The sequence below is a fragment of the Natrialba magadii ATCC 43099 genome (assembly GCF_000025625.1).
Lineage (GTDB): Archaea > Halobacteriota > Halobacteria > Halobacteriales > Natrialbaceae > Natrialba > Natrialba magadii.
In genome coordinates, this window is sequence record NC_013922.1 from 680,183 (window position 1) to 736,949 (window position 56,767).

The following is a 56,767-nucleotide window of genomic DNA, read 5'->3' on the forward strand; positions in this document are numbered from 1 at the left end:
GCCAGAACCCGGGTGAGTGGAAGGTAAGCTGGCAGTAGCCGTCGGCGTTCGTGCGCGCGGTTTTCGACCCTGTTGCGGTTCGGACTGTTGCCCCTTCGACTGGGCGACAACTCGAGTCGCGAACGCGGATGGTGAGCGGGCGGCCGATGATGGCTTCGGTGTCTGCGAGGTCGACGGTGAGTTGTCTGCTGGTCGCCATGTATGTGGCCACACAGAGCCTCTCAAAAAAGCCGGTACCTGCTGCTTAAGGCTGTTCTGGGCGTGGTCGTGGGGATGGCAGTGTTCGAGACGGTCTGTGAGTGGATCGCTGGTGGAACTGCACAGTAAACCAGACGCAGGCGAGACGGGTGTGGTGGTTGTGAGACCAAAACCGGACCGTTTAACCCGGAGACCGACCAACTATGGCGTGCGTGCGAGGGTAGCCAAGCGGCCAACGGCGGCGGACTCAAGATCCGCTCGTGTAGACGTTCGTGGGTTCGATTCCCTCCCCTCGCATTGCAGTGAGGCGCACTCCGCGCCGAACGAAAATGCACGGAGGGATCGAATCAGGGAGCAACTCTGTTGCGACCGTGGTTCGAAGTTCGCGTTGCGAACTTCGGATCATACCGGGGTTCTGCGCCAACGGCGCAGGTTCTCGGGAATGGTTCGATTCCCTCCCCTCGCATCGCAACGAGGCACAAAGACGTGCCGAGTAAGATGCGGAAGATCAGCACGAAGCGATCTTCCCTCGCAAACTTCTCCGCAGACCAACATCAGTAGCGAGAGCACTGCCACAGAGACTAGTCCATGGCTCGGAGTGTAGCAATCGCCACCTCTTTTCAGGGCGGAACACCGATGAGTCTCAATGAGTAATCGCGACGGCGACGAGACGGCAACACAGCGCGAGGGCAGCGGGGCAACGGCACAGCGCAGGGACACTGCAGCGCCACGTCGGGCAACTGTCGCCACCGAGGCGGCCACCGCCGGTGCCGACATCGCCCACGACGCCTTCCGAACCGATCTCAACATCGAGTACAAGGACGGCAAAACGGACGTCGTCACGCAGTCCGACCGCGACGCCCAGGACGCCGTCATCGACGTCATTCGAGAGTTCTTCCCCGAAGACCCCATCGTCGGCGAGGAGAACGACGCGCTGAAAGCAGTCCCCGAAGAGGGCCCTGCGTGGATCATCGACCCCATCGACGGCACCAACAACTACGTCAACGAAATCCGCGCGTTCGGTACCGCTGTCGCCGCCGTCGTCGACGGCGAACCGGTCGCTGCGACAAACGTCTTCCCCGCACTTTCCGACACCTACCAGTTCGGCCCCGACGGCGTCTTCCGCAACGGCGAGGCGCTGTCGGTCAGCGGCCGCACCGACCCCGAAGCCAGCACCGTCTGTCCGACCTACTGGTGGGACTTCGACCAGCGAGACGAGTACACCGCCACCGCACGCGAACTCGTCACCCGCTTCGGTGACATCCGTCGCTTTGGCTGTGCTCAGCTCGAACTCGCGATGGTCGCGGCGGGGGCACTCGAGGGCGTCGTGACGAACAGGCGGGCGAACGCCTGGGACACGGTGGCCGGCGTCGGCATGATCCGCGAGGCGGGCGGCGTCGTGACGGATCTCGAAGGCGAACGCTGGCGTCACGACAGCGACGGACTGGTCGCATCGAACGGCGAGAGCGAGATTCACGAGGAGGTACTCGCGGCTGCGCGAGCGATCGAGAGCGAGGGGAACTGACCGCCGTCTCCGTGTTGGTGGCGTAGCAGAAAACGAAGAAAACCGGAAACGGTAAGCACGCGCCCCCATGCATATCGGGTATGTACGAGACCGTCGAACGGTACGGCCCGCTCAAAGTCTGGGCCCTCACCGTCGTCGCACTCGCCGCCGCGGTGATATTCGCCGCGACCGCGTTCCCGGAGCGGGTGTACGTCGATATCATCTGGCAGTACTACTGGGGTCCCGTCGTCGCCGACGCCCACGGCTGGAGCGAGGTCGCCTGGGCTGACGGTGAACAGATCCCCGCCAGCGAAGCCGGCCCTGACGCCGGCCCAACTGCGTCACCGGGGTACACGTTCGTCTCCTACGCCGGCTACATCCCGACGCTCATCCTGGGTGTCATCGGGATCGTCTTCCTGATCGACCGACTCGAGATCGAGCGCTATCGCGCCGGCTTCTACGGACTCTTTCCGTTCATGCTCTTCGGCGGAGCCCTGCGTGTCGTCGAGGATGCGAACGTCGCCGCCTACCGCGAAACCGGTGAGCTCGCAATCCAGCTGCCGTGGTCCGGCCTGCTGATCAGTCCGCTCATCTACTTCGTGGTGTTCTTCATCGCGTTCGTCGCGGTCGTCGTCTCGGTCTGGCTCGAGCGCAACGACTACGTCCCGGGCTATGAGTACCCGCTTGGAGCGATCGGGACGGTGTTGCTCACCGGCACGGTCGGCTACCTCGGCTATCTCGCCTGGGCAGAGCCCTACGCGACGTTCTATCCGTGGCTCCTCATCGTGACACTCGTCGGTGCGACAGTCGCGACGTGGCTCACCTGGAAGGCAACCCACGCGTTCATGCCAGGCATCCACCGCGGAACGATGTTCATGGGCGCGGTCGTCATCTGGGCGCACGCCGTCGACGGTGTCGCGAACGTCATCGGCCTCGACTGGGCGACGGCGTTCGGACACGAGCACAACCTGCTTCCGAAGCACCCGGTGAACGAAGCGATCGTTGACACGACCGGCTCGCTCCTTCCGGCGGACGTCGTCGCTGTAACCGGCGCAGCGTGGCCGTTCCTCCTGGTCAAACTCGCCGCTGCAGTGTTCGTGATCTGGATCTTCGACGAAACGGTCTTCGAGGAGAGTCCACGCTATACGATCCTCCTGCTCATTACGGTCGTCGCGGTCGGTCTCGGTCCCGGAACGCGTGACATGCTCCGGGCAACGTTCGGCGTCTGATCGCCTGCGACCACAACTCAACTGTAACTGTAACTGCGACCACAACTCAACTGCAACCTATTACTCGTCGATACCGTCGATTGCCGGCACCGGTTCGGCAGCCGACCAGAGTTCGTCGAAGCTCTCTGCCAACTCGCGTGCCGTCTCATTGTCCCGGAAGTTGACCACCGCGAGTAGCTCCTCGTCCGCAACGGGGTTGACAACCTCCAGGCAGACTTCGACCCCGTCGATGACGATGAACCGTTGCTGGGGAACGCGTTCGACCTGACGAACCGCCAGCCCGGCGTCGACGAGCGCGCCGAGTTTGTCGGTCGCACTCGAGAGGTCACTCGCGAGCAGTCGAACGGAGAGCCCGGTCTCGAGGAGGTCGGCGAGCCGCGCCGAGAAGACGTCACGCCACTCGGGGCCGATGTCGACCGCGTCGACGACGATCCGGATCGAGTCGTCCGCGGCGGCAAAGCGCTCGAGCAGCAGGTCCTGGGCAGCCTGGTCGTGGAGCGCGCTCGTTGCGAACCCCTCGCCGGCGCTGTCACTCGAGTGTGAGAGGTCAGCGAGTGCGTCGGCTGCTGCGGAGGCAGTGCGCTCGTACGACGATTGTTTGTCCTCGAGTTCGGCGACGCGGGTTTCGAGCAGTCGGTCGACGGCTTCACTCGATTCGACGTGGACGTAGGTTCGCGGTCGTCCGTCGTCGGCGCGGACGAGCGAGCGATCGACGAGTGAGTTCAGCACGTCGTAGATTCGACCCTGTGGGATGTCAGACTCGCTCGCGACCTCATCGGCGGTGAGCGAGCCGTGGCGCGCGAGTGTGAGATACGCCCGCGCTTCGTAGCCCGAGAGGCCGAGTTCGCCGAGCAGTTCGATATGATCGTCGTCCATACTCGTATCATTACGTTTAGAAACAACAAGCTTGTGGTTTGCAATAGAAAGGTTGATAGGTGAGCTGACGAAACGGTCAGGTAATGAGACGGACGTACCTCGTCGGCCTGCTTCTGGTTTTGCTTTCGATCGGACTCGTGGCTGGCTCGCCGCTGATCGTCGCGGCGTCCGAAAATCCCGACTTCGACGTGTATCTCCCCGAAAATATCGTCGAACCGGGTGAGGAGACTGCAATCGAACTCGAGATCCGGAACGGCGCGTCCGCCGAGGACGACACTGAGGTCGGAGACACGCCACCTGGCGACGCTCGTGACGTCACCGTCGACGTCAGCACGGCGGACGACGATATACCGGTCTCCGTACAGACGGAGACGACGCCGATGCCGACCATGTCGAGCCAGATGCTGCTCTCCGAATCGTTCGACATCGTCGTCGACGAAAACGCGTCGGCCGGTAGCTACGAACTCGAGGTCGAAATCGACTACACCTACACGACTTCCGGCGGTTCGGAGCGCACCAGTACTGATACCGAAACCGTCGAAATCGTTGTCGACGACCGCGCACGATTCGATGCCGACCTCATCAAGTCGGAACTCATCGTCGGCGACCGCGGGACGGTCCAACTCGAGTTGACCAACACTGGCGTCGAGAACGCGAGCGATGCGGTGGTTCAGTTCGGCGCGGCCGACCAGAACCTCCAGACGGTCACGCCGACGACCGAGGAGTCAGAGCTCTCCACCGGGACAGAAGAGTACATCGGCGACTGGGAAATCAACGAGACCGTGACGGCGACCGCGAACATGGAACTCGCGGATGACGCCGTCGCACGCACGTATCCGGTTACCGCCGCCGTCGAGTTCCGCGACGAGGAGGGTGTCGACCAGACCTCGCGCGAACTCCGCGTCGGCGCGCCGACGAAGGATCAACAGTCGTTCGCCCTCGAGAACGTTTCCAGCGACCTCGCGGTCGGCGAGGACGGCACGGTGAAGGGCGAACTCACCAACAAGGGTCCAAACCCCGTCGACGGTGCGGTCATCGTCGTCGACGACAGCGGTGGCAACGACATCGTTCCGGACCTCGATGACAGCCTCGGGAGTGGCTCGAACGTCTATCCGCGCGAGGGACAGTACGCGGTTGGCCAACTCGAACCCGGCGAGTCCGCGCCGTTCGAGTTCCGTATCGGCGTCGGTAGTGAGGCCGAACCCGGCCCGCGCGTGATCGAAACCGACGTACGCTATCGTAACGCCGCAGACGAGGTCCGTACGACGACCGAACCGCTCGACGCGACGGTCGACGTTGCCCCCGAGCGCGACGAGTTCGCGCTCGAAGCGCTGAACGCGACGTTCGAACGCGATAGCGGCGGCGACGTCGAACTTACGGTGACGAACCAACTCGACGAAACGGTGACCGACATCGAGGCGAAACTGTTCACGAACGATCCACTCGACAGCAGCGACGACGAGGCGTTCATCCCGGCACTCGAGTCCGGCGAGTCTGCGACGGTCGTCTTCGACGTCTCGGTCGAGGACAGCGCGATGGCGCAGACGTATCCGCTTCGGCTCGACTTCCGGTACGACGACGCGCGGTCGAACTCACAGCTGACGGACACCTACCGGGTGCCGATCGACGTCGTCGAACCCAAAGACGACGGACTCTCGACCCAGGCACTGCTGGCCATCCTCGGCGTCGTTGGCGGCGTCGGGGCTGCGGTCTGGTGGTTCCGTGATCGGCTCGCAACCGCCGTCGAGGGCGTTCCCGTGCTCGGTCGACTCGCTGCGATCACGATTCCGAACCCGCTCGCACGCCTTCGGGGTTCCGAAGCGGAGAGCGGCGACGACTCGGCCGTCGAGACGCGGTTCAGCGAGCCCGACGACGGAAGCGAACGTGGATCCGTGAGCGACGGCACGGGCTCGACGCCGGACGATACTGACGTGCTCGACGACCGAACGGCCGCCCAGAAGGAGGCCGAACCAGACCCCGCCGAGACCGACCACTGAGACGATGGGCGACGGACTCCTCCAGCGCACCCTCGGGGCACTCACCTACTGGATAACCGACCGGCCGAAGGCGGTAATCGTCGCCTTCCTGCTCCTCACAGCGCTGTTTGTCGGCGGTCTCGGTCAGATCGAGATGGACGAGGACATCGACACGTTCGCCGACGGTGTCCCGGCACAGGAAGCCAGCGACGCGGTTGACAAGGAGTTCGAACCGCCGTTCGAGTCCGACGCGCCGACAACGCAACTCATCCAGCGCGGCGAGAACGTGCTCACCCGGGACGCGTTGCTCCGGTTACTCGAGTTCCAACAGCATGTCGAACAACAGGATGAGTTCCGCGTCACCGAGACGGCGAGTACCGCTCAGGCAGTCGCCCAGTCGATCGATCCGACGGCATCGACGCTCGACGAGCAGATTCGGGCGCTCGAACGGACGGATGATGGGACCGTTCGCGAGACGGTTCGCGACCTCGCCGACGAACCGTCGTTTGCGGCCTCGCTGAGCGAGGACTTCAGCCCGCAAGACCCTTCGGCGTCGGCCACAGTGGCGACGGCAACCCACGAGAGCGACACCAACACCCAGGACGTCCAGTTCGAACTGCAGGACGTGGCTGACTCAGCGGACGGTGAGATCGTCGTCTTCGGTGGCGGTATCTTCGACGCGGAGTTCGAGAACGTGATCGAGGACTCGCTGGGCATTATCATCCCGGTCGTGATCGTCCTCATTCTGATCTTTCTGATCGTCGCCTATCGGGATCCGTTCGACCTCGTGTTGGGTCTGGTCGCGCTCGTGATGGCCGTTATCTGGACGTTCGGCTTCACCGGCTACGCCGGGATTCCGTTCACCATGATGATGATCGCGATTCCGCCGCTGTTGCTCGCGGTCGGAATCGATTTCGGCATCCACGCGGTCAATCGCTACCGCGAGGAACGGATTACGGGTTCGAGTATCAAGAACAGCATGGAAGACGCCGCAGAGCAACTACTCGTTGCGTTCTTCATCGTCACGGGGACGACCGTCATCGGCTTCGGCGCGAACGTGACGAGCGATCTCGGTCCGATCCGCGAATTCGGCTTCGTGGCCAGCGTCGGGATTATCTTCACGTTCCTGATCTTCGGCATCTTCCTGCCCGCGGTGAAGGTCTGGCTCGATCGCCTGCGCCGACGACACGACCTCCCCTCGTTCAGCACGTCACCGCTTGGCTCCGAAGACTCTGCACTCGGGCGCTACCTCCCCGCTGGCGCACACCTCGGCAAACGCGCACCGATCGCGATGTTGCTCATTGCACTGCTCGTGACTGGTGGCGCGGGCGCGTACGCGACCACCGTCGACACGACGTTCGAGGAGGAAGACTTCCTCCCGCCGGAGGAAATCCCCGGCTACATCGAGGCTGCGCCCGAGCCGCTCGCCCCTTCGGAGTACACTGCAACCGAGACCATCACCTACCTCGACGACAACTTCGAGAGCGGCGAGGACGACCAGGTCACCGTCTACGTCGAGGGGCCGATATACGAGGATCACGTCCTGGAATCCGTCTATCGCGCCGGCGAGGATCCGCCCTCGACCATCGTTACCGAGGACTCGGTTGCCGACAGCGAGAGTATCATCGACGTCATGCACGACCACGCCGACCAGGACGAGGAGTTCGCCCACCTCCTCGCAGCCAACGACATGAGCAACACCGGCGTCCCCGACCGCAACGTCGGCCACGTCCTCGATCAGTTGCTCCAGTCCGACTCGCGCGAGGCGGCACTCGAGTACATCACCGAGGACCAGCGCAGCATGCGCGTGATCTACACGGTTGAGGCGGGTGCGACCCAGGAGGAGGTGACGGGTGACGCCGAGGAGTTGGCTTCGGACTTCCGACTCGAGACGACGCCAACGGGGGATATCGTCGTCTTCCACGAGATTTCGGACCTGATCTTCGAGTCGTCGATGCTCAGTCTTGCACTGGCGCTCGTATTGACGGCAGTGTTCCTGATGGTGATCTACCACGTACTGGAGGGGCGGGCCTCGCTTGGAATCGCGAACCTCGTGCCGATCGTGGTTACCGTCGCGGTGCTCGGCGGGACGATGCCGCTGTTCGATCTGCCGCTGAACGCACTGACCGGGACGGCGCTGTCGATCACGATTGGGATCGGCGTCGCCTATTCGGTCCACGTCACCCACCGATTCATCGACGAATTCAACGAGTGTGGCGACGGCTACACGGCGCTGGTGACGACGATGCAGGGGACCGGTGGCGCGCTAACGGGCTCGATGCTGACGACCCTGGGCGGGGCAGGCTCGCTCATCCTGGCGATTACGCCGATCATTGGGCAGTTCGGGCTGGTGATGGTAATCAGCGTCATCTACTCGTACCTGATGGCAATTATCGTCCTGCCACCGACGCTGTTGGTCTGGGAACGGGTGTGTGGGTCGTAGTGAACAGGTGTGTTCGACCGCCCAGCTGAGAGAGTACACCCCCCTACACGTTCTTGAGGGACAAACGAACCAGTTAAGAGGAAAGTCCCACTTCGGTCGAGTATGTTTGGACTGTGGGGAAACGTATCCAACCAGACGCAACTCTCGATACCGCGCCGGATTCGCATCGCGTCCGGATACAGTATTGGAGAGGGATAGCTCGCGGACACTCACGCCACGAGACAACAACAATGACACAACCAATACAACCACACTCACTCTCGACTTTTGATTATCGTCGACCGCGGAGGGCAGTTCGATGACCGGCAGCGACGAGGAACTCGCGAAAGACCTCGGGCTGGTCTCGGCACTCGCGATCGGTATCGGGACCATGATCGGGGCTGGAATCTTCGTCCTTCCGGGTATCGCCGCACAGGAGGCCGGCCCGCTCGTCGTGGTCTCGTTTATCATCGGCGGTATGATCGCGATGATCAACGCCTTCTCCGTGAGTGAACTGGGAACGGCGATGCCGAAAGCTGGCGGAGCGTACTACTACATCAACCGAGCGCTCGGCCCGCTGTTCGGCTCTATTTCGGGGATGGGCGACTGGATCGGACTCGCCTTTGCAAGCGCGTTCTACAGCATCGGTTTCGGTGGGTATCTTGCCGACTTACTCGATGGTGTCGTCGTCCCGATTCCCGGTGTTGGTGAACTCGCACTTCTCCCGACGATTGCCATCGGCCCGCTCGTTCTCACTGAAATTCAGATCGGAGCGGTCATCGCCGGTGTCGTATTCGTCGGCGTCAACTACATCGGCGCGAAGGAGACGGGCGGCATTCAGACCATTATCGTGACGCTCCTCCTCGGTCTCCTCACGGTTTTCGCCATCGTCGGCTTCTTCTCGTTCGACTGGGGCACCGTCACCGCCGACGGCAGCTACGCGCCCGAGGGCGTCGGCGCGATGCTCCCCGGCGCGGCGCTCGTGTTCGTCTCCTACCTCGGCTACGCGAAAATCGCGACTATCGGCGAGGAACTCAAGAACCCAGGCCGGAATCTTCCGATTGCAATCATCGGCAGCGTCGGTATCGTGATGGTCATCTACGCCATCCTCGTCGGCCTCCTGATGGGACTGATCCCACACGAGGAGTTCTTCCTCGATACAGTCGAGGACGCGCCGATGTCCTACGCCGCCGAAATCGTCTTCGACTACCAGTTGCCGGTCGCCGGCTTCGAAATCCCGATCCTCGGTATCGGTGTGACCTCGATTACGCTCGCGGCACTGCTCGCGACCGCCTCGAGTGCGAACGCGTCGATCCTCGCGTCCGCGCGTATCAACTTCGCGATGGGCCGTGACAAGATCGTCACCGACTCGCTCAACGAGATTCACCCCCGATTCGCGACGCCGTACCGCTCGATCGCCATCACCGGTGGCCTGATCATCATCTTCATCATTGGCCTCGGTGAGACAGTCGAGATCCTCTCGAGTGCAGCCAGTGTGCTCCACCTCGTTGTCTACGCACTGATCAACGCCTCGTTGATCGTCTTCCGCGAGACGAACCCGCCGGAGTACGATCCCGACTTCGAGGTGCCGTTCTACCCGTACCTGCCGATTTCCGGTTTCGTCCTCTCGCTCGGGTTGATCTACTACATGGACCGAACGGCGACCCTGATCGCCGGCGCGTTCGTCGTCTTCGCAATCGTATGGTACTTCGCGTACGCGCGAACGGAGACTAATCTCGAGGGACTACTCGGGACGTACATCCTGGACCGCTCCGCCGAGATGCCGGACGCGGCCGTGACCGCAGCGAGTGCCGTCAAACCCACGGACGAGGACGAACACACCGTCGTCGTCCCTGTCTCGAATCCACGAACTGAGTCCGAACTGCTCTCGCTCGCGAGCGTGCTAGCGAAGGCAAACGACGGCCGCGTCCAGGCCGTCCACATCGTCGAGGTGCCAGATCAGACGCCACTCGAGGAGGGCTCCGAACACATGCGACGCATCGACGCAGAGTCCCAGAAACTGATGTCGAACGTCGAGCAGAGTACGGAGACGCTCGACGTCCCCGTCGAGGTTCGGACGGTCGTCTCCCACCGGTCGTTCGACGAGGTGTTCAACGTCGCCCAGCGCGAGAACGCCGATACGGTCGTTATGGGCTGGGGTCCAGACCGACCGTGGTCTGCGGGTCGTGCCGAACGGCCACTGGACGAACTCACGCACGAGCTGCCGTGTGACTTCCTCGTGCTCAACGACCGCGGCTTCGATGCCGAGCGCGTGCTGGTGCCGACGGCTGGTGGCCCCACCTCCGAGCTGAGCGCCGAAGTCGCACGGGACTTCCGCGAGCAAGTCGGCGCGGAGGTTACCCTCCTGCACGTCGTCGATGAGGGGACGAGCCAGCAGGATGGCGAGGCCTTCCTTCGCGAGTGGGCAACCGAACAGGGGCTCGAGGATGCGGCGATCCGTATCGATACCTCCGGCGACGTCGAATCCGCAATTGCGACGGCAGCCCGTGACCACTCGCTGGTCGTTATCGGCGCAACCGAGCGTGGCCTGCTCTCGCGGCTGTTCCGTGGCTCACTGGCCTACGACGTGGTCAACGAAGTCGACTGTTCGGTTCTGCTCGCCGAACGACCGACCTCGCGGTCGCTTCGTGATCGGCTGTTTGGCCGGGAACACGAGCGTACTGACGGCGACACCAACACTGACACCGGCACCGGCACCGACACCGACACCGGAACCGGAACCGGCACCAGCAGCGAAAGCAAACTCGAGAGCGACACCTAAGTCACACCCGCGCTGCCATACCACCCGTTCTGCCTCAACTCCTGCTCTGCCATACCACCCGTTCTTCTCCACCGTTTCCTGTACCGTTCGGGAACGCATATACGAGCCCGGTCACTACGATAGCAGTATGACTGACAGCGCCGCCGCGGAGTCGGCCTGGTTCGCGGCCGTCGATGCCGACGACCTCGAGGACCTCGACTCGCTCGACACCGTCGACACCGATGCCCGCAACTCCACCGCCGTCACCGCGATCCGCGACGGAACCGCCGCCACACCCGACAACTGGCCAGCACTGGCCGTCGAAATCGGTATTGTCGACGACGAGAACGAGTACTACGACCTGTTGCATACGGCGACGATGGCAGCCACCCGCGCCACCGTCACCGAGCGCGAAGCCGCCGACGACCGCCAGCTCGTCCACGCCGTCCGCGCCATGGACGACTGCGAGCGCACCGCCAACGAACTCGCCGAACGCCTCGCCGAGTGGGCCGGCACCGTCGACCCCGATGCCGGCACCGGCATCTCGTTCGCCCGCAAAATCACAGCTGGCGAGCACGCACTCGAGTCCGGTCACGAACCGATCGCCTCCCTGGCCGAGCGCGTCGTTGACCTCGCGGACGAAGCCGACGACCTCCGGGAGTTCGTCGAGCGCCAGACACCAACTGTCGCACCGAATCTCGCCGCCCTCGCCGGGCCGGTGCTCGGTGCTCGACTGCTCTCGCTGGCAGGTGAACTCGAGTCCCTCGCGAAGAAGCCAAGCGGGACGATTCAGGTGTTGGGTGCGGAGGACGCGCTGTTCGCCCACCTGCGCGGGCACGCGAGTTCGCCCAAGCACGGGATCATCTACATGCACGATGCGGTTCGCGGGACGCATCCGGACGAGCGCGGCTCTGCGGCTCGAGCCGTTGCAGGAAAACTCGCGATCGCCGCGCGGGTCGATCACTATTCAGGTGAGCGCAAGCCGGAACTGGAGGCAGAACTCGCGGAGCGCATTGAGACGATTCAGGCGCGGACGACGGAAGGCGACGACAATGGCGATGACAATGATGATGCCGGCACCGACGCCGAAAATGGAGGCGAGACCGATGCGTAACGCCCTCCCCGACGGCGTCGAGCGCCACGCGTTCGGCGGCGACGGCGATGGCGACGGTGACTGCCGCCTCGCCACCCGCGGCGAGCCCGTCTACGGCGAACCCACCGACGGCGAGTGGCGCGCCTGGGATCCCAGCCGCTCGAAACTCGGCGCGATGCTCGAACTCGAGATGGAGACGAATCTGGCTGGCGGCGACACCGTCCTCTACCTCGGCGCGGCGAGTGGAACCACGGTGAGCCACGTCGCGGATTTCGCCGGCCCAACGTACGCCGTCGAGTTCGCGGCCCGACCGGCCCGAGACCTCCTCGAGGCGGCGGCCTCGCGTCCGCGGCTGTTCCCGCTGCTCGCGGATGCCCGCAAGCCAGACACCTACGCCCACGTCGTCGAATCGGACATTGACGTCATCGTCCAGGACGTTGCCACGCGCGGGCAGGCGCGAGTTGCACTCGAGAACCGTCGGTTCCTCGCGGACGACGGCCGACTGCTGCTCGCGGTCAAGGCCCGGAGCGAGGACGTAACACGTGATCCGGCGGCGGTGTTCGACGACGTGCGCGAGGAACTGGAAGCTGAGTACGAGGTACTCGAGACGAAGTCCTTAGAGCGGTATCACGCGGATCATCTGGGGATCGTGGCGCGGCCGCTATGACATCCTCCCTGCCGTGAACAGAGCGGGATCGAAGATCCCGCAGGCAGTCGGGCGAGGCCCGACGACGGCGGGGTTTCCTCGCGCTGGGGGGTATCGACTACCGACCCACGGAGGCAACTTGCGGGTTCGTATGCTCCTCGTTGGGACGGGGAGAGCGTGATGACTCCAACCATTCATGGTTGTCCCACTTGAGGCATACAGGCCGTGCCATCGACCGTGTTACTGTTGTCTGCCGCCGAAGGAACGTCTCTGACGCCACGAGGTCGGCGTGCCCCTCGAAGCCACACGGACACATCAGAGTGTCTCTGTGACGTGTCGTGTCCTCTGTCGAACCGCAGTTCGGACACTCCTGACTCGTCCACGCCTCAGACCGCACTTCCACCGAGATACCGTATTCCTCAGCGGTACACGCCAGTCGATTCACGAACGCTCTAAACGCCCAGAAGTTGTGCGTCTTGGCGTTCGTCTCTACCGACCAGTGCGTCTCAAGCACGTCCGTCAGCGCCCCGACGTACACTGTCGAAACACCCTCGTCGTACAGATGTTCGATGAGGTCACGCGCGAGTGCGTCTTGAGCGTGGTCACGTCGCTTGGTGCGCCGGTCGTACAGGCGTCGGATTCGGTGACTGCTGTATCGACCGTCCTCCAAGAGTGATTGGAGGCGGGCGATTTCTCGCGTCGTCTCGCGGAATCGTTTGAACAGGTCGCGTCCTTCGTACAGATATTGCTGGCCGGTTGTGGTTGTGCAGGCGACGAGGTTGTTCGCACCAATATCCAGAGCGGCTTCTTCCGAAGCCAGTGGTTGTGCCAGTCGAGAATCATCGACGGTGACTGGCTGAAAGGCCCTGAATGTCTGTGCTTGCTCGTCGTAGAACAACTCCAACCGACCCTGGTTCTCGTACTCCTTCCAATTGGGGTCGCCTCGAACTTCAAGGCGGAGACGTTCGCGGTGTCCCAACCCGTATTCGTTTTTCAGGTCTTGACCGACGAGAATTTCGAGGCGGGAGTATTCGCCCCACTCGACGGAGTACGACGTGTTTCGGATGTACGTGCGGAGTTCTCGACCTTCGTCTACGTTACCCCAGAATCCGGGTTTTCCGTTGGCTTCGCCCTTCTTCTTGAGGCTGAAGAACGACTTCCACGCTTCGCGGTTCTTGCGTTCGATTTGCTGAACCGTGGACGCGCCGAGAACACCGCCATAGCGACCGCGATACTCGCTAATATCCCACACGTCTCCGTCTGGGTCAGCATAGTTCTCGCGGCGCTCATAGTTGATTTCGTTCCAGAGAGCGGCAGAAGCGTCCAACAGGCGTCGAAGCAACTCCTCGTCCTCGTCGGACTGCGGAATCACCTCGAACGTGTTGGCTCGCTTCATCGACTACTGTTTGTATCGGAACACACATAAATATGTGGTTTATGTGTTGCTGTATGGTCGAAGTCCGCATCGAGTTCGATGACGATGAACAGTACGAGCGGTTGAAAGAACTGAAGAAGCACCGCGGGTTGACGTGGAAGGGATTGCTCCTTGAGGGCGAAAAGAAAGTCCGGGAGGATACCCCGGAGTAATCGTCGAGCGTGGATTGTGACGTGGAGTGTCGGATTCACGCCCGCCCTAAAGGGCGGGGACTCTCTCCTTGAGTCAGGTAGCTGTTGGGTGCGGAGGGTGGTGATGCCACTGGCAGGGGCTGGTGGCGGTAGCAGTGACAGTGACAGTGATAGTCGCGGTACTGGAACTGCCGGCGACACCAGCAGTTTCGTTCGTGTTACAGAAAACCCATATATAGTGCTGTTCGACACTCACCAAGAGACGAATGAACGGACTGTGCGACCGACGAGCGTTTCTGGCGAGTGCAGCGACGGGGGGCATGCTCGGGCTGGCGGGCTGTCTCTCCGGCGATGCTGAACAGGTGAGTACCGACGACGTGACGCCGTCGGTTCCGTCGGCCGATCCGGATGCAGACGTTTCCTGGGAGTCGTTCCAGTACGACGCGGCGAACACCGGTCACGCGCCGGGCGTCGGCCCGACAGCCGAAGTGGAGACGCTGTGGAAGTTCCCGACGGACGATAGCGTCTACAGCAGTCCGGCGGTCGTCGACGGAACAGTGTACGTCGGCAGCATGGACGGCTCGCTGTACGCCATCGGGGCAGACGACGGCGACGAGCGCTGGTCGTTCGCGACTGGCGAGTCGATCACGAGCAGTCCGGCGGTGGTCGACGGGACAGTGTACGTCGGCAGTATGGACGGAACGGTGTATGCGTTGCCGGCAGACGAGGACGGAACGCAGCCGGACCCGACGTGGACGTTTGAGACCGACGAGGGCGTCGCCGCGAGTCCGACCGTCGCGGACGGTGTCGTCTACGCCGGCAGCAACGATGGCTACCTCTACGCGCTCGACGCCGACGACGGCGAACTGCTGTGGGCGTTCGAGGCTGAAGACTCCGTCATGCGTGCGCCCGCGGTCGCGGACGGGACGGTGTATTTCGGAAGTACCGACAATTTCCTCTACGCGATTGACATCGACACTGAGGGTGAGCGTGCGCGCTGGCGCGTCGAAACGGACGACCGAATCCAGAGCAGACCGACCGTCGCAGACGGCGTCGTCTACGTCGGGAGCAACGACGATCTGCTGTACGCAGTCGAAGCTGACTCGGGCGACATCCGCTGGACGTTCCAGACTGGCGGCTCGGTGACGGCGAGTCCGGCCGTTACGGAGCACGCGGTCTACGCCGCGAGCTTCGACAACTACGTCCACGCCCTCTCGTCGACCGCGGGACCGGCGCCGGACGACGATGATGAGACCGCGAGCCCCGAGACGTACTTCTGGGCCGAGAGCGGTTTCCAGGGAGTCCGGAGCAGTCCGGTCGTCGTCGGCGACGCACTCTACGTCGGCAACGAAAACGGTGCCGTACGCTCGCTGTCGGCGGAGACGGGCGAGACCAACTGGCAGTTCCAGACTGAGAGCTGGGTCGCCGCCAGTCCGGCTGTCGTCGACGGCGTCGTCTACGTCGGTAGCGGCGATGGGTCAGTGTACGCACTCGCCGAGACGGACAGTAGTTGAATTCCTGGTTCACGACCGCCAGTACGCCCGCGTCAATAACACGAGCACCGGGAACAGTTCTAGTCGGCCGATCCACATGTAGAGAATCATGAGCAGCTTCGATGTCTCGGGGAAGTCGCCGTAGCCCGCCATCGGCCCCACAACACCGAACCCGGGACCGATATTTCCGAGCGTCGCAATGGACGCGCTAACGAGGTCGATCGTTCCGATATCGTAGCCGACGCGTGCGGTATCGACCGCGAGGAGCACGATGCCGACCAAAAATATCGCGACGTACAGCAGCGTAAACGCGTATATTCCACGAATCGCCTCCTCGTTGAGCACCTTGCCGTTCATGCGAACCGGTCGCACCGCTTCCGGGTGAATCGACGTAAACACCTCTCGACGAAGTGACTTGAGAATCACCAGCCAGCGGAGCATCTTGATCCCGCCACCCGTCGATCCCGTACTGCCGCCCAGGAACATCACGAACAGCAAGAGCGCCTGTGCCGGGCCGCTCCACGCGTCAAAATCGACGCTCGCGTACCCAGTCGAGTTCGTCAACGACACGATCTGGAACGCCGCGTGGCGCAGGCTGGACTCTAGTCCCGGATCAGGGCCGACGTCACTGGCTGTGACTGCGAGCACGGCAGTCAGCAGCAGCGTCATCCCGGTGACAACGCCGAGATAGAATCGGAACTCGGTATCGTTGATGAGTGCCGTGTGGTCACCTGCGAGCATGTGCCACCAGAGGACGAAGTTGACGCCCGCGATGAACATGAACGGGATCACGAGCCACTGCACGGCCGGCGAGAAGGCAGCCATGCTGTCGGCTTCGGGAGAGAACCCACCAGTCGGCAGCGTCGTAAAGCCGTGTGCGATGGCGTTGTACGCGTCCATCTCCGGCGCGTAGCCCGTGAGGTGGAGACCGTACAGCAGTGCGATATACAGCAGCGTAAAGCCGATGTACGCGAGCCAGAGCACGCGAGCCGTCTCGGCGATGTGTGGCGTGAGCTTCGAGACGCCGGGGCCTGGCGTCTCAGCTTCCATCAACTGTGCGCCACCGACGGCCAGCTGTGAGAGAATTGCGACGGCGAGGACGATGATTCCCATCCCGCCGAGCCACTGTGTAAGCTGTCGCCACAGCATGATCGCGTGGGAGTGCTCCTCGACGGAGATCGTCTCCATTACCGTCGCACCGGTCGTCGTGAAGCCGCTCATGCTCTCGAAGAGCGCGTTGATCGGGTGGGCAATTGCCCCAGTCCCCGCGAGGATGTACGGTAACGCGCCAAAGATCGACGCGAACAGCCAGGTGAACGCCACGACGAAGAACGCTTCCCGCGCACCGGGTGTCGGGTTCGGATCGAGTCGACGCAGAAGGAGGCCGAATCCGGCGGTAGCCACCATCGAGACGACGAATACCCATAGATCCTCCCCGCCATACAACAGGGCGGTGACGATTGGCACGACGAACGCAATCGAAAGCAATGCAAGTAGCGTCCCCACCAGCGCCAACCCGGCGCGCAGGTCGACGTGGAGGCGACGCATTAAATCACCCGCGAGACCTCGTCCAGAACCTCGGAGTCGACGAATGCAACAACATGATCGCCGGGTCGAACGACCGTCGTCCCGCGCGGTGTGACGAGACGGCCGCCTCGTGAAATCGCACCGATCACGACACCGTCTGGCAAGTCGTTCGTCGCAGTGGCAATTTCACGCCCCGTCAGCACGCTGTCCGGCCCGACCTCGATTTCGATGACCTCTGCCCGGTCGTGTTCGACCATCGCAATCTTCTCGGTGTGGTCGTTCCGGGTAAACCGGATGATCTCCTCGGCGGTTACCTCGCGGGGATTGATCGCGACGTCGATGCCGACCGTCTCGAAGAGTTCGGCGTACTCGAGATTCTCGATCACCGCGACGGTCCGGTCGACGCCGAGTCGGCGCGCGAGCAGGGACACGAGCAGGTTCTTCTCGTCGCCGTCGAGCGCCGCAACGACGATGTCTGCCTCGTCGACGTGCTCGCGCGCGAGGAACTCGGCATCTGTGGCGTCGTTTTCCATCACCATCGTGTTCGGCAGGGCTTCGGCGCACTCGCGAGCGCGGTCGTGGTCCTGCTCGATTAGCCGCGGGTTGAACCCGTGTTCTTCGAACTCGCGTGCCGTCTGGAAGCCGACCTCGCTCGCACCGACGATGACGACCTCGTCAGCGTCGGTATCGTGTGTACAGACGATGTCGTCGGCGAACCCAGTCACGGAGTCCGGGCTGCCGATGACGACGATGCGGTCGTCGGCGCGGATACGCGTGTCACCAGTCGCGACGATCATCCGATCCTCCCGGAAAAGCGCCGCGAACGTCAGCGAATCATACTGGTCTGCCTCCTGTACCGTCTGGCCGGCGACCGGACTGTTCGGACCGATCTCGAACTCGGCCATCCGGACGAGCCCGCCAGCGAACATCTTGACATCTTGCGCGGCCGGTAAGCCCGAAATTCGGAAGATCGTCTGGGCAGTCAACAGGTCCGTACAGACCATGAAGTCCACGCCGAAGGCCCCTTCAGAACCGGTCCACGTCTCGAGAAGGGTCCGTCGTCTCACCCGGGCGATCGTGAACGTCTCCCCGTTCGCCTTCGCAGCCCCACAGATGACGACGTTCGACTCGTCGTCGTCGGTGCAGGCGATCACGAGCCCGGCGTCGTCGAGGCCGGCCTGACGAAGTGTTTCGAGTCTGGTTCCATCCCCCTGAATCGCGAGCACGTCGAGTGCGTACGTAAGTTCCTCGACCGTCTCGCCGTCGCGGTCGACCACGACGACATCGTGTGAGGACTCCAGATTAGCGGCGATCGATCGGCCGACCTCGCCAGCACCCACGACGATTACGCGCATCCCACACTCTCCTCTACCATGCTAACATCGACTCTCATCGATGCTAGTGTACCCATCGATTGATCACCGTTTGAATCGTTGGTGCAACACCTGTGCACCCGTGCTTGCCTTTTGTTGCCGTTCGAGGACGATTTCGTCCATTGTTATAGATGGGCGACATATAGTTGGCCGATGGTCGTTGACGCTACGTAATCGCGACCCACTCATAAGCGCACCGATCACATTTTCGATTCCAAAATAGGTTCGGCATCTACTTACGATGGAGAAGAAATCTGGGTGCAATACTCAGAATGGGGCCTCTTTTCACTCCAGTAGACTGGCGGAATCGAGACACATCGGCAACAACAGCGCATTCATCTCGATCGTCTCTCGTTCCTTGACGAGCCGAACCGAATATTTTGAATCGAAAATGTCGAACCGCAACGGTTCCGGAACGGGAAGTCCCGTAGGTATATAGTCAGGTATCACATACCCCTCCCTATGGGTAACGGTACCGGGGGGAGCTATCGTCTCGACGAAATCGATCGGCGAATTATCTACGCCCTGATGTCCGACGCGCGAAACACGTCGGCACCCGCCATCGCAGAGGAAGTCAGCGTCTCCGGTGCAACGATCCGCAACCGGATCGCCCAACTCGAAGAACACGGTATCATCGACGGCTACCACGCGACCGTCGACTTCGAACACGCCGACGGCTCGCTGATGAATCTCTTTCTCTGTCACGCATCCTTCGGCGAAGTCGAGGGCGTCGCACGCCGAATCGGGACGATTCCGGGCGTGATCAACGTCCGCGAACTCATGGGCGGGCATATGAACCTCCACGTCCTCGCCGTCGGCACCGACACCGCCGATCTCCGTCGCATTGGGCGTGAACTCGAACAACTAGACGTTGCAATCGAAGACGAGTTCCTCATGCAGACTGAGCACGACTTCCCCTACACTCCCTATGGACCCGCGGACGGCCGCCGCCGGGAACCGCTCGCAGACTACATCAGTCTGACCGGCGGCGCGGAAGTCGTCGAAATCTCCGTCCACGAAGACGCCCCGATCGCCGGCCGCACACTCGAGTCGGCGGCCGAGGACGATGTCCTGGCAGACGAGACACTCGTCGTCGCAATCGAACGCGACGACGCGGTGATCACTCCCCACGGCGATAGCGAAATCAGGCCACACGACGTGGTGACTGTCTTTTCGCCCGACGGGACGAACGAACCGGCACTAACGGCGTTCCGCGGGCCAGATGGTACTGCACACTCGCCGACACGACCGAACTAACACACTATAATGTCACTCGACAAACTCCTCCCCTCGTTCTTGCAACGAGAACGAGCGGACGACAGATCGCCGGCTGATGCGGATGGAGTGGTCCTCCACGAGTGTCGACACTGTGGGTCGAAGTTCGAGGAGTATCCGGAAACGTGTCCGGTCTGTGGGTCGACCGAGATCGCGACCTACGAGTTCGAGGCGGACGACGACATCGGCGACGACGATGACGATGGGAATGATGACGAGAGTACCACCGAACACGCAGACACTACTGACGAGAGCGAAGACGCTGACGTGAACCACGACAACGACGCTGAAACCACCAGTACTACTGACACGGACACCGACGAAAGCGAACCAACGGACCACACTGACGGTGAGGTGTCCACAGCGGCCGAGGGAGTCGAGGAGCGTGAGTCAGTGTCAACGTCAACGTCAACATCAGACGACTCGAGTACTGCCGAGACTGACCGAACCAGTGATGCGGAACGTCAGTAGGAAGTCACGTCGGTAGTGTATGACTCCGACAGGCGCACTGACGACGGGACGTAACAGCGTCCGTAAACCTCGGGAATTGGAATATCTGTCCGAGTGACTGAGTAATATCGACACCACTCATCATATACATGAATGGTATTGAATTTATATAGCCATCTGGTGTTGAAATATGAACGCAAAAGAAATCATGAACCGTCGACACGTTCTCAGTTCGATAGGAACGACAACTGGAACACTGCTCGCAGGCTGTCTCACAGACGACAGTGGCGAACCGATGGCATCACCAGCGCTCGTGGAGATTGCAAACAAGACCGGCGAGCCCATTGAGATTGAAGTCGCGGCTCGAAAAAACGACACAGCGGTGTATGACGAGCGATACACGATCAGAGAGGTACGAGTAACAGAGCGAGACGACATCGGCGAATACGCGGATATTGATGGAGTCCAGATCGCCGAGGACTGGATGGCGATTCCAGCAGAGTACGAGTTCGAATTCAGGATTCCACAGCACGGGTTAGAAGCCACGTTCAGCAGCACGGATTCAATTGGCGAGTACGACAACGCACACCAGAGTGAATTGGACGGAGAGTGCTACTTCGTTCAAGTCACCATTGGAGACGAAGCACAACCCGATACCGCACGGGTAGATGCAACTCCGGAACGCATTCTTGTCGGAGCAGAAGTTTATCATCACGATATATTCGACCGCTCACACGCTGGTGATTGTACCTGACATCCTTTAACCCGGCATGCTGTCCGTCACAGGGTGTGTACTGTGGCATGTCCGTCGATAGAGACAGGCCAGCACCTCGGAGCAGCGCAAGCGAGTCAATCTATACGACCGGTGACACCTACGCTGCCGACTCCAAACCGTATTTACTGCCACAGACGAAACGTCCAGACGATGGAACGCGGGTCGCCGGATTCGTTTACGCGCATGGGCACGCTGGGGATCGAAGAGGAGTGTTTCGTCGTCGACGAGCACGGTCGACCCACGAGCGGCACCGACGAACTCGTCTACGAACACGACCCTCCCGAAATCCTCGCCGACCGACTCGACCACGAACTGTTCAAGTTCGTTATCGAGACACAGACACCGCTCATCGAGGATCCCAGCAACGCTCGTGAGGTGCTCCTCGAGATCCGCCGTGCACTCGTCGACCACGCCGAGCACCACGGCTTCCAGATCGCCGCCGCAGGCCTCCACCCCCTCGCGCGCTGGCGTGAACTCGAGCACGCCGAAAAGCCACGCTATCGCGCGCAACTCGATCGCATCCAGTATCCACAGCATCGCAACACTACCGCCGGCGTCCACGTCCACGTGGGTGTCGACGACGCCGATAAGGCCGTCTGGATCGCCAACGAACTACGCTGGTACGTTCCGATCATGCTCGCGCTCTCGGCGAACTCGCCGTACTGGAACGGGTTCGACACCGGCCTGCAGTCCGCGCGCGCGAAACTGTTCGAGGGCCTGCCGAACACCGGTATGCCAACCTATTTCGAGGATTACGAGGACTTCGACCGCTTCGAGCGCCGAATGCTCGCCACCGACTCGATCAACGACCGGGGTGAACTCTGGTACGACGTGCGCCCGCACACCGCACACGGCACCGTCGAACTCCGAACACCGGACGGCCAGGCTGATCCTGATCTCGTGATGGCGTTCGTCGAGTACGCCCACGCGCTCGTCGAGGCGCTTGCCGAGGAGTACGAAGACGGCACCCCGAACTCCCGTCATCGGCGCGAACTGCTCGACGAGAACAAGTGGCGCGCGCTACGCTACGGCCACGACGCCTCGTTCATCGACCGCGACCTCGAGGGCACCGTCGATCTCGGCGAGGTCGTCGACCGCGAGTGCAACCGACTCGGTATCGACGGCATCAGACAGGTCTACGAGCGCGAAAGCGGTGCAGAAAGACAGCGCCGGCTACTCGCGTCCGGTGGGCCGGACGAACTGTGTGGATCACTATTGCTTGGTACGGAATAACGGCCGGGTGGTGTCGCTGCCGGTGCCGAAGAAGTGAACGTTACGGATGGTAGTTAGGCGTCGTCGTTGTCGTCGTCGTCATCGTCGTCGTCATCCATATCGTCGTCATCGTCGTCATCGTCGTCTTCGTCGTCATCTACGTCGTCATCTTCATCATCCATGTCGTCGTCTTCGTCATCCATGTCGTCATCTTCGTCATCATCTATGTCGTCGTCCTCATCATCCATCTCGTCATCGTCCATCTCGTCATCCTCGTCGTCCATATCGTCATCGTCCATCTCATCGTCATCAACTGGATCGTCGTCCGGATCAGCCGGATCATCAGGATCCTCTGGATCATCGTTACATCCCGCGAGCGCAGCGGCGCTCACGGCACCACTGATTGCGATCAGTCGTCGGCGTGTGAGTCGGTCGTCCATTGTCAGATCCTCGGTTGCATACCGGAACGCCGACCACCAAGAGAATGCGGCACCTATCTCGCAGGCAGAGCGGACAAACAATAGTTACATCCGACCCGTACGAGGTTGGTATAAATGCGTGGTATCACACAGCATGAAGATGTATCTATGAGGGTACACATACTCAGATGGCATGACCGAGCACGGCGAATTCAGGCCATCAGCTAACAATCGTTTACGAACGGGGCACAATCAAACGTCAGAACGCTTTAGTAACATAGATGACTGGAGTGCGAATAACTGCTGCGGCTGAGCGCGTATGGAACGCTTTCCCGATCAAAACGGGCCACAGGGGCCGTTCGTTCGATCAGAAACGGAAACCGTCACAGAACGTAACCGGTCTGTACAGACTGACAGTCTGGACCACCGTCTGTTGAGACTGGTGTGCCGACGGGCGGCGTTACTCGTCTGTGCCGACGCTGATAACCTGCAAGAGTGAGTACACCGGCACACCTTCGATTTCCTCGATCCCCTGCTTATCCGCGAGCACGACACAGGCAAGCGGCTCGCCACCTTCCGCGCGAATCGCTTCGATCGTCTCGCGCATCGTCGTCCCGCTCGTAATGGTGTCGTCGACGATGTAGCACTCGCGGTTGCGGATTCCGGCGAAGTTCCGGGAAAACGTCCCACCGAGGTTCTCGATATCACCTTCTTCCCACTGATGTTTCGAAGGCGTGTACGTGCCGAGATCCGTCTCGAGTTCCCGCGCAACGAGCGTGGCGACCGGGCCGCCGGCCTTCTCGATTCCGATCGTCAGGTCGACGTCCTCGCCGTGTTTGGCGAGCAGGTCGGCCATCGCAGCAGCGACGTGGCTCAGCCGCTTGCTGTCGCGACCGATCGCGGACCAGTCGACGTGAATGTCCTGTGGACGGCTTCCGTTCTCCGTGGCGGTATCCGTCGTCGATGCAGTGTCAACTGCGCCGTCGTCTGACTCCGACTGCGTCGTCGCATCACTGCGCTCGACGAGCCAGCTTGCAGTTTCGCGGGAGACGTTCAGTTCGTCTGCGATTTCGCCCTTCGAAAGCCCGCGCGCAGCCAGCTCGGCAGCGCTCTCGATGAGATCGTCGACGTTTTTCATATACTGCCCTTCGGACGCGGTTTTTATAGACGTGTCGTCCTTTCGAAAATGGGCCGTGACCGCGAGCAACGAGAGAGTCCGTCAGCCGATGCTGTGGCGAACTGGAAACAGATCGCCGCAGCCGACGGAAAACGGTTATCCCACTGCCACTGCCAGGTTATCACATGGAACGATACGACCTCGTCTACCGCCTCTACGACGAGTACGACACCACCACGTTACGGGAGTACCAGGAGTTCGTCGACATCTTTCCTGCCGTCGACTCGCGAGTCGCACTCGAGCACTGGCAGGATGCAAACGACGAACTCGAGTCGCGCAAGAACGAGATCCGCAGTGACTTCGCAGCGGGCGAGACGTTTGCAGAGATTGCAGCACACACGACTCGCGATCAGGCGTTTACGGCGCTCGATCTGGAGGCCAAGTACGGCCGCGCGGTGAACGTACTCGTCCTCGACGTCGACGAGACGCTGCGCTCGGCCGGCGGCACGGACAATGAGATCCCCCGCGAGACGCTGCACGTGCTGACGGAGTTTCACGAAGCCGGGATCCCGATCGTCATCTGTACGGGCCAGACCTTAGAGAACGTCAAGGGCTTTGCGATCCAGGGGCTGGGCAGCGAAATCGTCCACTCGGGCGACCTCTCGATCGTCTACGAGGCGGGCACGGGCGTCTTCACGCCGGGCCATGGCGCTGACACGAAACAACTGCTCTACGAGGATCTGGACGACGAAATTCGGGACGTGTTCGACGACGTGCGCTCGCGCGTCCTGCCCGACGCACCCGCGGATCTGCGGCGGGGCTGTCACCTGCAGGGCAACGAATTCAACGTGACGATGAAGCCGAACTACGAAACCGGCTCTACCCAGGCCCGCGAGATCATCGACAAAGCACTGGTCTACGTACTCGAGTTACTCGCAGAGTCGGTGGGTTCGATACTCGCGTTCGACGGCGGAGACCAGACAGTCGAGGCCGAAAACGGCACCATCGAACTCGAGGGCGAGTCAATCACCGACTGGACGCATACCTTCTACGCCGATCAGGATTCCGAGATTCGAGCCGTTCTGGAGAGCGAAGGCGCGTACCCAGACCTCGATCCAGCTGCCGTTCCCGGCGACCTCGCAGCCGTACTCGATCGAATCGACGTCGCCTACTACGAGGCCGACGCCGCCGAAATCGGTAGCCTCGAACTCAACAAAGTCGTCGGCGTCGAACGCGCACTCGACGTACTCGACATCACAGATCCGTTCGCGCTCGTTATGGGCGACTCCAAGAGCGATCTGCGAGTCATGCGCTGGGCTGACGAGAACGAGTCCGGTATCGCCGCCGCCCCAGAACACGCCTCACGGGACACCTTAGAGCACGTCCTCGGTACGGACGAACTCGTCTTCGACCGCGGTCGCAGCGTCGACGTGTTGCGAACTGTGTCCGCACTCAATCAGCTAGCCCGACTCGAGTAGCGCTGCGATCAGCCGCCACTCCCATTACTCACGTAAGCGATCGCTGGCCTGACCGAAGTTCCTATGCGCCCGCCACTCCTTCACAGAACTGTGACCGAGTACGACGCGATCGTCTACGATCTGGATGGCACGCTCGTCGATCTCGACGTCGACTGGAACGCCGTCGCTGCAGACGTCAAAGCACTCTATGCCGACTCCAACGTCGAACCGCCGAGTGACGACCTCTGGGCCATGCTCGAGTGGGCAGCCAACGCTGGTCTCGCGGATGCCGTCGAAGAAGCCATCGCAGCCCACGAGCGTGCCGGCGCACCGACCTCACCCCGACTCGCGCACGCGGACGAACTTGCAAACGGTATGGCGACCACGCCTGTCGGCGTCTGCTCGCTCAACTGCGAGGCTGCCTGCCGACGGGCACTCGAGTCCCACGGGCTCGTGTCGGCGGTGGACGTGATCGTTGGCCGTGACACAGTCGAGACGCAGAAGCCGGATCCGGAGCCGTTGCTCGTTGCGGTCGACGAACTCGGTGTCGAACCGTCAGATGCAGTCTTTGTCGGCGATTCGGCGCGGGACGAGCAGACGGCCAGGCGAGCCGGCGTCGAGTTCGAGTACGTGGGCGACGGCCCGTCGGGTGTCTGAGTCTGACTGAAATCTGCAACAGCCCGCAGCCCGGTGTCGTGGCCGTGGTGACGTTAGCGTTGTGCGCGCTTCGCGTACAGAAATACCGAAATCGAGACGACCAGCCAGATGACTGCACCGACGCGGATCGCAAACTCGGCTCGCGACCCCCACGTCGGCAGCTCTACGTTCAGCGAAAGCAACGCGACGATCGGTGCCCCGATCAGGATCGTAAGGACGAACGTCATCTGCATCACCCACCCGTAATCGACGCCGTCGGGCGTGGTGGTTTCGACGGGGTCTGGCACGGTTTGAATTCCCCACCCTGCCCCCTTAAGCGTCGCGACTCACCGCTCACAGTGGCTATAACCTGCTGTTGAGTGGGGCATTACGCACACAGATTGACGGGGCGTCGGTCCGTTATGGACAGATGAAGAACGGTGCTGTTTACTATTCGAACGCGAACACGAACGTACGCATGACCACTGTCCGGGACGTGACCGCCAAGGCAGGCGACGAACCGATCACGATGCTGACCGCCTACGACGCGCCGACCGCCGATATCGTCGACGACGCCGGTGTCGACATCATCCTCGTCGGCGATAGCCTCGGCAACACGTCGCTCGGCCACGATACCACACTCCCCGTCACCGTCGACGACATGGCCCGCCACGTCGGCGCTGTCACCCGCGCAACCGACGACGCACTCGTCGTCGCCGACATGCCGTTTCTCTCCTTCGGCGTCGACGAGGCCACGAGCATCGAAAACGCCGGCCGCATGCTCAAAGAGGAAGGAGCTGATGCGGTCAAACTCGAGTGCGGTCCGCACACGGTCGACCTCACCGAGAAGCTGGTCCAGCTTGGGATTCCGGTGATGGCCCACCTCGGGCTGACGCCACAGCACGTCAACCAGTATGGCGGCTACCCCCGGCAAGGGACGGATCAGGCGGCTGCAGCGCAGATCCTCGACCTCGCGCGCGAGCACGAGGCGGCCGGCGCGTTCGCGCTGGTACTCGAGCACATCCCGTCGAATCTCGCTGCCGAGGTGACGGCTGCACTCGAGACGCCGACGATCGGGATCGGTGCCGGTCCCGAGTGTGATGGACAGGTGCTCGTGGTCGACGACGCAGTCGGCCTGAGCGGGTGGTCGCCGTCGTTCGCGAAGCAGTTTGGCTCGGTTCGTGAGGAGATGGAGTCGGCTGTGGGTGACTACGTCGAAGCGGTCGAATCTGGCTCGTTCCCGGCGGACGAGCACAGCCACGAGTCGGCGGATCTGGACGAGATTTACTGAGCGGGTCGCCGTGAGTCGCCGTGAGTGTTTATGATCGGTGCGGATATCGATGACAGCGGACTGGTGTCGAAGTGTATTCCAGACGAACGCATTAGCGTCGGGAAAACGCACTCGCGGTAGCCGCCGCACCGAACGCAGCGAGCGCGACTCCGACGATCATCGTGACGGGAAAGAATAGATCCTCGGTGAGCGCGCTGAGCAGTGGGTTCGACGGCATGCCGCTGAGTGAGCCGAGAACGAACAAGAGCAGACAGAACACCACGAAGCCGGCGACTGCACCGATGGCACCGAGCGTTCCAACGGCGGACGGCGGCTGGTCGAACTGAATCCCGGTGAGGACGCCGGTCAGGGTCGCCACAACGGGTGCGAGCAAAATTGCAGAGCCGATCGCATCGACCACGATGTGGAGGCTCTCGATTTCACCTTCCATCCCGAAGGAACCACCGAACCCGGCGAAGATGTTGTACAGGACTGGTGGAACACCGAATCCGATCGCGATGGTCGCGAACAGGAGCACGTTGAACGTGATAACCCGCCCGTTTTCCGCCCGGAGGAAGGTGTCTGCGAGCACGTCACTGGGGAGGCGGGGGTTCCACTCGTCGTTCTCGTCGCTCTCCTCGCCTGTTCTCTCGTTCGGGTCATCGCTCGGCGACTGATCAGCCATATGTTCAGTACATACATGTCTCACAAAATTGTTGTTAATCGATGGAGACACCAATACTGATGACAAACTGCCACGAAGAGCCAGTATGTCGCGTCTGGTGACAACAGTCAGTTCGACTTGTCTCTTCATCGGCGGCATGCTGACGCTTGCGATCGTCCTCGCCCTGGTTTTGCTCCCACAACCCGTCCTTCCGTTCTCAGCCTGCACCGACGTTGGATACGTCGGCGGACCGCCGGGTGGCTTCGAGTACGAGGGCTACCGGTGGCTCTGGCTGGAGTACTCGCCGGACGGCGGCGTGAATCGGTGTGGTACACCGATCGTCTCGGTCGCGGTCGGACTGCTTGTGGTTGGTGGTGTCCTCCGCGGCATCGATCGCCGAACGCAGTAGTTCGACCGCTGGACACAGCCCTCACTAATCCGAAAACCGCTTCGATACCATACCATCCGACCCCCGCGTACCGCGCTCTCCCGCCTACTCCACGGTCGACGCGACGAACTCACGAACCGCCTCGTTGAACGCCGCCGGCTGTTCGAGCATCGCCATATGTGCCGCGTCCTCGAGTTCGACCGACCGAGCATCGTCGATCTCCTCCACCAGAAACTCGTGATACTGCGGCGGCGTTAGCTTGTCGTGCTCGCCGTAGACAACCAGCGTCGGCACGTCGATCCCACCGAGTTCGTCGCGCACGTCGAACGTATGGCACGTCTCGAAATCGCGCTGTGTAACCGCCTGCTCGGACGCGCGCAGCTGGTCACTCGAGTACGCCGCCAGGTCGCTGTCGGCATCGTGGAAGAAACAGTCCGGGCCGTGGAGGAATTCGACGGCACGCTCGAAGTCGTTTTCGAGCCAGTTGCGGAGGTCCTCGAGGACGCCGAGGCGGGCACCGGTGCCGGTGAGGACGACGGCATCGGGGCTGTACTCGTCGCCGCGTTCGAGGAGGATGTGCATGACGACGGCACCGCCGAGTGAGTTCCCGACGAGGACGTCGGCGTCGGTTTCGGTCGCGACGGCGATGACGTCGTCGGCGTAGGCCGAGAGGGTCGTGTAACCGGCACCCGCATCGATATTGTCGGAGTCGCCGTGGCCACTCAGATCGAGGGTAACGACGGGACACTGATCCGCGAGGCGGTGCTGGGATTTCCAGACTGCTCGCGTGCCGCCGCTTCCGTGGACAAAACAGATCGTCGGTCCATCCCCACCCCGATCAGAAACCTCGTAGGCCGTCTCCCGGCCCTGGTGTGATACCGTCTCCATACCTCTTTGCACGACCGGCGCGGGTATAAAGTCTCAGACAGGGTCAGGTCAGTTCACGAACCAAGCGTTATCGCCTCATCTGCCGCGTTTTGCAACGCATCAGAGCGCCCGTGAGAACCGGGTGCGATTGCGATCGTCTCGATTCCCTGCGCCGCCGCGTGTTCCAGAACGGGTTTGAAGTCGGTATCGCGCGAGGCGATCGCGAGCGTGTCTATCGTTTGGTCGGTCGAGAGCGCAGTCGCGTCGACAGCCAGTTTCACGTCGACGTCGCCGCTCGTGATGACGACCTCGAAGCCGCGCGCTTCAGCCGCCTGAATGAGCCCTGGCGTGGCGTGTTCGTCGAGATAGAGCCTGATCACGCCGACGCGTCCGAGGCCGCCGGCAACGTCCCGAAGGTCGTCGAGATCGACGTCGAACTCGTCGCGGAAGACGTTCGGCCCGTCGACGAACAGCCCAACGGCTGGCTCGCGGTGGGAGTCGGTATCGGGAGCGAGACGGGCGCGAACGCGGTCAAACATACCGATCGGTAGCCACGGGTCCGGGAAAGGTGTAGCGAAACCGCCCGGAACTCCCGCTCGCGTTCACCGCAGAACGCGGCCACACTGGGTGTGTTCTAGTAGCCACTGCAAGTCAATGCACACCTGATCGCACGACTGCTGTGCGATCAGTGTGTAACGAGTTGCAGTTGTTATACTGCCGGACAGAACTATTCGAAGATCGGTCGCGCTACTGCGGCCGTCCCCGAGGTGACGGCCGCGACTTTCCGACCGACTTCTCACTGACTTTTGTCCGACAGTATACTATCGGTCCCTGGCCGTCTGTGCTGGTACTTCTGATCGAGACAGATAGTCACCCCGACGCCGTCGGGCGAAAACAGTGTCTCTGTTTCTCACTCCACTCTGCATGGTATAAGCCACCGCCTGCACCTGTGCAGCACTTATACACAACATATGTTTCTAGAATCATAAATTGCTTGTAAGAAATATAGAATAAATCATTCTGAGTTCGATAAAACTCTACTACTTTCACGAAAAGATGACTCTCATCGCATGCAACCAGAACGACGCGATACGCGAAGTCGTCGGTCGATACTCAGGGGTGCTGGGGCCGTCGGTGGACTGATCGGAGCCACCGGTCTCTCGAGTGCCACGCCCGGTCGCAGCCCCGGGCCGAAACAGACAGAACTGCTTGTCGGGATCAACGACGAGTACGCCCGCAGTTCAGCAAACGGTACCGAACGAACAGCGCGCGAAGCGGTGCCGGCCGATGCGACGGTCGTTCACTCGAACGAGCAACTCGAGTACGTCGCCATCGAGGTGCCGGCGGAACTCCCATCGGAGGCGGTCGAACACGTTCGCGACGTGCTCGACTCGAACGACGCAATCGAGTACGTCGAGGAGAACGCGACGCTGCAGTCGCTGTACACGCCGAACGACCCGTACTACGACAGCCAGCACGCGCCACAGCAGGTCAACTGCGAGGACGCCTGGGCAGAGACGCTCGGTGACGAAGACGTCACGATCGCAGTCGTCGACCAGGGAGTCGAATACGAGCACGAGAACCTGTCCGGAAACGTCGACGATCGAATCGGCGAGGTCTTCGTCGGCCGGGGAAGTGATCCCGGGCCACTCTCGAGAGGCGACACGCACGGGACGCTCGTTGCCGGCATCGCCGCCGGCGAAACGGGGAACGGAACGGGACAGGCGGGAATCAGCAACTGCTCACTGCTCGCCGCACGCGCGCTCGACGAGCAGGGTCAGGGTGCGCTTTCGGACATTGCCGATGCAATTCAGTGGGCAGCAGACGAGGGAGTCGACGTGATCAACCTCTCGCTGGGAAGTTCTAGCGGGCTGTGGACGCTCGAGAACGCCTGTGAGTACGCCACCGAACGGGGCTGTCTCGTCGTCGCAGCGGCCGGCAACAGCGGCGGCAGCGTCATGTACCCGGCTGCATACGACGACGTGCTGGCCGTCTCGGCGCTCACGTCGCGCGACAGGCTCGCGTCGTTCTCGAACCGTGGCCCCGAGATCGATCTTGCCGCACCCGGCCAGAACCTCCTCTCGACGACGCTCAACGACGGCTACGACCGAATCTCCGGCACATCGGCGGCCGCGCCCGTCGTCGCCGGCGTCGCCGGACTGGTCCGGTCTGTCTATCCGGGGCTCTCGAGTAGCGCGCTGCGCGAGCACCTGCGGGAGACAGCAGTCGATGTCGGCCTCAGGTCAGCCGCACAGGGTGCTGGCCGCGTCGATGCTGGGAACGCAGTCACGACAGTGCCGGAGGGGTACGACGGGCCAGATGAACGAGATGGCGACACAGATGAGGATGAAGAGGACGACGAGGATGACGAGGAGACAGACACCGACGGTCATCTGCTCTCGTTCGTTACCGAGCCAGAGGCATCGTTTGCAGACTACGAATTCACCGCGACGGGTCCGGTCGAGTTCACGACCGCCCCTGGACAGACGCCCTCCGGAGGCACCATCGAGGGAGGCACGTACGCCGCGGAGGACTACATCGAGGAAGACGACGAAACCTGGCATGCCGGCGGCGTGACTGGCGGCGGACAGGGTGATGCCTTCAGCGTCGAGGGTGCGATCACCTCGATCGAGGTCGGCCAGCCAGACGTGATGTGGGTGGAACTCGACGGCGAGCGGCTATCACCCGAGGAGGTTATCGAGGAGACGACGGGCGACGATACGGACGAAACGGACGGGGGAGAGGAAGACGAGAGCGACGAGACCGACGAGACCGACGAGCCACAGTGTGGCGACGAAACCAACACCGCCCGCGTCGAGGGCGACCTCGACGGCAGCGGCTGGTGGCCCGACACCGCGCGCTGGCAATACACGCCGCAGACGGAGAACCCGTGCGAACTGACGCTGACCGTCGACGGACCGTCCGGTGCCGACGTTGAACTCTACATGACGCGTGACGGGCGGCGACCGACCCAGTGGGACGCCGACGAGTCTGCCACCGCCACCGGCGACACGCAGTCACTCACGACGGCCCTCGAGTCCGACGACACGGTTCGGATTCTCATCACTGCGACGGGCGGGAGTGGAACGTACGAACTCGAAATTGTCGAACAGGGCTACTGATCGGGACTGGACGAGGAAACTGATCGACGCACCGTTGGTCGCTCTTTGACATCCTCCCCGCCCCGAAGGGAGAGGCTTGCTCCTTGATTCTCCGTAAAACAGCGCCCTGTGGTGTGGTGAGTGGGGTGACAATAGGTGCGTTTTCGACACCAGAGGTCGATCCCCCTTCGTCTCCCGGAGCCCCCTTTTTCGCTACAATCGAGCACATGTCCAAATTGAGTCCGGATTTTCGACCATAGTTGTAAACAATGCGTGTGTTTACCACTCAGTAGGAAGGTATCAGCTCAATGCCGTTGCCAATGGCTATCGGTTGAAGATATTAGACTATAGAAGTGTAATAGAAGCCTAGATTTAGCAGAATAAATCCTACATCGTTTCATAACATTTTAATAGAAAGTCAGTATTTTCTACGTCGTATCATGACACGTGATACCAATAGTAATGTCGGGCGGCGATCAGTACTGAAAGCAGCAAGCGCACTGGGGGCCTTCCTGGGACTCGGGGGAGTTGCCAGCGCAACACCGGGACGCGAGCCCGGCCCCAAAAAGGACGAAATCATCGTCGGCGTTTCCGAACGCGTCTCGAGTACCGAGGCGACGGTCGAATCGAAGATTCCGACGAACGCGGAAATTGTCCACACGAACGAGACCCTCGGCTACGTTGCAGTCAAGTTCCCGAGCAACGCTGCCGAGCAGGCACGCGAGAATTTCAAACGGAACGTTCTCCAGGAGGACGACATCGAGTACGCAGAGGACAACGCAACCTACGAGACCCTGGAAGTCCCGAACGACCCGATGTACGGCCAGCAGTACGCGCCACAGCAGGTCAACTGTGAGGGTGCCTGGGCGGAGACCTACGGCGATGACGACGTCGTCATTTCAGTCGTCGACCAGGGGATCCAGTACGACCACGAGAACCTCGCGGAGAACATGGACGGCAGCGTTTCTGACTACGGATACGACTTCGTCGACGATGACGGTGACCCGTACCCAGTCAGTGCCGGTGAAAATCACGGGACACACGTCGGCGGAATCGCCGCTGGCGGGACCAACAACGACACTGGACACGCCGGCATCAGCAACTGTTCGATGCTTTCAGCACGCGCGCTCGGCGACGGTGGCGGTGGGTCACTTTCAGACATCGCCGACGCAATTCAGTGGTCTGCAGACCAGGGTGCAGATATCATCAACATGTCTCTCGGTGGTGGTGGCTTCAGTGAGACGCTCGACAACGCCTGCCAGTACGCCTACGACGAAGGAACCCTGCTCGTTGCCGCAGCAGGGAACGACCACGGCGGCAGCGTCTCCTACCCGGCGGCCTACGACAGCGTCATGGCTGTCTCCTCGCTCGATGAGGGAGAAACGCTCTCGTCGTTCTCGAACGTCGGGCCGGAGATCGAGCTCGCCGCACCCGGTGGAAACGTCCTTTCGGCAGTCAACTGGGACGACTATGACTCGCTGTCGGGAACCTCGATGGCATCACCAGTTGCCGCCGGTGTCGCTGGGCTTGCACTGTCGGCCCATCCAGGGCTCTCGAACGACGAACTCCGGGACCATCTCCACGACACCGCCGTTGACATCGGCCTCTCCGACGACGAGCAAGGATATGGCCGAGTGGACGCCGAACTGGCCGTCACTACGGATCCAGACAACGGTGACGACGATGATGACGATGACGACGACGAGGACGATCCAGGTGACGGAGAATGTGGTGACGAGACGAACACCGCAACCGCCGACGGCGAACTTAGCGGCGGCTGGGGCGGCAACCCGAGTGACACCTACAGCTACGAACTGTCGACGGACAACCCGTGTCACGCAACCGTCACACTCGACGGCCCATCGTCAGGTGCCACCTTTGACCTCTTCCTGACGCTCGACGGCCGCACGCCGACGACAAGCGACTACGACCGCCGCTCGTACAACTGGGGCGCGGACGAAGAAATCGAGGTCGACTTAGACGGCGACGAGGAACTCGGCATCCTCGTCGACCGCTACGACGGCAGCGGTTCCTACACGCTCACCATCGAAGAACTGGGCTCCTAACCGAGTCCCCGGCCGGGACTTCCCGCAACTAGCCCACGTTCCACTCGAGTACCAGCCACCGACGCTGCGACACCAGCACGCACCATATCGATCACAGCGACCACAACGACAACACCAGCTACACCAGCCACACCAGCCACACCAGCAGTCAGACATCGTTCACACCATGCTACCTCGAGTTGATCCGGAACGGACGGCCAGGTCTGTGGGTTGGTGGCCGTCAGGGCGGTAGTCACACCAGCGCAGCCTGACCCACCTCGGCGACGTCTCCTGTTTTTTGTCTCGAGTGCTCGTGACAGGGAGATCACAAAAGACCTTACTATCCCCGGCGTGTCCTGCCGAGTATGCCGCTTCAGACGCCGCCTTTGCGTGGGATTCACGACGAACGTGGTGCCAAGTTTACGGAGTTTGGCGGCTGGGATATGCCGGTCGAGTTCGACTCGATTCAAACGGAACACGCGGCCGTTCGGGAGGACGTTGGCATCTTCGACGTCTCGCATATGGGCCAGATTCACGTTACTGGTCCGGACGCGACGACGTTGATGCAACGGCTGACCTCCAACGACGTCACCCGACTCGACGTCGGCGACTCCCAGTACGCGACGATTACGGACGAAGACGGACTGATCATCGACGACACGGTCGTCTACCGCCTCCCGGACGAGAATGGCGAGGCGACCTACCTGTTCGTCCCGAACGCTGGCACCGACGAAGCGACCCACGAACGGTGGATCAGCTACCGCAACGAGTTCGACCTCGAAGCGACCGTCGACAATCAGACCGACGAGTACGCCATGTTCGCCGTCCAGGGTCCGAACGCACCCGACCTCGTCGACGAAGTCACCGACGAGTCACTCACTGACGTCGACCGGTTTACAGCGACGATGGCAACCGTCGACGGCGTCGAGTGCTGGACCGCTCGGACGGGGTACACCGGTGAGGACGGCTTCGAACTGATCGTGCCCGCCAGCGAGGCCGAGGACATCTGGGCGCAGTTCGACTGTCAGCCCTGTGGCCTCGGTGCGCGAGACACGCTCCGAATCGAAGCCGGCCTGCTACTTGCTGGTCAGGACTTCGACCTCGAATCCAATCCGCGGACACCATACGAGACAGGCATCGGATTTACTGTCGCACTCGACACCGAGTTTGTTGGCCGTGACGCGCTCGAAGCCGCGCGTGAGGACGGATTCGACGAGGAACTCGTCGGCTTCCAACTGATCGACCGCGGAATCCCGCGCCACGGCTACGACATCACGAACATGGACGGCCGCGTTATCGGCACCGTCACCAGCGGGACGATGAGTCCGACGCTCGACCAGCCGATCGGACTTGGCTACGTCCCGAGTGAGTACGCAGATCCGGGGACGACCCTGCAGGTGGTCGTGCGCGGCCAGTCGAAAAAGGCAAGAGTTGAAACGATCCCGTTCATCGATACGGTTTAAGTACCGGCTACACGCAGACGGAGATAGCGGATCACAGACGAGACACACCACCACTACCACCATACACATGAGCTTCGACATTCCCGACGACCGACAATATCTCGAATCGCACGAATGGGCACTCGAAACCGACGACGATACCGTCCGCGTCGGCATCACCGACTTTGCACAGGACGAACTCGGCGACGTTGTCTTCGTCGAACTTCCCGACGAAGGGGACGACCTCTCACAGGAAGCCGAGTTCGGCGTTATCGAGTCCATCAAGGCAGTCTCTGACCTCTATGCCCCCGTCGGCGGCGAGGTCGTCGCCATCAACGAGGAGTTGTTCAATGCGCCGGAACTCGTCAACGACGACCCGTTCGGCGACGGCTGGATGCTCGAGATCGATCCCGCCGACACGGACGAACTCGCGAATCTGCTCTCGGCCGACGAGTACGAAGCCCAGGTCGCTTAATCGCGGCCCGACGAGGCGGTTGAGGTCGATTACTGTCCTCTCATGCCTTCACGACAGCGTATGCTACAAGCCACTCGACACTGGTCATCTCGCAGTGGGTGGTGCCAGTGTCAGTGTCAGTGTCAGTGCCAGTGCCAGTGTCAGCCCCGGTGCCAGTCCCGGTACGGGTACCAATACCAATACCGATACCGATACCGCAACCGCAACCGCAACCGGTGTCTTCCTGACAGGCAAACAGCAGTGACTCTGTCCGGCCGGCGTGTTCACGCTCTACTGTTCATCACCTCCGTCCTCGATCCATGACTCCTCCCATCAGCGGGCTCGACATAGTCGCACTCGTCCTTCTCGGGCACGTCTGGGCGGTTTTCGTTGCACTTGCAATCCATGCCAACAGGTCGAACCCAGACCTGGAGTCCGGTGGTCGCTGGGCGGGCCGACGGTTCTCCCTCGGAACGCGACTGTACGCCGGGACGCTCCTGCTCGCGACGCTCGTCGTCTGGCTGCCGTTCGCAGTCGGGGGCTATCCGTTCTGGCCGGGGGCAGCGGATTCAGGGACCGCTCGTGGTGCGTTCTTCGTGACGGTGCTCGGAGGAATCGCCATTGGCGGTGGCTTCTACCTGTTCGTTGGCGGGATCGTCGCCGCTCTCACCAGCTACCGACTCCGGCGAGCAGAATCGACGGCTATCGGCGACATCGACGATGGGCTCGTCAGCGTTTCAGGAACAGTAGTTTCGGAGACGAATACTGGTACCAGCCCTCTCAGCGCACCCCTGACAGGGACTGCTGCCGTCTAGTACCGGCTTACAGCAACCGACACTGAAACAACGACATCGCACTCACTCAGTTCACGCCTCACCAACTCGCCCACGGCTCTGCTCGGCCTGACAGCTCGACACACCTCATCACAACTCGACTGCGATCACGTCCCGTTCACACTCGAAGACGGCTCCGGGACGATCCGCGTCGATCCCGCCCACGCAACGATTGCACTCGAGTCGACCACGACACAGGTCCAGGCGTCGGAGACGCCGCCGGACCGTCTCACGACGTGGTTGCAGGACGCGCGGTACGTCGACGACGTCGACCGGGGCCGGGACCGGACGTATCACGAGACGGTACTCGAGCCGGGTGCTGACGTGACGGTCGTGGGTATTGCGCGGTCGCAGGCGGTCGATGGGGGTGCGGGCGTGGATGTGAAGGCGGATGTGGATGTGGAGGCGGAGGCGGATGTGGATGCGGAGGCGGATGTGGATGCGGAGGCGGATGTGGATGCAAATGCAGATTTCCGTGATACCACAGAGGACGCTCCAACAGCGTCCACAGAGTCGGACACATCTTCACTCGTCATCGCAGCCCGGAACCCGTCGACAGAACTGTTCATCGAGAGCGGGCCCGAACGGACCGCACTCGCCCGGGCGTGGTATCGCGGAACGGCCGCTCGCGGATTGTGCTGGGGAGCAACAGCGGTCGCCGCTGGCAGCGCAGCACTGTGGTGGATGACACTCACCTGGTGAGCGATCAAAGCGATCAGAGCGGTCAGAGCAATCACTCCCTGACACCACTCACTCTGCTTCGCGGTCGGCCGCGCTGCCGTCCTCGGCCGGGGTCGTCCGGTTGAACGCAATCAGCACCGCGCCGGAGACAACCACCATGCCAACCGCCCAGAGCAGCCAGGCTCTCGGATCATCCAGAACATACACGAGTCCGAGCGTTGCCAGATAGCAGCCCGCCAGCGCGGCCGTCCACTGTTCCGTTCGATCCATACTGGAGTTGGGTTACTCGAGTCCAACCAGTTCGTCGAGGAGGTCCTCGAGCGGGGTCGTCGTCACGGCGAGCGAGTAGCCGTCGATGCGTGCGAGGTCGGCAGCGTGGGGCCAGAGGTCGTCTTCGTCGATACCGTGGAGGATAACGGCGTTCGGCGTCGGGTTGAGCACGCGCAGGGCGACGGCGGTCGCTTCGCCGCGGGTGACGCCGGTAAAGACGAGGACGCGGTTGGTGCTCTGGCCGTAGAGGCGGAAGAATTCCTCGCTGGAGAGTCTGGTAATTGCCTCGATGCTGTCGATGACGGTGTGGCCGCTGATTCGATCCGTGCCGCCGGAGGCGACCTCCGTCGCGCCGACGTCGTCGTAGAGTTCTGAGAGGGGGACCGAACTCGCGTACTCGCGCAGGTCGAGAACGACGTCGCTGTCGAAGCCGGCAGAGAGCACCCGGCCGTACTGCCGAATGCGGTCGCCGCCGCGGCGCTCGTCAATCGTGAGGAGTCCCTCGACGAGTCGGCCAACGACGCCGATGCCGGGGCTCTCGCGGCGGCCGCTCTCGTAGTCGGAGATCACCGAAGAGGAGACCTCGAGTTCGGCCGCGAGGTCGGTCTGGGAGACGTCGAAGTCGGTGCGCCACTTGCGGAGTGTCGCTCCGGGGTCGTCACTCAGCGTAATTTCGCCGGCGATCTTCTCAGCGAGTTCGCGTTTCGGCCCGCGTCCGCCCATACTCGTCGGTCGGATGGGGTACCCAAGTAGCTACCGAAGCGCGCTGAAAGCGAGCGCCGGCAGCGGAAAATGCAGTTTGTTATGCAGTTGATTGCGCAGGTGATTGCGCAGTTGGTTATGCAGTTGGTTTGGTAGGTACTTCGCGGTTCGGTTCGTGTGTCGATTATGCGTTGTTCATTCGCTTGCTCTCTCGGTTACCACAGCGCTGGCACTCGCGAACGCGGTACGGTTCGCGCGAATAGCGCGCGTTGGCTCCTTCGCCGCCTTCAGTAACGAGCTGCACAGAAACTTCGTGTAACGTGTCAATTCCGCAAACCTCACACGGCTCGGTCATCCCGTTTGACACACCATCAGTCGTTGCCATACCTGCGCATCTCACCTACAGGTGATATATCCCGTTCAGCGAATTCGGACAGAGAAAAGAGGTATATATAGGTATTTTCAGGAAGTGAGAAAACCGGCAAGAGTATATTATTCCATTCTGACATAGGCACGATCCGTGTCAGTACTAGCCAATACGTTTCGGCCAATAAAAATATAACGGATGGAGAAGGTCGGCCTGACTGGGAAAGCCTTTTGCTGTAACTCGCGCAACGAGTGAGACATGAATGAGGAGTCCTCCATCGAGGAAATTCTCGATACGATCGGGGACGAGCATGCGCGCACCATACTCGCCTCGATCAGCCGCGAGCCGGGCTCAGCGAAGGAGCTCTCAGAACGGCTCGACCTCTCGCAACCAACGATTTACCGTCGTCTCGACGTTCTCAAAGAGAACGAACTGATCAAAGACCGCACGCTCGTCGCCGATGACGGCAACCACTACAAGGAATATACCTGTAACTTCAACAGCACGGTCATCTCGCTGGAAGACGACGAATACGACGTTCGGATCTTCCGAGAGGAAAACCTCCCCGACCGGTTTACGCGCCTGTGGGACGAACTCGGTGTCCAGTAGTGGCGATTGGACAGTCGATGGCGGCGAAACCACTGCCACCGATACTGCAGACGCTGCAGATGAGGCCGGTGACGATGGGAACTGAGACGGTGCCGACACCGCTGACGGCACATCGGAACGAGATCCGCACCGAAAACGGCTCAACCGATGGAGCGCTCCACTTCTCACCACACTTCTCGCCACGAATACGGACACAGCGGCCATCATATTCATGCTAGGAACCGACACATCCCTCGCTACACGACCGATTGCACCGACACACCTGCCAAAACCACTACAATCCCACCACCCAACTCTCTGTCAATCAGGTGATCTCCACTAATGCTCGACGCACTCGCAGAAGGGGTCCTCATGCTGATGCAACTGACCGTCTTTGCACTGGCACTCGGACTCACCCTCATCAGCTTTCAATCGTACACGAAGAGTCAATCGAAACGACTCGAGTCGGCGTTCATCGGCTTCGCCTTCCTCAGTATGGGCGTTGCCCTGACGACGATTACGTCACAGCTCCCATCGGCCGCAACGGCGTTCTACATCGTCGAAACGATACCGTTCATCGTCGGCTTCGGCATGCTGTACGTCTCGCTGTACCGGTAGCCAAACACCGCCAAATCACTCCGACTCGAACGCTGGTTCTACTGTCTCGACACGCGACTCGACCCACGATACCGCCGCGTCGACCGATTCCTCGGTCGTTCCCGTGACCCGAATCCGCCCTGGTCGCTGCTCGCTGCGCGGATAGCTCCCAACACTGACGTCGAACTCGTTCGTGACGGACTCGAGTACGTCGTGCAGCGAGCCCTCGGGAGCGGGGGTGTAGATCGTCCGCGCGATGGCCTCGCCGGAGAACTCGTCGACGACGGTGTCGAACATCGCGCGCATTTCGTCGGGGATGCCGGCGAAGACGTAGACGCCGTCGACGACGCAGCCGGGGGCCCAGCCCTCGTCGACGACGATGGGTGTTGCACCCTCGGGGAGCGAGGCGGCAGCCTCGAGGTCGAGTTGGAGGTCGTAGTCGGCGACCAGGTCCGGGTTTTCCTCCCGGAACGCGGCGGCTTTCTCGCGCAGTCGGTCGTAAATCTCCTCGAAAACGACGAACTCGCGGTCGAGGCCGTCGGCCACCGCGGGAACGGTGACGTCGTCGGGCGTGCCGCCGATGCCGCCGGTGACGATGATCGCGTCGAACTCGGGGTTGTCGTGCCAGCGGGCAACGGTGCTCGCGATGAGTTCGCGGTCGTCGGGCACCGTCAGAATGCGCCTGACGGTCGCGCCGCGCTCGCTGAGCCGGGCGGCGAGCCAGGAGGCGTTGGTGTTCGTCGTCTGCCCGGCGAGGAGTTCGTCGCCGACGGTGAGGAGTGCGACGTTCATACCGACGGTTCGGGCTCGATTTAGTTAGCGTCCGCGGCTTGGCTTGCGTGGGCGGTCGTCACTACGACGTAGTAGCACCGCTAGCTCCGCCGGTATCAGTCGCGTCCGGCCGTGCGCGTAGCCGTTCGATTCGCGCGCCGAACGACGGGTTTGGAGAGAACCACTCACGACCGGGGTCAGTATCGTGAGCGAACCCACCCGTCCTAACAGCGTGCTCGATGGCATCCGCGAGGACGGCAGCGCCGACTTCGTCGCCAGCCTGCCTGTCGGTGTAGAACCGCAGCCGTCTGGTCCCGGCCCATCCAAGCAGGACCATACTGAGTGCGAAGACCACACCGACAGCAACCGCGCCGCGGAAGAACGCGAGAAGGAAGCCTACAGCTGCACCGAGAAGCGGCGACATCACGACCAACGTACTGTAACAGCGTTTTTGCTCACGCCGCGCGACGACCAGTGCCGTGAGGGCCTCGTCGTCGAGTGACTCGAGTGCCGCCCGCGAGACGAACAGTACTCGGTACCGTGGCGGCCCGGCGAGGCGAGTCGTCAGGAACTGGATGTCGGAGTCGACGACGCGAACGCGGACGGAGTGTGGCTCGAGCGCCGCGGACTCGAGTACGTCTGCGAGACGCGCTCGTTCAGCGTCGGTTGGCTGGCGGACGGGCGACAGCAGCGCAACGAGAATCGGCGCTGTGAGCCAGCAGAGAAGACCGGTGAGTGGTTGTAGAATGGGTAACCACATATATCGGGGAACGTTTTTACTTTCGCCCACCGCACACCGAGGTATGTCAGACGTAGCGCTTGACGACCGCGGCCGTCTCACACTCCCAAAGGAGATTCGAGAACGGTACGGCGAACGCTACCACATCGTGCAGCTTCACGACGGAATCAAGCTCGTACCAGTTGCCGAGGACCCACTCGAGGCGCTCCGAGACGAATTCGAGGATGTTGAGAAGTCGGCCGACGAACTTCGCGACGGTGCACGAGATCTAGTCCTCGACGAGGCCAACCGATAGATGTACGCAGAAACCGACTTTCTACTGGCGCTCATCAAGGACGAGGACTGGCTCGGAGATGCTGCCGAGACAGTGTATCGCGCGCACCAGGACGAACTGTGGACCTCTCAGTTCACGCTCATCGAACTCCTGATGGTCGCCTACCGGGAGGACCGAGACACCGAACGCGTCGTTTCGAACGCCGCCAACCTCGTCGAGGTACGCGGTGACGTAGACACCGTCGTCGCCGCAGCAACGTACGTCGAAGACCACGGGTTCACGCCGTACGATGCGCTCCACCTCGTCGAATCGAGCGGTGAGACGATCGTCTCGACTGACGACACGTACGCAGACGTAACTTCCCGACTCGACCTGAAAACGGTCGCCGAAGAGTGATGCTCCGCAATCCCTAAACGCGACTCCTTCCAATAGCCATCAATGAGCGACTGGACCGAGACGTACCGCCCGACGACGCTGTCGGAGGTACGCGGGAACAACAAGGCCCGTGACAAACTCAAAGAGTGGGCCGAGACCTGGGACGACCATCAGGACGCGGTGATCGTCCACGGGAGCCCCGGCGTCGGGAAGACCTCGGCCGCCCACGCGCTGGCGAACGATCTGGGATGGCCCGTGATGGAACTCAACGCCAGCGACAGCCGCGGAGCCGACGTCATCGAGCGCATCGCCGGCGAGGCCGCAAAGAGCGGGACACTCACCGGCGGCGAGTCGGGCCGACGGCTGGTCATTCTGGACGAAGCGGACAACTTCCACGGCAACGCCGACTACGGCGGCTCACGGGAGGTCACCCGCGTCGTCAAGAGCGCAAACCAGCCGATAGTGCTCGTGGCCAACGAGTTCTACGACATGAGCCAGAGCCTCCGCAACGCCTGCGAGACGATCGAGTTCCGCGACGTTTCGAAGCGCTCGATCGTCCCCGTTTTGCGGGATATCTGCCGCCGCGAGGACATCGAGTTCGAGGACGACGCCCTGCAGAAGATCGCCGAAGACACGAGCGGCGACCTTCGTTCCGCGGTCAACGACCTCCAGGCAGTCGCCGAGGAAGCCGAGCGACTGACCGTCGACGACGTGGTGACTGGTGACCGTGACACAACGGAAGGCATCTTCGACTTTCTGGACACGCTCATCAAGGAAGAAGACGCCGAAGGAGCACTCAAAGCGTCCTACGACGTCGACGAGAATCCAGACGAGATGCTGAACTGGATCGAAGATAACGTCCCCAAGGACTACCAGGGTGCTGAACTGGCGGACGCCTACGAGTTCCTCGCGAACGCCGACCGCTGGCTGGGTCGGGTTCGCTCGACGCAGAACTACTCGTTCTGGCGCTACGCCTCGGACAACATGACTGCCGGCGTCGCGGCCTCCCGCCGCGAGCCGAAAGGCGGCTGGACCCGGTACGGACCACCGAGCTACTGGCGGAAACTCGGCAGCAGCAAGGGCACGCGCAAGACACGCGACGCAATCGCCGAGCGGATCGCCGAGCGCGAGGGGACGAGTGTCGGGACCGCCCGCCGAGAGATCATGCCGTTCCTCTCGGCAATGACTCACCACTGCAAGAATCGGGACCTGACCGTGCAAATGGCCGCGGCGTACGAACTCGACGAGAAGGAGGTCTCGTTCGTGACGGGAAGTGGAAAGAGCACCAACAAGGTCCAGTCGATTGTTGAGGACGCCGAAGAGCTGCTCACCGAGCAGACGGTCGAACACTCCGGCTCTGCGTTCTTCGATACGTCCGATTCGGACAGCGATTCAACAGCGGCGACGGACGCGGAGTCGCTGGCCGACGACGAGGCGTCCCAGGCAGCCAGCGATGGCCAGGGACAGGGACAAGGACAGGAAACGCTCGTCTCTGCGGGTGAAGACGGGACCGGTTCGTCCAGCGAAGAACCGGATGACGAACCTGCCGAAACGGGTTCCCCAGACGAGACCGACGACGATCAGTCCGGCCTGAACGACTTCTTCTGATCAACCTCGTCCAACTTGGCCGTCTATAGCGTCTCCAGTGACAACAATCCCACTTCTGTGAGGTGTAGAAAGACCTATACGTCACCCGTGGACACGTCGTCATAATCGCGGTTCGGCTCGGTGGGTACCGCCCTGGCCCCGTTCCGCACGAGCAGGTCCATGACCGACAAGAACGACTGCACAACAGGTGATCGTGATGACGACGCCCCCACAACAGGTGCCAACGACGCTGACAGCTTCACAGCAGGCACCGGTGAGGAAGACGTTATTGGCAGCGAGACTGAGACCGAGACCGGCATCGACACCGGGAGCGAGAACCAGAGCGATACCACAACGAAACCAAATCTTCGGAAAGCACTCCTGTTACTCCTCGTCGGTGCCGGCGTCATCTGGCTCGGTTACTCCGACTACACCACCCAGGAGGAGCGCCTCGAGAACGCAGTCGAGGTCGACGCCGAAATCGTCGAGACGGACGTCGACCGACGAAGTTCAAGCAGCGGCAGTAGCGGTTCCACGTACTACCCCGTCGTCGAATTTGAATACAGCTACGAGGAGTCGACGTACACCAGTTCGAATCTCCACGCGAGTGACTCTCGCAGCGGGCACTCGAGTCGGTCGGCAGCCCAGTCGATCGTTGCGGAGTACCCAGAAGGTGAACAGGTGACGGCGTATCTCGATCCGAGCGAGCCCGAAACGGCGTTTCTCGAGACTGAAGAGTCGAATAGCCCCTTCCTCTGGATGGGCGTCGGTGTGCTCTTTGTGCTCGCTGGTGGTAGTATGGTTGTGAAGGGACAGGTAGGGACGGGAGGGGATAATGGCGAGGACGACGATAAAGTAGAGGCTTGGGCAGAGGACAAAAACGGGGATCGGGACCAGCAGACAAAGTGGCAGTAGCACAGGAAAGTGGGTAACTCTCGTGTAGAGAAACGCTGAGCGAGAACGGGCGGGGAACGAGGGCCGTGACCGAAGCCAGCCGACACACCCAACGGCTGCTACAACAACCCGAGTTCAGAGCCGACCGTCCGGAACGACTCCAGACACGTAATAATGTCGTCGCGGTCGTGAGTCGCGATCGGCGCGACGCGGAGTCGACTCTCGCCTTCCGGCACCGCAGGCGGCCGAATCGGCGGGACGACGATCCCGCGGGCGCGAAGCCCGTCCGCGAACGCGAGCGCGTCTCGCTGGTCACCGACAATCACTGGGAGAATCTGGGACTCACCTGGGATCGAGAATCCCATCGTCTCGAGTCCGTCCCGAAGATGCGCGACGTTCTCCCAGAGCTGTTCGCGCGCCTCACTGTGGCGTGCGAGGTGGAGTGCCTCGCTCGCGGCCGCGGCCGCCGTCGGTGCGAGACCGGTCGAGAAGGCGAACGAGCGGGCCTCGTTGAGCAGACTCTCGATGAGCGCGTCGCTGCCGGCGACGTAGCCGCCCTGGCTCGCGAGCGCCTTCGAGAGCGTTCCCATCTGGATGTGAACCCGGTCCTCGAGCCCCTCCGCCTGCACGACGCCGCCGCCGTCCGCGTAGAGACCGGTTGCGTGGGCCTCGTCGACCATTACCCACGCGCCGAACTCCTCGGCCAGGTCGCAGATTGCCGAGAGCGGGGCGACGGTGCCGTCGACGCTGAAGACGGTGTCCGTGACGATGAGCCAGGATTCGTCTTCGGTGCCCGCGTCCGCATTCGTGCTGTCAGCAACTGCGGCACGGGACTCGAGTGCATCGCGCAGACTCGCCGGATCGCAGTGGTCGTAGACGATGGTCTCGCAGTCGGCGAGTCGGCAGCCGTCGATGAGGCTCGCGTGGTTGCGTTCGTCGGAGAAAATAACGTCCGGCTCGAGTGCGGTGATCGTGCCGACGTTCGCGGCGTAGCCGGAGGAGAACGCGAGCGCGCGCTCGGTACCCTTGGTTTCGGCGAGCAGGCGCTCCAGATCGTGGTGGACCATGGTATCGCCGGTGATGATACGGCTCGCACCGGCACCAGTACCGACGGTGGCGGCGGCCTGTCGGGCCGCGTCCTGCACCCGCTGGTCGTCTGTCAGCCCGAGGTAGTTGTTCGAGGAGAAGACGAGCGCTTCATCGGTGTCGAGCACCGGCAGGTCACCGCCGGCGGCGTCTGCGAAGTACCCGCGCTCGGCGACCCGATCGACGGGGGAGAGCGTCCGTTTTTGCGCGCGTTCCTCGAGTGATCCCAGCCGGGCCTCGAGGTCGAACCCGCGGTCGCAGTCTTCCATTCGCCTGAAGGGAGTCCGTGGCGTGGTTTTACTCTCACGGTTCCGTTTCCATAGGGTTCCTGTCACGATCGGCGCGATGCGTTCCTCCCTATCGCGGCGTTTCAGCGCCCCACTTCTTGAGTGCGGTCGCGAGTTCGGCGTGTGCAGGATCCTGTGCGTACTCTTCAAGTGGGACGCCGTCGAGACTCGCGTCGGTGGCCTGCCGGAGCGCTTTCGCGCCGGCGTGGGTGCCGTCGGGGTGACCGTGGATGCCGCCCCCGGCCTGAACGCAGATATCGGTGCCGAGCGCGTCGATGAGTTGGTCGACGACGCCGGGGTGGAGGCCGCCGGAGGCGACGGGGAGGACGGGATTTAGCCCGTGACAGTTGCCGTGGAGCCAGTCGTTGATTCCCGGCGTGTCCTCGTTTGCGAGTTTGCCGAGGCCAGCGGTGCCGGTGTGGATGTGATCGACGCCGCAGAGGCGGGAAATCTGTGCGATGACGCGCATCGAGACGCCGTGGTGGTCCATGCGGTCGAAGGCGGCGTGCATGGCCCGGTGGGCGTGAATCGCGAGTCCGTGTTTCTCACACCGGTCGCGAACGCTCTGGACGGCCGACCAGCCGCAGGTGATGATGTCGACCATCACAAAACCCCCGCCGTGTTCGTCGACGAGGTCGACGCGCTCTAGCATTTCGTTCGTCTCCGCCGTAACGTTCACGAGGTAGTCCTTGCGCTCGCCGACGTCCTCCTCGACGCGGTCGCGAGCGGCGAGACTCTCTGCGAGGCGGTCCTCGAACGGGTTGAAGTCCTGGTCAGTGAGGTTCTCGTCGTCCTTCAACAGGTCGACGCCGCCGCGCCAGGCCTCCTCGCCGACGCGAACGTGGGCGTCCGTCGAGAGGCCTACCTTGGGTTTCGGGACCGTCGCCAGAATCGGCCGGTCACCAGCGTCGAGTTTCTCGCGGGCAACGCTCGTGCCGAACTGCGGGCCGGGGAAGCCCGACGTAATCGACTCGGGCCACTTGCAGTCCTCAAGTCGGATTGCGTCGACGGCTTTCATACCCATAATGTTCCCCGCAATACAGGAGAGGATCTGTGGCATACTGCCCGCCTCGAACAGTTCCGCGGGGTAGGCGACGGTAATCTCGTCGCCATCGATCCCGTAGGCGACTGCGCCGAGATGGGTCAGTTCGTCCTCGTCGACGTGCAGGGCGGCCCAGGTGCCGTTCGAAGACTCCGAAGCGACGCGACTCGCGGCGGCCTCCATCGACATGTCTTCGGCCGGATCGATGCGGAAGGTACAGACGAGGTCAGTCGAATCAGGGTTGTACTCGCGGTCGAGGAAATCGTCGTACTCGATGCCAGTCATGGTAGTCTTTGACATTCTTCGCGCCGACTAATAGTGTTTGCGCGGATTTCGCTGGTTGAAGTCGAGCTGTGTGACCACAGGAACGGGTGGTTTCACTACCGCTATCGGCCCCATGACCGGTTTAGCCACCTGTCACTGAGTCGAATCTCGAGTGTTTGGGGTAGCCGCCTAGCGGTCGGTGTCGACACGGACGAAATGAAAAGTGATCATTCGTCCACCCCACCACCACAGTCCGGGCGAGAACGGCCAGTACACTAATACAGTACGTCTCGTGTCGAACGTGACAGGAAAAATTGCAAAAATTAATTAGCTGTTATAATACATTGTGAATGTGAGCGTGCATGACCGATAGTACAATCGACGACAACGCGGGGAATGGCGGCGTCGATGTCGGCGGACGCGGGACGGATCTCTTCGGTGAGATGACCGACGACGTGTTCGACGAACCGACAGTCGATGGCGACGAGGCTGGAGACACCAGCGAGGCCAGCGACGATGAAGCTGGGGGAACTGGGGAGACCAGTGAGTCCGACGAAACCGAGACTGGGACAACCAGTGCGGTCAGCGACGGCGTCGCCGACCAGACCGCAGCCTCCGTTTTCGGTCAACTCAAAAGCGATGACGAGACTGCCGTCGACGACGTCCTCGACGACGACAGTCCGGACGACATCATCGCAAGCGCTGACGAGGAACCTACTGAGCATCCTGACGACGACCTCGAGGACCTCCTCGCAGACGAAGGGGAACTCGAGGAACTGTTGCTCACGGGTCGAACGAAAGAACAGGAGTTCCTCTGGGTCGAAACGGGCGACGCAGCGGAGGACAGCGAGACAGAGGAGGAGTCGGAAGTGGAGACAGAATCCGAATCCGAATCTGAATCTGGTCCCGAATCTGAGACCGGAGCACCAACAGAAACCGAACCAGAATCGGATACGCCCGACACAGACGGATCGGTCGATGCACATGCGGTCGCTGACGACGCGCCTATTGACTCCCCGGCGGTTACCGACGATCCGAGTACGGACCGCGCTAGCGACGAGACGGACGACGAGCGTGGTGTCGACGAATTGGTAGACAACGAGAGTAGCGACGACACCGACACCGACACTGACGCCGACACCGACACTGACACCGACGGCGTCCTCACCCGCCTCCGCGCGACCGTCGGCAACCTCTTTTAATCGCTATCGGGCACTCTCGTGTCGACTCGACGCCCCGCACGACGCTCGCCACTACCCACACCCTGCCCCTGGAGAGGCAGGTGGTAACGGCTAGTCGTTGACATCTAGTGTGATAACCGGATACACCTTTACGTACTCGAGTGGGGCGTGCTACCATGGGGAAAGAATACCGAACGACGCCCGAACCACCAGAAGAGCCCACAGAACGGAGCTTCACAGACGCGGACGAGTCGGTGACGGCGGTGCGACGCGGTGCCTGGGTTGCAACCTCGTCGCTGTTCGGTCTCGCGTTTCTCGTCGTCGCACTGATGCAGGTGACGCGACTGGTTGCGACGTCCTCACCCTACGACGGATTTGGTCTCGTCGACGGCTTCGTGATCGGTGTCGTCGTCCTCGCGTTTATCGCGGGGCTGGTCATCGGCCGCCGCGAACTCGCAGCAGGATAGCTCGACGTCGACGGCGACACTCGAGACCGGAGGCCGGAGACCGAAAAACCGAATCCAGCTGATCGAGCCTGCGACTCTTTTCACCGGAGTGGGTCAAGAGCGGGGCGGTGACGAGCGAGTGCGCAGAGAGCGAGAACACGCTCACGATGACAAACGCAGCTTTGACACGGGGTGGGTCTCCATTGGTAGCTAATGAGTACAGACGTGGATTTGCGGGAGTTCGTCCCCGACAGCTGCGCGGACCTACTCGAGTTCACTGACGGTGAGCTAAAGTCCGCACTTCCCGAACTCGCACGGGACAGGGGACGAATGGGGGAGATCGATCAGGCCGTCAACGCGCTGCCGTCACACCACGAACTCCACCGCGGCGACGCGCGGGATCTGTCGATGGTGCCCGAGGAGAGCATCGAACTCGTCGTCACCTCGCCGCCGTACTTCGATATTAAAGACTACGAGAACGGCACCGGTGGCGAGAACCAGCTAGGCGACATCGAGGGCTACGAGGCGTTCAACGACGAAATCGACCGCGTCTGGGAGCAGTGCTACGAAAAGCTCGTCCCCGGCGGCCGTATGTGTATCGTCGTCGGCGACGTGCTCCGCTCGCGCAGTGACTACGGCCGCCACCGCGTGCTCCCGCTGCACGCCACCATTCAGGAGCGCTGTACCGATATCGGCTTCGACAACCTCGCGCCGATCATCTGGTACAAGATTGGCAACTCGAGTCTCGAAGCCGGCGGCAACGCTCGCTTTCTCGGCAAACCGTACGAACCCGGTGCCGTCATCAAAAACGATATCGAGTACATTCTGCTCTTTCGCAAACCCGGGGACTACCGCTCGCCGACGGTCGCAGAGCGCGTGCTGAGCCTGATCGAGGCCGACCGCCATCAGACGATGTTCCGCCAGCTCTGGACCGACATCACCGGCGAAGCACAGACCGACCACCCCGCGCCCTACCCCGCAACGCTCGCCGAACGACTTATCAGGATGTTCTCGTTCGTCACCGACACCGTCCTCGATCCGTTCGCCGGTTCCGGCTCGACCGCCGTCGGCGCGACCCGCTGTGGCCGCGACTCGATTTCGGTCGAACTCGAGGAGGAGTACTTCGAGATCGCGAAGCGGCGGGTCGAACGCGAGCGAGGGACGCTGACGAATTATCGGAACGTGTCGGTGGAGACGTCTCGATAGTGACAGTGTCGTGCGAACACACGAACGGGAGTCGAACGGTACGGTAGAACACGAAAACCGCAAAGCGGAGCGTGTGTTCCGCGTTTAGCCGAGGAACTCTTCGATGTGGTCTGCGACTTCTTCCGGCGTGTCGCCGACGGGGACGCCGGCGTCGTTCAGTGCCGAGATCTTGCTCTCTGCGGTGCCGGTCCCGGAGCCGGAGACGATCGCGCCGGCGTGGCCCATGCGCTTTCCTGGCGGTGCCGTGCGGCCGGCGATGAAGCCGGCAACCGGCGTGTCGACGTGCTCGTCGATGAACGCGGCAGCCTCCTCTTCGTCTTCGCCACCGATCTCACCGCACATGACGATGGCTTCCGTCTCGTCGTCGTTCTCGAAGAGCTCGAGTGCGTCGACGAAGTCGGTGCCGATGATCGGGTCGCCGCCGATACCGATGGCGGTGGTCTGACCGATACCGCGGTTGGTCAGGTTATCGACAACCTGGTAGGTCAGCGTGCCCGAGCGCGAGACGAGACCGACCTTCCCGTCGGAGAAGATGTTGCCGGGAAGAATGCCGAGCTTTGCCTCGCCGGGCGTGATGAGGCCGGGACAGTTCGGACCGATGAGTCGGGTGTCGGTTTCCGAGAGGCGCTTGTTGACCTTCGCCATATCCTGGGTTGGAATGCCCTCCGTGATCGCGACGGCGAGGTCGAGCTCAGAGTCGAGTGCCTCGAAGATGGCGTCGCCCGCGAACGCCGGCGGGACGAAGATAACCGAGGTGTCGGCGTTCTCTTCCTCGACGGCCTCGTGGACCGTGTCGTAGACCGGCACGCCGGCGGCCTCCTGGCCGCCCTTGCCGGGAACCGCACCGGCGACGACGTTGGTACCGTACTCGATCATCTGTTCGGCGTGGAACTTGCCTTCCCCGCCCGTAATTCCCTGTACCACGACGCGCGTGTCGTCGTCGACTAGCACACTCATTATTCGTTCACCTCCTCCGCGTACTCGACGGTACGCTGGACCGCGTCCTCGAGTGTCTGTTCGACAGTCACGAGGTCTTCGTTCAGAATCTCCATGCCTTCCTCCCAGTTAGTGCCGGCGAGACGGACGACGACCGGCTTGGGGATTTCGTCGAACTGCTCGAGTGCCTCGTTGATTCCCTTGGCGACCTCGTCGCCGCGGGTGATGCCACCGAAGATATTGAAGACGACGCTGTCGACGTTATCGTCGGAGAAGACCATGTCCAGCGCGTTCGCGATGCGTTCTGCCTTCGCGCCACCACCAACGTCGAGGAAGTTGGCGGGTTCGCCGCCGTAGTAGTCGACGAGGTCGAGCGTGGTCATGACGAGACCGGCTCCGTTGCCGATGATACCGACGTTGCCCTCGAGTCGGACGTAATCGAAGCCGTACTCGTCTGCCTTCTGCTCGAGTTCGTCGCCGCCGCTTGCGGCTTCTTCTTCCATTTCCGCTAACTCGGGCTGGCGGAAGAGGGCGTCTTCGTCGATGTTCATGACGGCGTCGGCTGCGATGACCTCATCGTCAGCCGTGACCATCAGCGGGTTAATCTCGGCGTCGGAGCCGTCGCGGCTCTCCCAGAGATCGTAGAGTGTGGTGAGAACACTTGCGACGTCGTTGGCGACGCTCTTGTCGACACCGGCGTCGTAGACGGCCTTGCGGGCCTGGAACGGATGCATGCCGAACGCGGGGTCGATGTGCTCGCGGGCGATCGCGTCGGGGTCCTCCTCGGCGACCTCTTCGATGTTGACACCGCCCTTCGTCGAGACCATGGCGACGGGCTTGCCCTCGCCACGGTCCATCGTGATACCGACGTAGAGTTCGTCGGTGAAGTCGACCGCTCCCTCGACGAGAACCTGTCCGACGTGGTAGCCCTTGAGGTCCATACCGATGATGGACTCGGCAGCCTCACGGGCCTCCTCATCGTTCTCGACGAGTTCAATCCCGCCGGCCTTACCGCGGCCGCCGACCTGTACCTGCGCCTTGACTGCGACTGGATACCCGATCTCCTCGGCCGCGGTCAGTACACCGTCGACGTCAGAGGCGAGTTGGGACGACGGCGTGGGGACACCGGCGTCGGCGAAGACCTGCTTCGCCTGGTACTCGTGCAGTTTCATAGCCATTCGAACGGCCGTTCTGACCTTGCTTAAATCCTGTTAGTTTCCACTCGCGGCGTGATATCTTCCTGTTACGTGGATGGCGACTGTCTCGGGCACACGGCAGCAATAGACCAAATAGACCACGGACCGAAGGCTTTGACTCCCGAGGGATCCAAACGTACTCCGTGTTCACTCCAGCTGTCTCGGTAGTGTCGACATCGACGCCCCGGGCGACGACGTCCGGCCCGACGACAGCCCCACCCCACCAACCCACACCCGCCACTCCCAGCGAAGGGCACCCGTGACCACCTCGTCCGACACCGACACCGACACCGATAGCGATACCAATACCGACACTGACAGCGCCGACACCGTCGACCGCTTGCGCTCGTCACTCACGCGCGCACTCGAGTTACTCGTCCACAGCAACCTCTTCATCTCGCTGGCGACGATGAGCGTCGTCGTGACGACGGCGCTGCTCGCCGGCCTCCCCATCGAGGCGCTGCCGCTGTTCATCGTCTTCGCCGTGACGATGTTCGTCTACACCGTCAACCGACTCACCGACCTCGCGGAGGACGAGGAAAACATGCCCGACCGAGCGGCATTAACACGGCGGTACGGCCGGCTCTGGCTCGCAGTCGGCGCTGGACTGTACCTGCTCGCAATCGTCGTCGCCGTCGCCGCCGGCGTTCCGGGTGCCGGCTACATGCTCATCCCACTGCTCGTCGCCGCGGCGTACTCGAGTGGTCTGAAGCAAGTGTTTTTGATTAAAAACATCGTCGTCGGCCTCGCCTGGGGGCTGTTGCCCCTCGGAGTTGGCTACTACTACCAACAGCTCTGGACCGTCGAGATCCTGTTTCTGGCGGGCTACGTCACTGCGATGATCACGGTCGCAGCCGTCGTCTTCGACCTCAAGGATATCGCGGGAGACCGTGAGGAGGGGATTGCGACGGTGCCGAACGTTTTCGGACCGCGCTGGACTCGCATCGGCGCGCAGGTGGCAAACATCGTGATCGCTGCGGTCGTCGTCGCACTCGTTCTGAGCGGCGTGCTCTCGAGTCGGTTCCTGGCTGTGCTCGCGATGAACGCCTACGTGGGGGTGTATATTCCGTTCGCTGAGCCGGACTACGGGCCGCTATACTACGGCTTCATCGTCGACGGCGAGCACATCTTTCTCGCTGCCGTCGTCGGTGTCCTCGAGTTGTTCGTCTGGTAGCTGTGCACTCGAGTTGCTTAGCTGGCAGTGTACTCGAGTTGGTCGTCGAGGACGGTACGTAGCAACTCAGTCCCGGTCTGTCGCTGCCCAGTCGCAGTCCTGGCACTTTTGTCCCGTCACGAACTCCGTCACCGACGGCATGTAGCCGACCTCGAGGACGTTTCCGCCACACTTCGGACAGTCCATCTCAGCCTCGGAGATTGGCTCAGCCTCCATCACGGAGTCGTCTTCGATCAGTTCCGCGAGTGTGCGTGCGGTAACCATTCGGCCCTGAACGACGCGATTTTCGCTCACGAGAGTGCATGCGAGCGCAACACCCCTAAGCGTTTTTGGGACTGTTGTATCCCTGTTGGACCGGTGACTGGTCGACACAACAAGCAACCGCCAAAAAGTACGTTTCGGCGGTAAGACATGACTACTGTGGGCTGCCTGTCACTGCGTGCACAACGGTATAAGTCCCATCGGCCGTCTGTCACCGCATGGAGACGCACTGGGCGACCGTCGACGGCGTTCATCTGGAACTGCCGAGTGACTGTACGGTCACACAGCTCCGCGAGGAACTGCACAAGCCAGCCGACGCGGTCCTCGTCGCGGTAACCGGCGATCTGGTCTCCGTCGTTCACGACGACGACCAACCGCTCTCGGACCTGATCGCGGGCTGTGCGGACACGTACTACTTCTGGCGAGCAGCGGAGCCGACGCGAAACGAGATTCTTGCCGCGCCGGAACTCGAGCATGCCGTCGAAACAGCCGCCGACAACGCGGCGGGCGAAAGAGACACTGAAACGACGTTCCAGCGTCCCGGAATCGACAACTAGAACGGCAGGGTGCCTACGGGCATTGACAGAGCCGTCTGCAGAGGCAACACTCAATCTCCCGTGTCTGACATCGCAGTGTGTACTACCAGAAACGTCAGCTACAGCGACCGATTCTCGATCGGACGACTCAGGACTCGACCGTGATCCGATGCCGTTCTGTTCACCTGTAGACAGCTCTCTGTGGATTCCAAATGCCTGACAGTTCTAGTTGTAAACGGCCTTTCAGTTCGGGTGCCTAAAACACTGTTACAGCCACAGTCACAGGATTCGATACAACTGCTTGATGCTTCAACGAGAACGCCGGAGAGCGAGGCACTCTCCCCCGGAGAAAACGACATTACTATGTGATAAATACGTGTTTCGAGTTCGAAATTTAGACAAGTCGAGATTAGTGGGGGAACGATCGCTTCGGTTTATTGTCCAACGAGGACACGTCGAAATCCGGTACAGAGCGTGACGATAGTGCAAGCCGAGCGCTATCCAAGCGAGCGTACACGACGGTGACAGGTACATACAATGACAGCACACCACTCCGATCGATCATACACGGTATCCAGGCGGCTCCTGATGCAGGCAACTGCACTCGCGTCGGTTTCAGGATTTGCGACGACAGCACTCGCACAGGACGGTGAGAACAATCAGATCGAACTGCTGGGTCGGACCAGCGGTTGGATCGGAAGCTATCCAGACGACATCGCAGACGAACGGAATCCGACCCTCGAACTCGTCGAGGGCGAGGAGTATACCCTCATCTGGGAGAACGAAGACGGCGCCGGACATAACCTCGTCATTGAAGACGAAGCGGGCGAGGAGAACTTCGTCGAAACGGATATTATCTCGGGTACGGGCGAAACCCAGGAAGTCGAGTTCACCGCCGAGGAGGGGATGGCCGAGTACTACTGCGCGCCTCATCCCCAGGCCATGCGCGGGCAGATCGAACTCGTCGACGAGGCCAACAACGAGGAAGAAGACGTCAACGATGACCCCGACGTCATCATCGGCGACGGCCCAACCGTCGGCCTCGAAACTGTCGCCGACGGCCTGAACGCACCCATCGATCTCCAGTTTGCAGAAGGGGAGACCGACCGACGATTCATCGTCGACCAGACTGGCCAGATTCACATCCACGGCGAGGACGGACTCGAGGACGAACCGTTCCTCGACATCGAAGACCGGATGGTCGAACTCGAGGGCGACTTCGACGAGCGCGGCCTGCTCGGACTGGCGTTCCATCCGAACTTCGAGGAGAACGGGCAGTTCTACGTCCGATACAGTGCTGAGGGCGAGGAGCCAGAGTATGGCGCGCCCGGTGCGGAGGTGCCAGAGACCGTCGACCACCTCGATACGCTCGCGCAGTTCGAGACAGCGGACGACGACAACACGGAAGCAGATCCCGATTCCGAGGAGATCCTCCTCGAGATACCACAGCCGCAGTTCAACCACAACGCAGGCCCAATCGCGTTCGGCCCTGACGACTGCCTCTACGTTTCGACAGGCGACGGTGGCGGTGCCGGTGACGACGACGAAGGCCACGTCGACGACTGGTATCCAGAAATTGGGGGCGGCAACGGGCAGGACACCGAGCGCAACCTGCTCGGCGGCATTCTCCGAATTGATGTCGACGACGACGGCGACGAGGAGCGAAACTACGGCATTCCCGAGGACAATCCGCTCGTCGACACCGAGGAGAACCTGCCGGAGTACTGGGCCTGGGGACTGCGGAACCCGTGGGGAATGTCCTTCGAAAACGGCGAACTGCTCGCCGCGGACGTCGGGCAGGCGCTGTTCGAGATCATCAACCACGTCGAGGAAGGCGGTAACTACGGTTGGAACGTCTGGGAGGGAACACACTGTTTCGACCCAGAGACGCCCGAAGAGCCGCCGGAGGATTGTCCAGACAGCGTCTCGGACGATCTTCCCGAGCCACGCGCCGGCGAACCACTACTTGGCCCCGTAATCGAGTACCCACAGGAGGTCGATATGGGCCGGTACGGCGACGAGGCTAACGGGGACGAAGAGAACGGCGACGAGGAAGAAGACGTCGAACGCGGGGCCGCAACCGACAACGGCGAGCGAGACCGCATCGGCACCGCGATCATCGGCGGCATGATGTACGAGGCCGGCGAGATTGACGACCTCGAGAACGCGTACGTCTTCGGTGACTGGAGCTGGGATGGCGAAGGTCCAGGCCGGCTCTTTATCGCTCACCCGCCGGAA

Annotated in this window: 56 protein-coding genes and 1 tRNA gene (2 of these 57 cut by a window edge); 36 read left to right on the forward strand and 21 right to left on the reverse strand. The window is 61.9% G+C overall.

The window, feature by feature from the left end; all coding sequences use genetic code 11:
* Positions 1-199, reverse strand: the 5' portion of a protein-coding gene (locus tag NMAG_RS03220) for a peptidase associated/transthyretin-like domain-containing protein (RefSeq protein WP_004216432.1). Its footprint begins 125 nt before the window's first position; 199 of the gene's 324 nt are visible here — the first part of the coding sequence; it begins with the start codon at positions 197-199; its stop codon lies beyond the left edge, outside the window.
* 213 nt (positions 200-412) lie between these two features.
* On the opposite strand from NMAG_RS03220, the gene NMAG_RS03225 reads away from it, so the two are divergent.
* The 3 genes from NMAG_RS03225 (at position 413) to NMAG_RS03235 (ending at position 2,931) form a co-directional block, all read left to right on the forward strand.
* A tRNA-Leu gene (locus NMAG_RS03225) sits at positions 413-495 on the forward strand.
* Positions 496-844: 349 nt separating this feature from the next.
* Complete coding sequence (locus NMAG_RS03230; protein ID WP_004216434.1) at positions 845-1,723, forward strand: inositol monophosphatase family protein; 879 nt, start codon at positions 845-847, stop codon at positions 1,721-1,723.
* Positions 1,724-1,803: 80 nt separating this feature from the next.
* Positions 1,804-2,931: a DUF63 family protein gene (locus NMAG_RS03235; RefSeq protein WP_004216437.1), complete on the forward strand. Its 1,128-nt coding sequence runs from the start codon at positions 1,804-1,806 to the stop codon at positions 2,929-2,931.
* A 60-nt stretch (positions 2,932-2,991) separates the two neighbouring features.
* On the opposite strand, the gene NMAG_RS03240 is transcribed toward NMAG_RS03235, so the two are convergent.
* Positions 2,992-3,807, reverse strand: a complete 816-nt coding sequence (locus NMAG_RS03240) for a TrmB family transcriptional regulator (protein ID WP_004216439.1) — start codon at positions 3,805-3,807, stop codon at positions 2,992-2,994.
* Between the two features lie 83 nt (positions 3,808-3,890).
* On the opposite strand from NMAG_RS03240, the gene NMAG_RS03245 reads away from it, so the two are divergent.
* From NMAG_RS03245 to NMAG_RS03265, 5 genes are all read left to right on the forward strand, one after another.
* Positions 3,891-5,804, forward strand: coding sequence for a COG1361 S-layer family protein (locus tag NMAG_RS03245; protein WP_004216440.1), 1,914 nt, complete (start codon positions 3,891-3,893; stop codon positions 5,802-5,804).
* Positions 5,805-5,808: 4 nt separating this feature from the next.
* The gene (locus NMAG_RS03250) at positions 5,809-8,226 is read left to right on the forward strand and encodes an efflux RND transporter permease subunit (RefSeq protein ID WP_004216441.1); all 2,418 of its coding nucleotides are present in this window, start codon (positions 5,809-5,811) and stop codon (positions 8,224-8,226) included.
* Between the two features lie 298 nt (positions 8,227-8,524).
* Entirely contained in the window at positions 8,525-10,987 is a 2,463-nt protein-coding gene (locus NMAG_RS03255; RefSeq protein ID WP_004216442.1) for an amino acid permease, read from the forward strand.
* Positions 10,988-11,114: 127 nt separating this feature from the next.
* On the forward strand, positions 11,115-12,080 hold the full coding sequence (locus NMAG_RS03260) for an NOP5/NOP56 family protein (RefSeq protein ID WP_004216443.1): 966 nt from the start codon (positions 11,115-11,117) through the stop codon (positions 12,078-12,080).
* Complete coding sequence (locus tag NMAG_RS03265) at positions 12,073-12,726, forward strand: fibrillarin-like rRNA/tRNA 2'-O-methyltransferase (protein ID WP_012996397.1); 654 nt, start codon at positions 12,073-12,075, stop codon at positions 12,724-12,726. Before NMAG_RS03260 ends, NMAG_RS03265 begins: the two co-directional genes overlap by 8 nt.
* 97 nt (positions 12,727-12,823) lie before the next feature.
* Here NMAG_RS03265 and NMAG_RS03270 read toward each other — a convergent pair whose 3' ends face one another.
* Positions 12,824-14,101 (reverse strand): IS200/IS605 family transposon protein TnpB, encoded by a 1,278-nt coding sequence (locus tag NMAG_RS03270; RefSeq protein ID WP_004216445.1) that lies wholly within the window; start codon positions 14,099-14,101, stop codon positions 12,824-12,826.
* Positions 14,102-14,154: 53 nt separating this feature from the next.
* On the opposite strand from NMAG_RS03270, the gene NMAG_RS21925 reads away from it, so the two are divergent.
* Both NMAG_RS21925 and NMAG_RS03275 read left to right on the forward strand, forming a co-directional pair.
* Entirely contained in the window at positions 14,155-14,292 is a 138-nt protein-coding gene (locus tag NMAG_RS21925; protein WP_013440500.1) for a hypothetical protein, read from the forward strand.
* A 245-nt stretch (positions 14,293-14,537) separates the two neighbouring features.
* On the forward strand, positions 14,538-15,785 hold the full coding sequence (locus tag NMAG_RS03275) for an outer membrane protein assembly factor BamB family protein (protein WP_004216447.1): 1,248 nt from the start codon (positions 14,538-14,540) through the stop codon (positions 15,783-15,785).
* A gap of 9 nt (positions 15,786-15,794) precedes the next feature.
* Here the strand turns inward: NMAG_RS03275 and NMAG_RS03280 are convergent, their stop codons facing one another.
* Complete coding sequence (locus tag NMAG_RS03280; protein WP_004216448.1) at positions 15,795-17,312, reverse strand: TrkH family potassium uptake protein; 1,518 nt, start codon at positions 17,310-17,312, stop codon at positions 15,795-15,797.
* Positions 17,312-18,646, reverse strand: coding sequence for a Trk system potassium transporter TrkA (gene trkA, locus NMAG_RS03285; protein WP_004216449.1), 1,335 nt, complete (start codon positions 18,644-18,646; stop codon positions 17,312-17,314). Before trkA ends, NMAG_RS03280 begins: the two co-directional genes overlap by 1 nt.
* Before the next feature lie 480 nt (positions 18,647-19,126).
* On the opposite strand from trkA, the gene NMAG_RS03290 reads away from it, so the two are divergent.
* From NMAG_RS03290 to NMAG_RS03305, 4 genes are all read left to right on the forward strand, one after another.
* Positions 19,127-19,921, forward strand: coding sequence for an Lrp/AsnC family transcriptional regulator (locus NMAG_RS03290; RefSeq protein WP_004216450.1), 795 nt, complete (start codon positions 19,127-19,129; stop codon positions 19,919-19,921).
* 9 nt (positions 19,922-19,930) lie between these two features.
* Positions 19,931-20,410, forward strand: coding sequence for a hypothetical protein (locus NMAG_RS03295; protein WP_004216451.1), 480 nt, complete (start codon positions 19,931-19,933; stop codon positions 20,408-20,410).
* A 274-nt stretch (positions 20,411-20,684) separates the two neighbouring features.
* Positions 20,685-21,143 carry a hypothetical protein gene (locus tag NMAG_RS03300; protein WP_237076811.1) on the forward strand — a complete coding sequence of 153 codons (459 nt, stop codon included), beginning with the start codon at positions 20,685-20,687 and terminating at the stop codon, positions 21,141-21,143.
* 171 nt (positions 21,144-21,314) lie between these two features.
* Positions 21,315-22,397, forward strand: coding sequence for a glutamate--cysteine ligase (locus tag NMAG_RS03305; protein ID WP_004216454.1), 1,083 nt, complete (start codon positions 21,315-21,317; stop codon positions 22,395-22,397).
* A gap of 53 nt (positions 22,398-22,450) precedes the next feature.
* Here the strand turns inward: NMAG_RS03305 and NMAG_RS03310 are convergent, their stop codons facing one another.
* Complete coding sequence (locus tag NMAG_RS03310; protein WP_004216456.1) at positions 22,451-22,816, reverse strand: hypothetical protein; 366 nt, start codon at positions 22,814-22,816, stop codon at positions 22,451-22,453.
* 439 nt (positions 22,817-23,255) lie between these two features.
* Positions 23,256-23,933: a transcriptional regulator GfcR gene (gene gfcR, locus NMAG_RS03315; RefSeq protein ID WP_004216458.1), complete on the reverse strand. Its 678-nt coding sequence runs from the start codon at positions 23,931-23,933 to the stop codon at positions 23,256-23,258.
* A 164-nt stretch (positions 23,934-24,097) separates the two neighbouring features.
* Here gfcR and NMAG_RS03320 point away from each other — a divergent pair, with 164 nt between their 5' ends.
* Positions 24,098-25,390 carry an HAD family hydrolase gene (locus tag NMAG_RS03320; RefSeq protein WP_004216460.1) on the forward strand — a complete coding sequence of 431 codons (1,293 nt, stop codon included), beginning with the start codon at positions 24,098-24,100 and terminating at the stop codon, positions 25,388-25,390.
* 63 nt (positions 25,391-25,453) lie between these two features.
* Positions 25,454-26,026: an HAD family hydrolase gene (locus NMAG_RS03325; RefSeq protein ID WP_004216462.1), complete on the forward strand. Its 573-nt coding sequence runs from the start codon at positions 25,454-25,456 to the stop codon at positions 26,024-26,026.
* Positions 26,027-26,079: 53 nt separating this feature from the next.
* Here NMAG_RS03325 and NMAG_RS03330 read toward each other — a convergent pair whose 3' ends face one another.
* A complete protein-coding gene (locus NMAG_RS03330; RefSeq protein WP_004216464.1) occupies positions 26,080-26,313 on the reverse strand; it encodes a DUF5822 domain-containing protein in 234 nt (77 codons plus the stop codon).
* Between the two features lie 170 nt (positions 26,314-26,483).
* Here NMAG_RS03330 and panB point away from each other — a divergent pair, with 170 nt between their 5' ends.
* Positions 26,484-27,296 (forward strand): 3-methyl-2-oxobutanoate hydroxymethyltransferase, encoded by an 813-nt coding sequence (gene panB, locus NMAG_RS03335; RefSeq protein ID WP_004216466.1) that lies wholly within the window; start codon positions 26,484-26,486, stop codon positions 27,294-27,296.
* A gap of 91 nt (positions 27,297-27,387) precedes the next feature.
* Here panB and NMAG_RS03340 read toward each other — a convergent pair whose 3' ends face one another.
* Positions 27,388-27,960, reverse strand: coding sequence for a hypothetical protein (locus tag NMAG_RS03340; RefSeq protein ID WP_004216468.1), 573 nt, complete (start codon positions 27,958-27,960; stop codon positions 27,388-27,390).
* Between the two features lie 85 nt (positions 27,961-28,045).
* On the opposite strand from NMAG_RS03340, the gene NMAG_RS03345 reads away from it, so the two are divergent.
* Positions 28,046-28,348, forward strand: a complete 303-nt coding sequence (locus NMAG_RS03345) for a hypothetical protein (protein WP_004216469.1) — start codon at positions 28,046-28,048, stop codon at positions 28,346-28,348.
* 84 nt (positions 28,349-28,432) lie between these two features.
* On the opposite strand, the gene NMAG_RS03350 is transcribed toward NMAG_RS03345, so the two are convergent.
* Together NMAG_RS03350 and NMAG_RS03355 are read right to left on the reverse strand one after the other, a co-directional pair.
* The gene (locus NMAG_RS03350) at positions 28,433-29,215 is read right to left on the reverse strand and encodes an alpha/beta fold hydrolase (RefSeq protein WP_004216470.1); all 783 of its coding nucleotides are present in this window, start codon (positions 29,213-29,215) and stop codon (positions 28,433-28,435) included.
* Positions 29,216-29,268: 53 nt separating this feature from the next.
* Positions 29,269-29,733, reverse strand: a complete 465-nt coding sequence (locus NMAG_RS03355) for an NYN domain-containing protein (protein WP_004216471.1) — start codon at positions 29,731-29,733, stop codon at positions 29,269-29,271.
* Between the two features lie 531 nt (positions 29,734-30,264).
* Between NMAG_RS03355 and NMAG_RS03360 the strand changes: the two genes are divergently transcribed.
* The 6 genes from NMAG_RS03360 (at position 30,265) to NMAG_RS22395 (ending at position 37,771) form a co-directional block, all read left to right on the forward strand.
* On the forward strand, positions 30,265-32,316 hold the full coding sequence (locus NMAG_RS03360; RefSeq protein ID WP_004216472.1) for a S8 family serine peptidase: 2,052 nt from the start codon (positions 30,265-30,267) through the stop codon (positions 32,314-32,316).
* A gap of 419 nt (positions 32,317-32,735) precedes the next feature.
* Positions 32,736-34,361 (forward strand): halolysin-like extracellular serine protease Nep, encoded by a 1,626-nt coding sequence (gene nep / locus NMAG_RS03365; RefSeq protein WP_004216473.1) that lies wholly within the window; start codon positions 32,736-32,738, stop codon positions 34,359-34,361.
* A 344-nt stretch (positions 34,362-34,705) separates the two neighbouring features.
* Positions 34,706-35,803: a glycine cleavage system aminomethyltransferase GcvT gene (gcvT, locus tag NMAG_RS03370; protein WP_004216474.1), complete on the forward strand. Its 1,098-nt coding sequence runs from the start codon at positions 34,706-34,708 to the stop codon at positions 35,801-35,803.
* Between the two features lie 67 nt (positions 35,804-35,870).
* Entirely contained in the window at positions 35,871-36,257 is a 387-nt protein-coding gene (gene gcvH, locus NMAG_RS03375; protein ID WP_004216475.1) for a glycine cleavage system protein GcvH, read from the forward strand.
* Positions 36,258-36,556: 299 nt separating this feature from the next.
* Positions 36,557-37,051, forward strand: a complete 495-nt coding sequence (locus NMAG_RS22390) for a hypothetical protein (protein WP_004216477.1) — start codon at positions 36,557-36,559, stop codon at positions 37,049-37,051.
* 162 nt (positions 37,052-37,213) lie between these two features.
* The gene (locus NMAG_RS22395) at positions 37,214-37,771 is read left to right on the forward strand and encodes an MSCRAMM family adhesin SdrC (protein ID WP_237076835.1); all 558 of its coding nucleotides are present in this window, start codon (positions 37,214-37,216) and stop codon (positions 37,769-37,771) included.
* A 48-nt stretch (positions 37,772-37,819) separates the two neighbouring features.
* On the opposite strand, the gene NMAG_RS03390 is transcribed toward NMAG_RS22395, so the two are convergent.
* The 3 genes from NMAG_RS03390 to NMAG_RS03400 form a co-directional block, all read right to left on the reverse strand.
* Positions 37,820-38,020: a hypothetical protein gene (locus tag NMAG_RS03390; RefSeq protein WP_004216480.1), complete on the reverse strand. Its 201-nt coding sequence runs from the start codon at positions 38,018-38,020 to the stop codon at positions 37,820-37,822.
* Positions 38,021-38,032: 12 nt separating this feature from the next.
* A complete protein-coding gene (locus NMAG_RS03395) occupies positions 38,033-38,743 on the reverse strand; it encodes a helix-turn-helix domain-containing protein (protein ID WP_004216481.1) in 711 nt (236 codons plus the stop codon).
* A gap of 163 nt (positions 38,744-38,906) precedes the next feature.
* Positions 38,907-39,107, reverse strand: a complete 201-nt coding sequence (locus NMAG_RS03400; RefSeq protein ID WP_004216482.1) for a DUF7835 family putative zinc beta-ribbon protein — start codon at positions 39,105-39,107, stop codon at positions 38,907-38,909.
* Between the two features lie 240 nt (positions 39,108-39,347).
* Here NMAG_RS03400 and NMAG_RS03405 point away from each other — a divergent pair, with 240 nt between their 5' ends.
* Entirely contained in the window at positions 39,348-39,698 is a 351-nt protein-coding gene (locus tag NMAG_RS03405; protein WP_004216483.1) for an ArsR/SmtB family transcription factor, read from the forward strand.
* A gap of 321 nt (positions 39,699-40,019) precedes the next feature.
* Positions 40,020-40,295, forward strand: coding sequence for a DUF7521 family protein (locus tag NMAG_RS03410; protein ID WP_004216484.1), 276 nt, complete (start codon positions 40,020-40,022; stop codon positions 40,293-40,295).
* A gap of 15 nt (positions 40,296-40,310) precedes the next feature.
* Here the strand turns inward: NMAG_RS03410 and NMAG_RS03415 are convergent, their stop codons facing one another.
* On the reverse strand, positions 40,311-41,066 hold the full coding sequence (locus NMAG_RS03415; RefSeq protein WP_004216485.1) for a competence/damage-inducible protein A: 756 nt from the start codon (positions 41,064-41,066) through the stop codon (positions 40,311-40,313).
* Positions 41,067-41,127: 61 nt separating this feature from the next.
* On the reverse strand, positions 41,128-41,805 hold the full coding sequence (locus tag NMAG_RS03420; protein WP_004216486.1) for a hypothetical protein: 678 nt from the start codon (positions 41,803-41,805) through the stop codon (positions 41,128-41,130).
* A 43-nt stretch (positions 41,806-41,848) separates the two neighbouring features.
* Between NMAG_RS03420 and NMAG_RS03425 the strand changes: the two genes are divergently transcribed.
* The 4 genes from NMAG_RS03425 (at position 41,849) to NMAG_RS03440 (ending at position 44,935) form a co-directional block, all read left to right on the forward strand.
* A complete protein-coding gene (locus NMAG_RS03425) occupies positions 41,849-42,079 on the forward strand; it encodes an AbrB/MazE/SpoVT family DNA-binding domain-containing protein (protein ID WP_004216487.1) in 231 nt (76 codons plus the stop codon).
* Complete coding sequence (locus tag NMAG_RS03430; protein ID WP_004216489.1) at positions 42,080-42,454, forward strand: PIN domain-containing protein; 375 nt, start codon at positions 42,080-42,082, stop codon at positions 42,452-42,454.
* Between the two features lie 42 nt (positions 42,455-42,496).
* Positions 42,497-44,041, forward strand: coding sequence for a replication factor C large subunit (locus tag NMAG_RS03435; protein ID WP_004216491.1), 1,545 nt, complete (start codon positions 42,497-42,499; stop codon positions 44,039-44,041).
* Positions 44,042-44,200: 159 nt separating this feature from the next.
* Complete coding sequence (locus NMAG_RS03440) at positions 44,201-44,935, forward strand: DUF3592 domain-containing protein (RefSeq protein ID WP_004216493.1); 735 nt, start codon at positions 44,201-44,203, stop codon at positions 44,933-44,935.
* A 98-nt stretch (positions 44,936-45,033) separates the two neighbouring features.
* Here the strand turns inward: NMAG_RS03440 and NMAG_RS03445 are convergent, their stop codons facing one another.
* Together NMAG_RS03445 and rbcL are read right to left on the reverse strand one after the other, a co-directional pair.
* The gene (locus tag NMAG_RS03445) at positions 45,034-46,269 is read right to left on the reverse strand and encodes an aminotransferase class I/II-fold pyridoxal phosphate-dependent enzyme (protein WP_004216494.1); all 1,236 of its coding nucleotides are present in this window, start codon (positions 46,267-46,269) and stop codon (positions 45,034-45,036) included.
* Between the two features lie 88 nt (positions 46,270-46,357).
* The gene (rbcL, locus tag NMAG_RS03450) at positions 46,358-47,614 is read right to left on the reverse strand and encodes a type III ribulose-bisphosphate carboxylase (protein WP_004216495.1); all 1,257 of its coding nucleotides are present in this window, start codon (positions 47,612-47,614) and stop codon (positions 46,358-46,360) included.
* 341 nt (positions 47,615-47,955) lie between these two features.
* Here rbcL and NMAG_RS03455 point away from each other — a divergent pair, with 341 nt between their 5' ends.
* The 3 genes from NMAG_RS03455 (at position 47,956) to NMAG_RS03465 (ending at position 50,426) form a co-directional block, all read left to right on the forward strand.
* Positions 47,956-48,795: a hypothetical protein gene (locus NMAG_RS03455; RefSeq protein ID WP_004216496.1), complete on the forward strand. Its 840-nt coding sequence runs from the start codon at positions 47,956-47,958 to the stop codon at positions 48,793-48,795.
* A 155-nt stretch (positions 48,796-48,950) separates the two neighbouring features.
* Positions 48,951-49,241: a hypothetical protein gene (locus NMAG_RS03460; RefSeq protein ID WP_004216497.1), complete on the forward strand. Its 291-nt coding sequence runs from the start codon at positions 48,951-48,953 to the stop codon at positions 49,239-49,241.
* Positions 49,242-49,433: 192 nt separating this feature from the next.
* The gene (locus NMAG_RS03465; protein ID WP_004216498.1) at positions 49,434-50,426 is read left to right on the forward strand and encodes a DNA-methyltransferase; all 993 of its coding nucleotides are present in this window, start codon (positions 49,434-49,436) and stop codon (positions 50,424-50,426) included.
* Positions 50,427-50,510: 84 nt separating this feature from the next.
* Here NMAG_RS03465 and sucD read toward each other — a convergent pair whose 3' ends face one another.
* Entirely contained in the window at positions 50,511-51,383 is an 873-nt protein-coding gene (gene sucD, locus NMAG_RS03470) for a succinate--CoA ligase subunit alpha (RefSeq protein ID WP_004216499.1), read from the reverse strand.
* On the reverse strand, positions 51,383-52,534 hold the full coding sequence (sucC, locus tag NMAG_RS03475) for an ADP-forming succinate--CoA ligase subunit beta (RefSeq protein WP_004216500.1): 1,152 nt from the start codon (positions 52,532-52,534) through the stop codon (positions 51,383-51,385). The genes sucD and sucC overlap by 1 nt, the downstream gene beginning before the upstream one ends.
* 283 nt (positions 52,535-52,817) lie before the next feature.
* Between sucC and NMAG_RS03480 the strand changes: the two genes are divergently transcribed.
* A complete protein-coding gene (locus NMAG_RS03480) occupies positions 52,818-53,732 on the forward strand; it encodes a UbiA family prenyltransferase (protein ID WP_004216501.1) in 915 nt (304 codons plus the stop codon).
* A 66-nt stretch (positions 53,733-53,798) separates the two neighbouring features.
* Here the strand turns inward: NMAG_RS03480 and NMAG_RS03485 are convergent, their stop codons facing one another.
* On the reverse strand, positions 53,799-54,026 hold the full coding sequence (locus NMAG_RS03485; RefSeq protein ID WP_004216503.1) for a DUF5795 family protein: 228 nt from the start codon (positions 54,024-54,026) through the stop codon (positions 53,799-53,801).
* Positions 54,027-54,211: 185 nt separating this feature from the next.
* Here NMAG_RS03485 and NMAG_RS03490 point away from each other — a divergent pair, with 185 nt between their 5' ends.
* A complete protein-coding gene (locus tag NMAG_RS03490) occupies positions 54,212-54,550 on the forward strand; it encodes a hypothetical protein (protein ID WP_004216504.1) in 339 nt (112 codons plus the stop codon).
* A 567-nt stretch (positions 54,551-55,117) separates the two neighbouring features.
* A protein-coding gene (locus tag NMAG_RS03495) for a PQQ-dependent sugar dehydrogenase (RefSeq protein WP_004216506.1) crosses the window boundary here: on the forward strand, positions 55,118-56,767 show its 5' portion. It continues 597 nt past the right edge of the window; only the first 1,650 of its 2,247 coding nucleotides appear in the window; its start codon is at positions 55,118-55,120; its stop codon lies beyond the right edge, outside the window.

Bases quoted from the DNA above. Each gene is read 5' to 3' on its own strand.
- NMAG_RS03405 (WP_004216483.1), top strand. From the start codon at position 39,348: ATGAATGAGGAGTCCTCCATCGAGGAAATTCTCGATACGATCGGGGAC.
- NMAG_RS03490 (WP_004216504.1), top strand. From the start codon at position 54,212: ATGGAGACGCACTGGGCGACCGTCGACGGCGTTCATCTGGAACTGCCG.
- trkA (WP_004216449.1), bottom strand. From the start codon at position 18,646: ATGCGCGTAATCGTCGTGGGTGCTGGCGAGGTCGGCCGATCGATCGCC.
- NMAG_RS03360 (WP_004216472.1), top strand. From the start codon at position 30,265: ATGCAACCAGAACGACGCGATACGCGAAGTCGTCGGTCGATACTCAGG.
- NMAG_RS03390 (WP_004216480.1), bottom strand. From the start codon at position 38,020: ATGGATCGAACGGAACAGTGGACGGCCGCGCTGGCGGGCTGCTATCTG.
- NMAG_RS03455 (WP_004216496.1), top strand. From the start codon at position 47,956: ATGACCGATAGTACAATCGACGACAACGCGGGGAATGGCGGCGTCGAT.
- NMAG_RS03270 (WP_004216445.1), bottom strand. From the start codon at position 14,101: ATGAAGCGAGCCAACACGTTCGAGGTGATTCCGCAGTCCGACGAGGAC.
- panB (WP_004216466.1), top strand. From the start codon at position 26,484: ATGACCACTGTCCGGGACGTGACCGCCAAGGCAGGCGACGAACCGATC.
- NMAG_RS22390 (WP_004216477.1), top strand. From the start codon at position 36,557: ATGACTCCTCCCATCAGCGGGCTCGACATAGTCGCACTCGTCCTTCTC.
- NMAG_RS03400 (WP_004216482.1), bottom strand. From the start codon at position 39,107: ATGGCAACGACTGATGGTGTGTCAAACGGGATGACCGAGCCGTGTGAG.
- sucC (WP_004216500.1), bottom strand. From the start codon at position 52,534: ATGAAACTGCACGAGTACCAGGCGAAGCAGGTCTTCGCCGACGCCGGT.
- NMAG_RS03320 (WP_004216460.1), top strand. From the start codon at position 24,098: ATGGAACGATACGACCTCGTCTACCGCCTCTACGACGAGTACGACACC.
- NMAG_RS03255 (WP_004216442.1), top strand. From the start codon at position 8,525: ATGACCGGCAGCGACGAGGAACTCGCGAAAGACCTCGGGCTGGTCTCG.
- NMAG_RS03235 (WP_004216437.1), top strand. From the start codon at position 1,804: ATGTACGAGACCGTCGAACGGTACGGCCCGCTCAAAGTCTGGGCCCTC.
- NMAG_RS03300 (WP_237076811.1), top strand. From the start codon at position 20,685: ATGGCATCACCAGCGCTCGTGGAGATTGCAAACAAGACCGGCGAGCCC.
- NMAG_RS03245 (WP_004216440.1), top strand. From the start codon at position 3,891: ATGAGACGGACGTACCTCGTCGGCCTGCTTCTGGTTTTGCTTTCGATC.
- NMAG_RS03420 (WP_004216486.1), bottom strand. From the start codon at position 41,805: ATGTGGTTACCCATTCTACAACCACTCACCGGTCTTCTCTGCTGGCTC.
- NMAG_RS03280 (WP_004216448.1), bottom strand. From the start codon at position 17,312: ATGCGTCGCCTCCACGTCGACCTGCGCGCCGGGTTGGCGCTGGTGGGG.
- NMAG_RS03425 (WP_004216487.1), top strand. From the start codon at position 41,849: ATGTCAGACGTAGCGCTTGACGACCGCGGCCGTCTCACACTCCCAAAG.
- NMAG_RS03460 (WP_004216497.1), top strand. From the start codon at position 48,951: ATGGGGAAAGAATACCGAACGACGCCCGAACCACCAGAAGAGCCCACA.
- NMAG_RS03465 (WP_004216498.1), top strand. From the start codon at position 49,434: ATGAGTACAGACGTGGATTTGCGGGAGTTCGTCCCCGACAGCTGCGCG.
- NMAG_RS03395 (WP_004216481.1), bottom strand. From the start codon at position 38,743: ATGGGCGGACGCGGGCCGAAACGCGAACTCGCTGAGAAGATCGCCGGC.
- NMAG_RS03430 (WP_004216489.1), top strand. From the start codon at position 42,080: ATGTACGCAGAAACCGACTTTCTACTGGCGCTCATCAAGGACGAGGAC.
- NMAG_RS21925 (WP_013440500.1), top strand. From the start codon at position 14,155: ATGGTCGAAGTCCGCATCGAGTTCGATGACGATGAACAGTACGAGCGG.
- NMAG_RS03275 (WP_004216447.1), top strand. From the start codon at position 14,538: ATGAACGGACTGTGCGACCGACGAGCGTTTCTGGCGAGTGCAGCGACG.
- NMAG_RS03445 (WP_004216494.1), bottom strand. From the start codon at position 46,269: ATGGAAGACTGCGACCGCGGGTTCGACCTCGAGGCCCGGCTGGGATCA.
- NMAG_RS03265 (WP_012996397.1), top strand. From the start codon at position 12,073: ATGCGTAACGCCCTCCCCGACGGCGTCGAGCGCCACGCGTTCGGCGGC.
- sucD (WP_004216499.1), bottom strand. From the start codon at position 51,383: ATGAGTGTGCTAGTCGACGACGACACGCGCGTCGTGGTACAGGGAATT.
- NMAG_RS03440 (WP_004216493.1), top strand. From the start codon at position 44,201: ATGACCGACAAGAACGACTGCACAACAGGTGATCGTGATGACGACGCC.
- nep (WP_004216473.1), top strand. From the start codon at position 32,736: ATGACACGTGATACCAATAGTAATGTCGGGCGGCGATCAGTACTGAAA.
- NMAG_RS03230 (WP_004216434.1), top strand. From the start codon at position 845: ATGAGTAATCGCGACGGCGACGAGACGGCAACACAGCGCGAGGGCAGC.
- NMAG_RS03305 (WP_004216454.1), top strand. From the start codon at position 21,315: ATGGAACGCGGGTCGCCGGATTCGTTTACGCGCATGGGCACGCTGGGG.
- NMAG_RS03410 (WP_004216484.1), top strand. From the start codon at position 40,020: ATGCTCGACGCACTCGCAGAAGGGGTCCTCATGCTGATGCAACTGACC.
- gfcR (WP_004216458.1), bottom strand. From the start codon at position 23,933: ATGAAAAACGTCGACGATCTCATCGAGAGCGCTGCCGAGCTGGCTGCG.
- NMAG_RS03415 (WP_004216485.1), bottom strand. From the start codon at position 41,066: ATGAACGTCGCACTCCTCACCGTCGGCGACGAACTCCTCGCCGGGCAG.
- gcvH (WP_004216475.1), top strand. From the start codon at position 35,871: ATGAGCTTCGACATTCCCGACGACCGACAATATCTCGAATCGCACGAA.
- NMAG_RS03295 (WP_004216451.1), top strand. From the start codon at position 19,931: ATGTCACTCGACAAACTCCTCCCCTCGTTCTTGCAACGAGAACGAGCG.
- NMAG_RS03310 (WP_004216456.1), bottom strand. From the start codon at position 22,816: ATGGACGACCGACTCACACGCCGACGACTGATCGCAATCAGTGGTGCC.
- rbcL (WP_004216495.1), bottom strand. From the start codon at position 47,614: ATGACTGGCATCGAGTACGACGATTTCCTCGACCGCGAGTACAACCCT.
- NMAG_RS03290 (WP_004216450.1), top strand. From the start codon at position 19,127: ATGGGTAACGGTACCGGGGGGAGCTATCGTCTCGACGAAATCGATCGG.
- NMAG_RS03250 (WP_004216441.1), top strand. From the start codon at position 5,809: ATGGGCGACGGACTCCTCCAGCGCACCCTCGGGGCACTCACCTACTGG.
- NMAG_RS03325 (WP_004216462.1), top strand. From the start codon at position 25,454: ATGCGCCCGCCACTCCTTCACAGAACTGTGACCGAGTACGACGCGATC.
- NMAG_RS03340 (WP_004216468.1), bottom strand. From the start codon at position 27,960: ATGGCTGATCAGTCGCCGAGCGATGACCCGAACGAGAGAACAGGCGAG.
- NMAG_RS03350 (WP_004216470.1), bottom strand. From the start codon at position 29,215: ATGGAGACGGTATCACACCAGGGCCGGGAGACGGCCTACGAGGTTTCT.
- NMAG_RS03240 (WP_004216439.1), bottom strand. From the start codon at position 3,807: ATGGACGACGATCATATCGAACTGCTCGGCGAACTCGGCCTCTCGGGC.
- NMAG_RS03260 (WP_004216443.1), top strand. From the start codon at position 11,115: ATGACTGACAGCGCCGCCGCGGAGTCGGCCTGGTTCGCGGCCGTCGAT.
- gcvT (WP_004216474.1), top strand. From the start codon at position 34,706: ATGCCGCTTCAGACGCCGCCTTTGCGTGGGATTCACGACGAACGTGGT.
- NMAG_RS03435 (WP_004216491.1), top strand. From the start codon at position 42,497: ATGAGCGACTGGACCGAGACGTACCGCCCGACGACGCTGTCGGAGGTA.
- NMAG_RS03345 (WP_004216469.1), top strand. From the start codon at position 28,046: ATGTCGCGTCTGGTGACAACAGTCAGTTCGACTTGTCTCTTCATCGGC.
- NMAG_RS03355 (WP_004216471.1), bottom strand. From the start codon at position 29,733: ATGTTTGACCGCGTTCGCGCCCGTCTCGCTCCCGATACCGACTCCCAC.